This window comes from uncultured Microbulbifer sp. (genome assembly GCF_947489355.1).
Lineage (GTDB): Bacteria > Pseudomonadota > Gammaproteobacteria > Pseudomonadales > Cellvibrionaceae > Microbulbifer.
On sequence record NZ_CANLDD010000007.1, the window covers coordinates 57,672 to 114,371 of the forward strand.

The window sequence follows — 56,700 nt, forward strand, 5'->3', positions numbered from 1 at the left end:
GGTCTTGCTCGTCGGCCTTTGGAGCTTCCCCCTCCTGGCCTCCAGAGCCCTCAGGCTCGCCCGTGATAGGTTCCGCAGCTTCATCGGTGGGCGTTGCCTCCGGCTCCACTTCTGGAATCTCTTTATCACTCAGTAAATCGGCTGTGCTGTACTCGCTCATATTTTCCTCTTCTCGACCGTTTACGCGTCGTCCGCTTGCGCCCGTTCCCCGGCGTCGGGGCACAAAAAAACCCGCTCAAGGCGGGCAGATTTGCGCGGGGTTAAAAATGGTTAAATATTGAAATTCGGCCTTGTGTCCGGGTACCTAGCGGCCACCACGTTCTCTATCTCGGTCTGTTCGGCCTCCAGTAGCTTCTTGGCGGTGTCCGCTTGTGTGTTCTCTATCTTCGCCTTTAGCTCTTCAAGGCCAAGCTCGGCTGCCACTTGCTGTAGCTGCTGCTGTATCTGCTGCATCTGTGCGGCCATCTGCGCCTGCTTAGGGTCGCCCTTGATCTTTTCGAGCACCTTGTCTTTATTCCGGAGGCTGGAGAGCTGCAGAACAACTTCAAACGGTACGTGCTGGGGGCCGTACATCTTGGCCAGCTCTGTGATCACCTCGAATTGCTCTTGCTGTACGGTTACCACGTCCGGCGCCTCGTCGATCTTGATATCCACGTCAAGCTCAGCGACTTGGTTTCGCACTTCGTGGACTTCACCTAGCCGAGGGTCCTGAGCGGCCGTCATTTCCTGTAGCGCAACCTGTGCTTGCTCGCTTCCCTCCTGGGCCTTCTCCTGCAGACGCTGCCCAACGGTTACCGGCTGATTCAAGCCAACAAACTTTAGGTTGTCCTCGTCGTCAGTAACGCGCACCCACCGTTCGTTGTTCCAGAATTGCTTGATGCGGTTCCATATCTGCCGGTAACAGCGGCGCTTCCAGTGTCGGTGTGCATCCAGAAGAGGCCCTATCTCTAGCTGTGCGCTGTTCTGTATGGTCCTGAGCGCCCTGCCACTCATCTGTGCGCCTTCACTGGAAAGGCCGCTTAAGATGTTACTGGCGCCGCGTGACTCCATTTCCGACTTGGCTTCCTGCAGAAGCTGGAGCTGGCCCATGCCAACGTCGGTATTTTCCCGTATCTGAACCCGTCCGTTCTCCAGGCTGCCCGGAGGAACCTCCACGGCACCATCCGCTTTTTTAAGCTGGTCTACAGTGTTTCTCGGATTAGTTAGAGAGCCCTGTTCGTACAAGACCTGCTTTACCGAAAGACTGTGCAGGGCCTTTGAGCGCCTGTGGTTTATCTCGTCCTGCAGCCCTAGCAAAGAACTGACAAGGCCGTAGCGCTCGTTGTCTCTTGTTATGTAGGCGTGTACAAGCTCCATAGGGCATTCAGGTTCGCCGTGCTCATCGAGGAGCGGGCAGGGCCTGGGGTCCAGCAAGAACAGGTCCCCGCTAAAGTGCGCAACGTACCATTGCCCCTCACACAGGAAGTAATGCTGGCAGACCTTGATACGCTTGCGCTTGCCGTCCACCCAGCGCGGCTTATCCTCGAAGGTTTCATCGGCGCCGTAGTTCGCCTGCACCTCGGTTATCTGATCCGACTTTTCCGGGTATTTCCTTTTGGCTTCCCCGAGGTCCATCCAGACAACCATGCCCTTGTAGCTGCAGTCGGAGAAATCACGCTCGCGGCTGTGTGGGTCAAAGTAGCAACGATCGAAAGGTACAAACTTCACCTCTATCTCAACCTCTCCCCGCTTCTCCACAGGCTCGATAATGGCCCCGGCGTACCCCTCGACCAGCATGCCCTGCTCAAATACAGAGCTGGCCACCTGATCAAATCCCACGTTGTCAGCAACGTAGCGGAGTGCATCGGTGACCGCGTCTGCCGATTGCTCGTCGTTCATGGTGCGCGGGTACGTTTGTCGATCGATCGCATGGCTCCCATCCCCAACATCCCACCCAGAATGCCCAATACATCAGTGAGGCCAAGGTCGGGATATGCGGGGATAGCCGGTAAAGGCTGCTCGAGGCTAGGGTCAAATCCGGAATAGAGCACAATACAGTGGTAAATCCACACCCCAGTCAGCGCCATCGCCTTTGGGATAAAAGCAAGTCCAAGGCAGCTCGCGCAGATCCAACCAACCGCCGGGCGCCAACCGGCGACAAACACGCTCTTATGCTGGGCCTCAGCCTTGTTGACTTCCAACTGGCCCAACAACAACTGTACCTGGGCGTTTAGCGCTGCCATCTCACCCTTCTGCTTTAGCTCCTCCAGTTTGCGCACCTCTTCAACACGCTTTATTGGGTCTGGCCATATACGCTCAATTGCCATCTTGCCAGCGTCGAATAGTGCTGTTAGTGGGTCAAAGCTCATTGGTTTACTCCAGTTGCCAGGCAGAACAGCCTGTTAAGACCGTTTACTGGGGGTAGCTCCAGATTGTGGGCCCTTCACGCTTGCCCGAAATAGCTCCAAGATCATCCAGGTGCAGGAATCTGCCCTTGTGTGGACCATGCTGCTTCACTCCAATACCTGTAAACCCTTCCTCTATAGCGATCCCCAGCAGCTCATAGGCACGCCCACCAGCAACTGATACATCCACAGCCTGTCCGGTAGTGTGTGTCATGGTGGAGCCGATACTGGCGCAGTGGCCTTGGCAGCGATAGCCAGAGGTGATCACCATAGGCTTGGCAAACCGCTCCCTGACTCTGATTAACCGGCGCAGCGTGTCATCCGAAAAGTTGAGTTTCCCGCAACAGCGGCAGGACAACTCCTCTTCCGTGAAGTAGGCGTTCTTGAACATGGGGTTACCAGATACGAAAAAGCCCGCACTGGGCGGGCTTAGGATTATTTCGTCTATATTTTTGAACGTGGCCAAAACAACTTGCAAGCGGTCTCCGCTCTGGAGAAGACTATGGATGACATCACCCGGGTCAAATACCTTCCCATTGCCATGAAGGTTATAGGCGCAACTTATGTCTTTGCCATATATCCGATGATGTCATGGATATGGCCTGAAGGATGGGGATGGACTCCGTCACAACATGAGTACGAACTAATTCTCGCGGGGGTATTCATAACTTTGGGCGCATTCTTATTTATTGCCGCCCAAAATCCTGCTTCCAACGTCATCCTGATCTGGTTAACTATCACCTTGAATATAGTTGTTGGTGTCATCATGCTCTTGTTGGTATTAGCTGATGAAACCGAACAGGAAAATCTGCTTGGTAAAATTCCCGTAATGTTTTTGACTTCAGGAATTCTCTGGCGTCTGATGCCTAATCATCGTTTTAAGAAAGGATGGGAGAACACTGCTCTTTAATCAACAACAGGTGTATATACAAATGGATTCCCACCCTGAATCTGATGCATTTAATGCCAGGAAAGCTTCAATTACCAACCCACCTGTTCCAGCGCTTGGCTATTGCAAAGCATCTGAGGATTTCTTCCATAGGGGGTAGTGACTTCGGAGCAAATAGACGAATTACAAACACAAAAAAGGCCCACTGTTTTGAGCGAGCCTTGTTTTCTAAGCGGTAAAACCGCAGGATGCCTGAATTCTACCATTACACTGCGCACTGTCAATACATACACGCTGTCTTTTTATACAGACTACAGAGGGCGGCTCCCAGGTCAGTCCATCTGTCTGACAACGGCTTTAGGGCATCTTTGACAGGGTACGCAATGTGCGTACAATAAGCGCATGGATGCTACCTTTGTCGAAATGCCACCCTTTGCACGCTTCCGTAGTGACTACTTGGACGACGATAGTTTTCAAGGGCTACAGCAGAAGCTACTGGATAACCCGGAAGCGGGTAATGAAATACCCGGCACAGGAGGGCTTCGCAAGCTCCGCTTTGCCGACAAGCGCCGGGGAAAAGGTACCCGTGGTGGCATCCGAATCATCTACTACTGGTACAGAAAAAACGAACTATTTTGGCTATTCACCTTATTCGACAAGGATGAAGCCAGTGACCTAACCCCTGACCAAAAGAAGATCCTGAAAGAGATGCTGAAAACCGAAATCAAGGCGAGGAAGTAACCATGGCCAAGCGCGATATTTTCTCAGAAATGCTGGAGGGCATGGAGGCGCTACGGCACGAACGCGAGGGCAAGATGACCCTGCGCACACACAAAGTAACTAAGCAGCCACAGGTCGTTGCCAAGCCTGCGGAAATTCGCCGTGTGCGGAAGAAACTACGCATGTCTCAAACGGTGTTTGCAGCGGCGCTGAGAGCGAATAAGCGCACTTATGAGCGTTGGGAAAAAGAGGGTACAAAAGGCGCTCAAGCGACCTTACTGAAATTGATCGACAAACATCCAGAGCTGATCGAAGAATTGCAATCTATGTGAAGCAAGCAGGGCTGGTCAAGCAGCCATTGCCCGCTTGCGGTACAGGATGGTGATTTCAGCCTCGATGCGCTTGCAGTGATCTCGCACCTTGGTCATGCTCAGCCTCAATCGGCGAGCCACATCCTGCAACTCCCAGAAACTATGGTAGCGAAGCCAAAAGACATCTAGTTCCTCCCGAACTGCGGCGGAACCCCGGTGCTCCAGCATCACTTGCAGCCAATCCCTGACCACCATATCCGTGTTATCAGCCCGCTTCTTATCTGGTGCTCCTTCCTGGCGTTCATGCACCATAGTTGTAAATGGCGCCTTGCGAGGATAGTTCACTGCATCGCCCGGACGCTCACAATAGACAAGGGCCCACTCCCACAACAGCTCGCGGATTCCAATTGCATCTGTCACGCCTCAACCCTCTCCCTTTCCGCTGAAGTTGACTTGACTGTCAATAGGTCGTGAACCAATAAGGCTGCCTCTCCACTCTTCACCAGTTGCGCACCGCAGCGATAGACATCCCAGCCTAGCCGCATTGCATGGTGGTACTTCTCCAAATCTGCCTCAAAGCCAGCGCCGCGATTGTGCCTGCCATTGATCCAGGCTCCGCCCTCTATCTCTACCGCAAATTGGCGCCCTGGCCATGCGAAATCAAAACGCCAGTCTTTCAGGCTGGCGGCAGCCAGGCGGTTACGCAGTCCCTTTCCAGGGCCAACAACCTGGGCGGCGAACCGATACTCACGTTCGGGTGCAGCCAATCCCGACTTTCTACCCAGTGCCAGGAGCTGAGTTGCGAACATTTCCTCCAGGGCGCTCATCGAATCAGCCCCTTGTCTCGCATTCGGGTATGTGTTTCATACAGTGCCCGCAGCTTGCTGCGCTCTATCTCTACCTTTGGTATTTCGGTCTTACAGCGCCCGTCGATCACATCGTGGCAACAATTACAGCCATACACGCCCCACCAGTCGGGAGACTTGCGGGCCAGACCGGAGTTGCTGGGCAGGTGGCACAGCACCACGGTTTCAGGATTGCTATTGCAGTGTGGATAGAGGCGCAAAGTACAGTCCTCTCCGCGCGCTGTTTGGCGCAACTTAGTGTTGCTCATGCAACAATGCTCCAAAATCCACGCCCTTGAGGGTGTACTGGTTAAACACCGAGTCGATATAGCGCTGGCATTGCTTGACCGTCATCAACCGCGTCACCGGAAACCAGGCCATCAGATCGAGCTTGTCTTGATAAGCCACCGGGCGAATGATCTTGTCGTAGCTCTCACGGAATTTTTCGTCTTCCTCCCGCAGAATCGGTATTCCAATAGTCAACTTGCACTCGGCGCGAGCATGAGCATTGTCATTGCCGTAGAGGGCGCGGCCAATGCGCTGGTACAACTCGAAGCACATGCGGTTCTGGTCCAGGCTGCGGTCCTTGCCCAGGCGCCAGAAGAAGCGCACTACCTTGTGCTCTTCAAATAAACGCTCACAGTGGGCAAAGAAGCCCTGCAGGCTGGACTTGCTGTTGACCTGAAACTGATCCGGCATTCACGCACGCTCCGTTGGGGTTGGCTCTTCACTAAACTGGTACGGTCTGGAATACACACCAACCAGGTTTAAACCCTTTGCAATGCGCTGCCGCGCTACCACGGTATTAGCGAAAACCACATCGTACAGGCCCTCGTACTGTCGCCCTGCCGGGTTTTTCCGGAAAACTGCCAACGGGCTTGTCTCGCCCGCTGACTCCAGCCGCTTTATAATTTCCTTGCTCGTCATCCAGCTCATAGCTTTTACTACTATTCCTACACAGTTACAGCCTGATCACACTGCTTTGTACTGCGCCCTTCATACAGGGTTTGCTTTAACAAATAGCCCTCCAAAGGCCATATTTTTTGTACAGCACTCTCCAAAGAAACTTTTGGGCACCTCTAAAAATTACTTTTTTGGTGCCCATAAGCACCAAATAATGGGGGCTCCAGGGCGATAAAATTAAGAAACCTCAATTTATAGAGATGCCCTTTTTTCCCGATTTCCCAATCGAAATTCTCTGAGCTGACACAGGCACTTTCACCAGTGACTGTGAAACCGTTGACCAGAAATACAACACAAACCATTAATGTATCTGTCAGCCGGTAGAAGGATACCGAATTAATGCAGCTAATAAGTTTTTCAGGCACAACCCGTGGGGCGTTGAGCCCAGCAGATGCGACCATGGCTTCTGTAGCCTCATCATCAAAGGAAACGCTGACTGAATCACCTGAAAAGCTCTGATTTGGGAGGAGCTTGTCTAGCCACCGATTATTGCTATTCAGCACATTACCAGCCTCAAATTCTTTGGCTGGACAGAAGGATTCATAGCCGGAATCTATGTAGCGGACGTAATAACCACCTACCACTGGATCATGCTTTTCCATGTAGGCGTCGGTCACTTCTACCTGTTCGCCTTCTCCGATGATTTGGTGAGCGCCATTAGGAGCGGTCAATATTTTTTCAATTTTGAACGCCTCGCGAATGCGATTTGATACGTACTTTTTCATGCTTATTTCCCTTTAGTTTCTACGGTTAGTGATCACAATAATTGCAAGTAGCGGCCACAATAGACTGACATATTGTTGCTTCCGCTTTGGAAATCCTTCAAAACTCTGTTGCTCTTCCGAAAGTCGATAAAACAATGCAGCCCCAAGTAGCCAAAGCACAATTGCAATCCAAAGCCAAACAATTAGCGCAAACCAAAGCAAGGAATTCATGCTTTCGCCTCTGCAAACAGGGATTTCAAGTTATCCAGGGCTGAAATTGCCACGCCTCGATCACATGGACGAATGGGCTTCTCTTCCAGCATACGGTCTTGTGCCGGTGGCTTAGGAAGGCGTTTACCCTTGGTTAAATCCTGCCTAACTCGCTTCCATGCCTCCCGGAATGCCGCTTTTTGCTCTTTGGCTGGCATCTGCGAGACTACGCTCCAGTCCATGTAGCGATAAGCTGCGTAAACTGCCGGGTTTAACTTGGTGAAATCTCTCTTCACATGCCTCGGGCCAAAGAACCGTTGCAGCAGGGAAAATGCTTCCGACTCACTAGGTACATTCCAATCCTGCAGAGAGGCTTTGCGGCACATCTCGATAAAGTCTCCGGTCGATGGCAGGAATGCTCCTGGGCCTTGCCGAAGCTCAGCCAAGCCGCCCTCGATCACACGCCAGTCAGAAATACCCGCCTCCATCAACGCCAGCAGCCACTGGTTCTTGGCCGCTGCAATCGCCGACTGGTCCGGGAAGGCCGCCCTCCAGCCCGGCTTGATGCCCGCCAGTTGCTTGAATAACTCGTTCACGAGCTGTGCCGTTGAGCCAGTCGGTTTCGTCGGTGAATGGGTTTGCCGGTTGTGATGAGCCATTGCCATTGGGCGGCCCTCCGTGGTTGCGTAGGTTGTTGAGTAGCCAATCAAGCCGAAATCCCGCCCAGCCCTGCTTGCAGCAGAGCCCGAGGCAGTCATCCACCGAGTACCCGGCGTTCTGCGCTGCCCAAAGCTCCTTGGCCATCAGGTTGGCAGCGGTTTGGGTAAGCGGGGCTCGCTTGGCTTTGCGAACAGCCATCCAGTCGGACAGGATTTGGTTATCAGGGGGATTGGGCCAACTATCAAAATTGATTTTCGGCTTGCCAGGTTTTGCAGGGGCGCGCTTGCGCGCACCACCACTGGTTACTTTGTTAGATGGTTTATTTGTATATTCTTTACTTTGTAGTGTCGGCAAAACCGTATCCGGTAAATCCGTATCCGGGTTTTCAGGAAGTGGATAATCCGCGCCATCCACTTCCGGATTTTCAGGAAGTGGTGCATCGAAAATCTCATAATCTGTGCCCTGCATTTTTCCGTTGCTATCACGCACTGGCGTGCGACGGGCATAACGCAACTCGATGAGCTCATTCAGTAGTTTGTAAATCTTATCTCTGCCTTCCTGTGACTCTCTGGCCAATGCAGCAACAGATACGGTCCAGTTGTCCGGTTTTGACAGAAGGTGGATCAAGAGGCCAGCCGCTCCGAATGACAGCCGACGGTCCGTAGCAACTTCATTGGAAATCACCAGGTAATGCGATTCTGGGCGCGGCCCTCGCCTAATCATTTATGCCTCCGTCCGCTTCTGCGGCTCTTAAATAATTTTGGTACTGTTGTTTGGAAAGGTGCCGGTCTGCCTCGGCTGCCTCTGTGGGTGTTGTTTTTGATTGGTGTGCTTTCTTGGCCATAATCAGCCATTTTTCAGGGCCTATTCAGGGCCTCCTGAACGCCCGGATATTTCCTTTCGGAACTCCGGTCTTGTTTCGCTTCTTTAGCTCTCGCACCAAGAGCTCGCCGGTAAAATCTTCCGCAGCCTTGCCATTTTTTTTGGCCAGTTTTTCTAACTTTTCGATATTCTCTTGACCCAATAGTGATCTAAGTTCTTTCATAGGCCCTCTCCGGGGCCTTCAGGCCGCTTGACCTTCGTTGCTATCCTCATCCGAGAACAGTGCTAGCTGAGCTTCAACAAGCTCACGCACCAGGACTGCTTTTTGCGTTCTGTTGAACTCTGCTAGTGACTCGATAAGTTTGTAGGTCGCGTCATCAACGCGTAATTTGATCTCACGGTCCTTAATATGCTTCGGGTCTGCATACATGTTTAATATCCTTATGTTGTTTTTCGCTGGTCTAACCTTGGCCCACGCGTGTCGCTTGATTCGTTTACTTTTTCAGCAAACGGGCCAATGGTCGGCAATACTGGCGTGCTCTGGGCGGACATGGTTATGTCGCCCCCACACTCTTGCGGCGCCGGGCCGAATATGTCCGGGCGGAGGTCGTAGCGAGTTACGACTCCATTAGTAATTCGCTCAATCGGAATGCAGCGTTTTGGTGGAATGGGCCGACGTCCAGTTACCCATTGCGTGACCTGCCCCTGAGACTTTATGCCCAGCGCATCAGCCAGCTTTTGCTGCGTCCCGGCTATTCTGATTGCAAGCTGTATTGGTTCCATAGGCAAATAGTAGCGTTGACTCTATTTTTAGTCAACAGCATTGGTTATAGATAGTGAGTAGCGGTGCTACTAAAATTGAGAGCATGAAAAGACGCCAACTAACAGCTACAGAAAAAGCCTGCACGAGTCGGCTACGAACTCTGTGGGATAACAAAAAGAAGCAATTGGGCCTTACTCAAGAGAAAGCTGCCCACTTGGTGGGGTGGAGCGCACAAGGATCAGTAGGCCAGTACCTGAATGGCCGCATCCCATTGAATACAGACGCCATTATAAAATTTGCTGATCTCCTTGAGGTGAGCCCGTCTGAGATTGACCCAGATCGCAAGTGGCACGCTTCTGGCCCGCAACCCACCGTGGTGCATAGAGGCGACCCAGGTATCGGAAATGTATCCCCTGGCCCTCCAATAAGAGGGCGTGTACCTTTAATCTCCTCAGTTGCCGCCGGACAATGGTCCGAAATAGTTGATATTTACCAGTCTGGTGATGCTGATGAATGGCGGGAAACTACTGCCAATGTTGGACCTCATGCCTTCGCATTGCGTGTCGAGGGTGATTCTATGACCGCCTCCGCAGGCGTCTCGATTCCGGATGGCGCTATCGTCATAGTGGACCCGGATATAGAGGCAAGAAATGGCAGCATTGTTGTTGCGAAACTAGAAGATAACCAAGAGGCGACCCTGAAGCGTCTAGTAATTGACGGTCCATACCGTTACCTGAAGCCCCTCAACCCTATTTACCAACCCATTCATATCAATGGAAACTGCCATATTGTGGGTGTTGTGCGGAAATTTGAGTTTGACTTGCTTTAGCACATCAAGAGGAGGTTATTTCACACAAGAATAGCTTAAAGCAATTAAAATTTTACATTTAATAGTTTCAATTCAAATTTAAAGATTTCACGCCCAGCCAAATGGGCTTACCTGCCCAATCCCGCATCACATGCTCCCCATCCTATAGGAAGTAGAAAACACCAGCCTATTTCCGCCTCAAATACAACACAACAAAGCATCACAGCGCCCACCAAAATTTAAAATATATTCAATGACTTTTTATTTGACTTCTTAAAAACGTCAATGCTATTATTTTTTCATCGTAAGGGTTTCGAGAAAATAATGGTGCTGCGAATGATTAGTCAAGTGACATTTCTACTGACCTCGATAGTGGAAAGCACCAGCCCACAATACGGACCATTAGGGGGATAACGGTATGTACACCACCAACTCAACCAGACCAGTAGAGGGCGCCCTGAGGGATTTTGAGCGCCATCAGCAACCTCAGCCAAGCAATACACAGAAACGGCTGACCCTGGTGCGACGCTACCAAGTCCTGGCAGAGGTACCTGGCCAGTACATTCATGCAGAGGTGCATTCTGAAATCGAGTCTGATCAGGTTGAGTTCTGGGGTCGCCGAGAATTTATTAATACCGCTGTGGACTACCTCGATAGCTTTTTAGTGTATCCACCTGCCTGCCTGCACTCTCCTGAATACAGCGAAGAAGAAGCCATTGAGCTGGCCAATCGTCAACGCAAAAGCATGAATATCCGCTTCACCTTCGAGTGCCCCTGTGATGACAGTGATGCGGCAGGTGACTGGCTAGAGGAAGAGCTGGAAAGTGGACTTTATCCAGACTGGCACATCGATGAAATCCTCCCGTTGAATTAATGGGAGTATTTCCAAAATGAAAACCAGCATAAGCACCGCCACAGTTCGGGTAACTCGCATAGCCAGTTATCTATTTCCGACCCTGAAAATAACCATAGTTCGTGACTGCGAAACAGATTGGTGGGAAGAGGTTTGTATAGCTGTTCGGGAGCGCTGCCGCAATGGCTACGAGCGCTGGGGATACTTGGAAAACCCCTATCCGGAGGGCGATTTACGGCGCTGGGAGTGGATACAGGAATCCCGCGCAATTATTCGTGAATGTTTGCAGTCAACTCTGGAAGACATTAGTTGGGCTGAAGAAACCGTCTACGAACTAGGTGCAGCAAAACGCGGTGAAATTATCCCTTTCCCGCAGCCGAAAAAAGAGCCGCAGAGGGAAGCGGCTAAACAAAAAGTGAACTGGGAGTGTGAGGATATTTATGTCTAGTCAACTTGTGAAACAGGAATCAACACCAGTATCTCAACCTATCGTAGGTTCCGAAACTGCTCAAGTAATGGCTGTTATTGAGCGTGTAGCGAGCAACCCAGATGCCGACATCGACAAGTTAGAGCGCTTACTGGATATGCAGGAGCGGGTCATGAACCGCAATGCAGAACAGGCTTTTAATGCTGCACTGGCCCAAATGCAAAGCGAGCTGCCCACAGTTGCAGAAACTGCCAAAGGGCACAACTCAAACTATGCCCCACTCGAAAAGATCAATGAGACTGTGCGCCCTACCTTACAAAAGCACGGTTTCGCCGTGACATTCCGTACCGATCAAGGCAACAACGGGGTAAAAATTACTGCTGTCCTCTCACATAGAGATGGCCATCATCAAGAAACTTCTCTAATTCTGCCCCTGGATACCAGCGGTAGTAAGAACGCTGTACAGGCCATAGGCTCAACCGTTAGCTATGGCAGACGGTATGCCCTATGCGCTCTCCTGAATATCAGTACCGGAGATGACACAGATGGAGAGCCGCCAAAATCTGGAAATTCTATTTCTCCTGACCAGATTCAAAAAATCCGTAATGCGATCAAGATGGCTGGGGACGATGAGCAAATGTTCTGCAAGTCAGCAGGAATCTCCAGCATCCATCAACTGGAAGCGGCGAGGTTTCCTCGCGCCATGAATTATCTAAAAAGCAAAGCACAGGGAGCGGTTCAATGATCATCTGCAAAGTTGAGCAAGGCTCCGAAGAGTGGCACCGCGAGCGCGCAGGAGCCATCACCGCCAGTAATTTTTGTGAAATTAGAAAACGCCTCAAGAGCGGGAAAAACAAAGGTGATTTCACCTCCGCAGCCCATGACTACGCCTTCCGTTTAGCTGTTGAGCGCATTAGCGGAGAACCCCTGGATGGCGGTTTTCAAACCTGGGCAATGAAACGAGGCAATGAGCTTGAGCCCGAGGCTCGCGCAGCTCATGAGGATCACATCGATACATTCATCCAACAAACCGGGCTGGTTCTAACTGACGATAGAAAATTCGGAGCCTCAGCCGATGGGCTAATCGGCAAGGATGGCGGTAGCGAGTACAAGTGTCTCGTCTCTCCAGAGCGCCTCCGGCCTATTTTACTCGATGAAAGCCTAGATGAATTCAGGGATCAGATACAAGGCTGTATGTGGCTGACAGGGCGCAAATGGTGGCATTTTGTTCTGTATTGCCCCGCTCTTAAAAATATTGATAGAGCTCTTACGGTACGAAAAATGGAGCGTGATGATAACTACATTGATGAGTTGGAAACCGACTTGCTGAAGTTTGACAAGTTGGTTGATCAGTACAGAAATAATTTAACCGAACAAGCTGCTTAGCTTTCAAGAATATTCTCACAAGGAAAAATATTTCAACCGCGCCCCTGGCGCATTCAATCAGCTGTACCCCCAAGCTTAGGGCCTTTAGTACTGGGCCCCTTTTTTAAAATCTGGAGAACCTAATGAAAAGATACGCATTTTTTTGTGGCACATATAACTTAATGATGGGCGGGATAAAAGATTTTCAAGAGTCACTCGAAACCGAGGAGGAAGCAAAGGAAAAGGCAGAGAAAACAGCCAAAGACCCCTTTGTAGATTGGGTGCAAATCTTTGATAAAGAAACCGACGCCGCAACTATTTACAAAATAATCGACGGCAAGCTGGTGGAAAGTAAGGCCGGCACCGAATAAAAGCGAACTGGCAATGACTCAGAATATAAAACCCATCCGTCCCGTTCTGCGCTGGTTTGGTGGAAAGTGGTTGCTGGCACCATGGATTCTCCAGCACTTCCCAGCGCATCGCGTCTATGTAGAACCGTTCGGCGGTGCAGCTTCTGTTTTGCTGAGGAAAGAGCGATCCACCGCAGAGGTGTACAACGATCTGGACATGGAAGTGGTAAACCTTTTCCGGGTGCTGCGTGAAAGAGGCGTCGAGTTAGAACAGGTCCTGAGATTAACACCCTATGCCCGCGAGGAATTTGCTCAGAGTAAGGAACCTAGTCTCGATCCCTTGGAGCAGGCACGGCGGACAGTAGTTCGCAGCTGTATGGGATTTGGTAGCAATGCGCATAACAAGGTCACGGGTTTCCGCAGATTTTCAAAAGGGGAAAGAGCTATACCGTCGCAAGACTGGAGGAATTACCCGGAGGCCCTGGCCGGGTTGGTTGAGCGCCTGCGTGGTGTGGTCATTGAGAATCGTGATGCTCTGGCGGTTATTGAGGCGCACGACTCACCTGAAACCCTGCATTACATAGACCCACCCTATGTCACCAGCACAAGAGGGCGTGGTAACGATTATCGCCATGAACTGACCGATACGGATCACAAGGCTCTGGCGGAGTTACTACACACTGTAGAAGGCATGGTGGTGCTCTCCGGTTATCGGTCCCCGCTCTATGAACAACTTTTCGCAGACTGGTACAAGGTAGAGCGTGCAGCACTTGCTGACGGCGCCCGCGAACGTGCGGAAACCCTGTGGCTCAACCCAGCCTGCGAGGCAGGGCAGAAACAACAGGGACTCGATTTAGTCGGGGGTGGTGCTTGAGACTCTGGCAATCCCTCACCGGCATCGCCGCACTCATTTTCTGCGGCACCAGCCTCGCCTTTACTGTGCAGCTGTGGATCGCTATACCCAGCACTACCGGTAGCCAGGTAGTGGCCGGCCTTACCGCCGTTGCTCTGGAGCTGTGTAAGTTTAGTTTTGCGCCTCTGGGACTCTGGTTGCGCGCCCAGGGACAGCTCAGTGGCCATGTACTCCTCGCGCTATGGCCATTACTGGTGGTGATCAGTATTGTTGCCACTGTTGGATTTCTCGCCACACATAGTGAAGAACAGCAGCAGCGCAGTACCCAGGGCAGCCTCGAATACCAAGCGCTTGAACAGCAGCTCAACAGCATTAAAGAGCAGATCAACAGCCTCAACGGCCTGATCGCCACAGATGCCGCCAACGGCTACCGCCAGCGCGCCATTGATACCACCCCCAAATTGCATGCCCTGGAAGCCCAGCGCAGCCAATTGATCGAGAACCTTTCCACAGCCAAACCAGGCGCCAGCGCACACGGTGCATTTAACAGCCTGGCCAGCATGCTCAATACAGACCCCGTGCGATTACAGCACGCCGGATTCCTCGCCCTGGCAATCATCACAGATGTGGTAGGGCTGGTGGCGTTACTAGCGTTTAACGCTGCCTCAACGGTTTGTAAACGTTTAGCTAAACGGTCTAAACGGTCTAAACGGTCTAAACGGTTTTCAGCGCCAGATAAACAGTTTTCAACGGATTCTAAACGGTTTTCAACGGACGCTAAACAGTCGCGAACAGAGCCTAAACAGTTGCTAAATGACGCTAAACAGCTACCAACGGTAGATAAACGGTTGCCCAGGGGAGGGCAGGGCTCCTCAACGTTTCCTAAACAGTTTTCAACGGTTTCTAAACGGTCCTCAACGCCAGCTAAACGGTTTTCAACGGACCCTAAACGGTTTGTAAACGCCGACCTCAGCCAGGAACAGATTGAACTGGCCAACCAAATCTGCGCCGGAGAGTTCGGTACCCGGCCCGTGTTACGCAACATCATCAAGTGCATTCGCGGTGGATACCCAGCCGCCAAACCCGTTTTCGATGCCTTGGAACAGGCTGGAGAAATCACCCGTGACGGCCAGAGGTTTTACCTGGCTGTGCGCCAATAGGATAACCAATAGGCGCGGTCCTGATCGCGCAATCATTTACAGGATAGTGAGATGAGCGAAATACTAACCGATACACAGTTGCACAGGCTGACTGGAACCAAGTCCCCCGATACCCAGAAGCAGGTACTGAAAGAAAACCAGATTCCCTATGTGCGCCGGAAAGATGGTAAGCCTGCTGTGACCTGGGAAATGGTCAATCAGTCTCAGCTGATCTATAAGAATCGCCTTGATTCAAAGGGTGTAAGTTTCCAATTACCCACGGGCATAAACATGGATGCAGTCAATGGCTAGACCAAGAACCCCTAAAAATGCCTGGATGCCTCGCTGGGTTGAGCTTTATCCCCGCGGCTACCGCGTAAAGATTCGCAATCGAGGGGTATGGCACCTTTGCGGCCCAGATGCCACTAAAGCGGAAGTGTGGGCAGAATATGAGCGCTGGGAGCAGGATCAGCAGGGTAAATCGTTCACAATTTCCGACCTGGTAGACCTCTACTTTGCTTCACCGCAATATACTAAGGAGCTGCGACCGCGGACACAAAAAGACTATCTGAGACATTCAAAAAAATTACGCGCCGTTTTTGGGAATGCGAAACCAAACTCTATTACTTCACCAGTTATACAGCTATTCATGGACACAAGGGGCCAAGAATATCCAACAGCAGCAAATAGAGAACGCTCATTCCTTAGCATTATATTTCGATGGGGAAAGGCTCGCGGTTTGGTATCAATTGAAGACCCGACTAAAGCCGTAAAGCCGCTCAAGGAGCGCAGGGGAGGGCGGTATGTAGAAGATTCTGAATACCTGGCCTTTTATTCTTGGTTGGGCTCCCGTGGTCATGCAGCCCATCAGGCGGCCATGGAAATTGCCTACCTATGCGGCTCCCGACAGCAAGATGTACTGGCTTTGAAGAGACAGGATATTACCGAAGAGGGGTTACTGATCCATCAGCAGAAAACTGGCAAAAAACAGCTAAAGCTATGGACGGAAAGATTGCAAGATGCGGTTGATTTGGCGCTAAAAGCCAACACAGACTGCAAGGCACAAAGCATGCACTTGATTCGCAACAAGAGAGGGCAAGGCTTTACCCGTGGTGGATTCAACAACGTCTGGATTTATGAGCAACAAACCGCCACAAAGACTGGTGCTATTCCTGCCCGCTTCCGATTTCACGATCTAAAGATCAAGGGGATATCAGACTTTAAAGGCGACAAACAAGAATTCAGTGGTCATAAGACACGCAGTATGATGGAGCGCTACAACCACACTGCCGACAAGGTAGCTTCATTAAGCAAGGCAAGGATTAATCACAGAGAAGTCGGCTCAGAAACTACTGGATAAGCATCCAAAAAAGGCAATCTGAAAAGTTAATTCTGTTAAAAATTACCCCTACGAATTACCCCTCAAGTTACTGAGCTGAGAAGCCCTAAAATCAGAATTGTTGCTAACCTCTTGATCTGGATAGCTTATTTTCCTATGGTTGGCGGAGGTTAGATGCGTGAACACAGGTGAGGAATACCTGCTGGAAATCCGCATTGCGGAGCGTTGGGAGCCCATGTATCGCTTTGATTGCCGGCCCCGCAATGCAGGCGATTACAAAATGGCCAACTGGTATTGCTGCACACACCCGGAGTCCCGTTTTGTGCAGCAGCTGATTGCAACGCGGATATTGCCCCAGGGGCGTCATGTGCTGCTGGACCGCCAGTTGAGCTACCTGCCGGTCGATGGCCCCAAAATCGAAAAAATGCTCGCCGATGTGGGGGATTTACGCCGTACTTTGCGCGCGGTGTTTGGTATTGAGGTGCCCTCCGGGGCAAGTGCAGATCGTAAGTTGGCGGGTATTTTTTAGAGGGTGGTGTCTTGACCGCGGCTGATGCCACATCTCCGCCTCGAACCTTGCGTCTCAGGCTGGCCCCGTGCGCAACCCCCTTTGAACCTCCCGTTGCGGTCCGCCATAATCCGCTCCTCGCGAATCGAACAACGAGTGCTGTATGACCGACACCACTGTCTATGAGGCCACCGAGCGTCTGCCGTTGAAGGCGTACACCGAAAAAGCGTACCTGGATTACTCTATGTACGTGATCCTGGACCGCGCCCTGCCGAATATCGGTGACGGCCTGAAGCCGGTGCAGCGGCGTATTGTGTACGCCATGAGTGAGCTGGGGCTGAAGAATTCCGCCAAGTACAAGAAATCTGCGCGCACTGTCGGCGATGTGATTGGTAAGTACCATCCCCACGGCGACAGTGCCGTGTACGAGGCCATGGTGCTGATGGCGCAGCCGTTCAGCTATCGCTACCCGTTGATCGACGGCCAGGGCAACTGGGGTTCGCCGGACGATCCCAAGTCTTTTGCCGCCATGCGTTACACCGAGTCGCGTATGGGCAAATATTCCGAAGTGCTGTTGTCGGAACTGGGCCAGGGCACCGTGGACTGGCAGCCCAACTTCGATGGCACCCTGGATGAGCCCTGTGTGCTGCCGGCGCGGGTACCCAATATCCTGTTGAATGGCACCACCGGTATCGCGGTGGGGATGGCCACGGATATTCCGCCCCACAACCTGCGCGAAGTGGTCAACGCCACCGTGGCCCTGCTGGATAACCCCAAAGCCACCGTCGAGGATTTGTGCAAGCATATTCCCGGCCCGGATATGCCCACCGAGGCGGAGATCATCACGCCGCGCGAGGATATGCGCAAACTCTATGAGAGCGGTCGCGGTTCCATCAGGATGCGCGCCCTGTGGAACAGGGAGGATGGCGATATCGTCATTACCGCGCTGCCCCACCAGGTCAGTGGCGCCAAGGTACTGGAGCAGATTGCGCAGCAGATGCAGGCCAAGAAACTGCCGATGATTGCCGACCTGCGCGACGAGTCGGATCATGAAAATCCCACACGCCTGGTGATTGTGCCCCGCTCCAATCGGGTGGAAGTGGAAGCGGTGATGAACCACCTGTTTGCCACCACCGATCTGGAGCGCAATTACCGCGTCAATATGAATATGATCGGTATCGATGGGCGCCCCCAGGTAAAGGCCCTCGATAAAATACTGCGCGAGTGGCTGACCTTCCGCGCCACCACCACCCGCCGCCGTTTGCAGTTCCGCCTGGACAAGGTGGAGAGGCGCCTGCACCTGCTTGCGGGGCTGCTGATCGCCTTTCTCAATATCGATGAAGTGATCGAGATTATCCGCACCTGTGATGAGCCCAAACAGGAATTGATGGAGTGCTTCGAGTTGACCGAGGTGCAGGCGGATTACGTTCTCGACACTAAGCTGCGCCAATTGGCGCGTCTGGAAGAGATGAAAATCCGCGGCGAGCAGGCGGAGCTGGAAAAAGAGCGGGATACCCTCAGTAAAACCCTGGGCAGTGAGCGCCGGCTGAAGACCTTGATCAAGAAAGAGTTATTGACCGCCGCCAAGGCATTTGGTGATGAGCGCCGCTCGCCGATTGTTAGGCGCGAGGAATCCAGGGCCTTTAGCGAAGCGGAGCTGCTTTCCTCCGACCCGATCACCGTGGTGCTGTCCAAGAAGGGCTGGATTCGCGCGGCCAAAGGCCATGACATCGATCCCGCCTCTCTCAGCTTCAAGGCCGGCGACGGCCTGGGGTTTGCCGCGCGCGGCAAGAGCAACCAGCCGGCCCTGCTGCTGGACAGTTCGGGGCGCAGTTATGCTATCGCCGCCCACTCGTTGCCTTCGGCGCGGGGCCAGGGCGAGCCGCTCAGTGGGCGTATCAACCCGCCTTCTGGCGCCACTTTCGAGGGGCTACTGATGGGCCCGGACAGCCAGCGCATCCTGCTGGCTTCCGATGCGGGTTACGGCTTTATTGCCCGGTTGTCGGACCTGCACTCGCGCAACAAGTCGGGCAAGGCCATGTTGACCCTGCCCAAGGGTGCCCGGGTACTGCCCCCCTGTATCCTGCATCGCCCGCAGGAGGCCCTGTTGGTGGCGGTCACCTCGGAGGGGCGCATGCTGGTATTTCCGGTGACCGAGCTGCCGGAGCTGTCTAAGGGTAAGGGCAACAAGATCATCAATATCACCGCGGCGCGGGTTGCCAGCCGCGAGGAAGTGGTGGTCGGTATCGCCGTGCTTGAGGGCAAAAGCCAGCTGCTGGTACACGCGGGCAAACGCCACACTCGGATCAAAATTTCTGAGATGGATCACTACCGGGGGGAGCGCGGCCGCCGTGGCAATAAGCTGCCGAGAGGTTTCCAGAAGGTGGACAGGGTTGAGCTGCTGGAAAAGTAGGCAGAGTCCTCATCCAGCCAGTGAAAAGGTGGCCGCGAGAGCCGCCTTTTTTCTTGGCCCGCCATACCATTATTTCCCCCCATTGATGAAATATTAATCAGGTCTATAATGAGCCCCCCTTAAAAAGGGCAGGGCGCGTCAGGGAAAGTGGTTGTGGCCGGGATCAGACATGGGTTGCCCAGGGCCATTTGCCGGTCACTACACAATTGTTCCTGCCCGCCCGAGACCCGGGCTACGGAACCGGGGTTTGCGGCGCATGTCCGCAAACCCCTTTACGACAAATCAAGCCGTTACATGTTTGATTTGCGACCCGAGCATCCCTGTTCGGATTGGCAGGCTGCTGAAAAATGTTTTTTCTACAGCCTGTGAGAGAGGCAACAGTGGCAGTGGCAATGGAAGCGGCTGCGCAAAAATCTGACACCCGAAGAGAGTGAATGTGACTGACAAGTGGCACTTACAGCTGGGCCCTGTGGCCCTGTGGAAACTGGGCCTGGTACTGGCGGTTGTCATCCTGGCAGCCGGCTGGCGCGTATTTGGCGGTACCCAGTTGGTGGAGACCGAGCATGCCTTTGTGAAAGCGGATAAGGTTTCCCTGGCACCGGAAGTGAGCGGCATAATCACCCGGGTGCTGGTGAGTGCCAACCAGCCGGTGCGCCAGGGGCAATTGCTGATCCAGATAGATCGCACCACCTTTGAACTGGCCGTGGTGGAGGCGGAGGCGCGCCTGGCCCAGGTACGCAACGGGCTGCTGGCGCGCCGCGCCGGGTATGCCGAAGCCGATGCGGCCCTGCAGCAGGCGCGCAAAGATGCGGAATTCTACCGGCGCCAGTTGGCGCGTAATGAAAAACTCGGCCAGGCGGCTTTTTCCGAGGCGGAACTGGACAGCGCACGCCAGCAACTGGATAAGGCCGGGGCGCAGATTGCGATCAATGCCGAGAAGCTCTCCAGCCTGCGCGCAAAACTGGGCGGTGATCCGGGCATCCCATTGGAGGAACAGGCCGATCTGAAAGTGGCCCAGGCGCAGCTCGACAGGGCGCGCTTCCAGTTGTCGCGCACCCGTATGATCGCCCCGGTGGACGGCACTATTGCCAATACCCTCCCCCAGGTGGGGGAAATGGCCACGGCCGGCACCCGCCTGCTGGACATGATCGATTCCAGCGGCCTGTGGGTGGAGGCCGAGTTGGAGGAGACCGCGCTGGGTCGCGTGCGTGTAGGCCAGCAGGCGGAGGTCACCCTGGCAGCCTATCCGGATTTCCGCTGGCAGGCCCAGGTGGACAGTATGAGTCCCGCCAGCAACAGCGAATTCGCCCCGTCACCGGGGCAAAGTGCCGGTAGCCACTGGGAGAAAGTGGGACAGCGGGTGCCGGTGCGGCTGCGTCTCTACCCGCTCAAGGATGCACCGGCCCTGCGCGCAGGCATGAGCGCCAGGGTGCGCATCGATACCGGTGAAGATGACAAGGTCATAGCGGCGCGGGCCACCAGCGGGGCGCGTGGCAGGGTGGTCCTGTAGAGTGATCCTGACTGCAAGGGGCTTGGGTGTTTGCCGCTGCCAGGGCAAGGCACCGCCCCAGGGGGCGGGCCTGTGCCGCTGTCGGGCTACTGCACCCGTTGCCAGGTCTGGGTACGGTAGAGGAACCCCAGGTAACCGCGCAACTTGAGCGTATTGTCGCCTTCCAGCCAAAACTTGCAGTCGTACACTTTGCCCTTGGCGGGGTCCATAATCTTCCCGCCCGTGTACTTGTCCCCCTTCTTCACCATACCGGTGATGACATCCATGCCCACAAGCGGTTTGCCTTTCAGTTCACCGGGGCATTTTTCACAGACGGTGTCACGGGGCTCCGACAGAAGCTCTGCGATTTTGCCGTAGTATTTGCCATCCTTTTCGTAGATTTCCACAATGGACTTGGGCTGGCCGGTTTCATCGTCGATGGTGCGCCAATGGCCCACAACGTCTGCGGCACTGGCCTGCAGGGCGATCAAAAGGCTGAAAGTGACCAACAACAGGTTTCTTATCATCAGTTATTGTTCCTCTATTATTAGGTTGTGACCAGAATATTATAAAAATTCACATACTGCGACCGCCGGTACCTTGCCCTCGAAACCGTTATGCGCAAAAAATCGATCTCCGGCAGCCTTATCCGGGCAGCGCGTGGGTCACTGCGCCTCAGGAGGAGCAGCTGAGCGGGATGCGCTTGGCGGATTCCGGTGGGGCAATGGCCCAGACCTCGTGTTGCGGGTGCTCCTCGAAGGGGGACTGCAACAGCCGGCGCAGGGTCCGCAATGGATGATAGTCGCCATTTTCGGCTGCCTCGATGACCTTCTGTGCCAAATAATTGCGCAGAATGTATTTTGGGTTCGCCGCCAGCATGGCGAGGCTGCGCCTGCGGGCGTCGCTGTTTTCCCGCGCCAGACGGCTATCGTAGTGCGCCAGCCACTGTGCCAGTTCACCGTGCTGCGCGGGGGGGATCTGTTCGCGCAGTGCCGAGGCCGGCCTTTCGCCGCGGTAGCGGGCCAGGGCGCGAAAAAACAGGGCATAGTCCGCAGTGCTGTGTTGCAGCAACTGCAGCAGCGCCGCACACAGCTTGTGGTCGCTTTCCTCCTCGGTGGCCAGACCGAGTTTGGCGCGCATACGCGCGGCGTAGGCATCGGTGACCATGGGCTGAAACTGCTCCAGACAGTCGCGCAGGATTTCCACGTCCACAACAGCGGAGAGGGCATGGGCCAGGGCATTCAGGTTCCACAACACCACCCCGGGCTGCTGTGCGAAGGCGTAGCGACCGGTGTGGTCCGAGTGGTTGCAGATATATGCGGGATCGTAATCGTCCAGAAAGGCGTAGGGGCCGTAGTCGAAGGTATCGCCGATGATCGACATATTGTCGGTGTTGAGTACACCGTGGGCGAAGCCCTCCGCCTGCCAGTTGGCCACCAGTTCGGCGCTGCGTCTGGTCGTGAAGCGCAACAGCACCTCGGCCTGCCCGCCCGCGCTGAGCCCCTGGGAATCCGCGACAAAGCGCTTGCAGATTTCACCGATCAACTGTTGCAGGGCCTGCAGTTGCTTGGTGTAAAACAGGTATTCGAAGTGGCCGAAGCGCACGTGACTTTCGGCCACGCGTATCAACATGGCGCCATGTTCAATCTGCTCGCGCGTGACCGGCTCGTCGCTGCCGACAATACACAGGGCGCGGGTGGAGCGGATGCCCAGCCCGCTCAGGGCCTCCCCCGCCAAGTACTCCCGCAGGGTGGAGCGCAGCACCGCGCGACCGTCGCCAAAGCGGGAGTAGGGGGTCAGGCCGGCGCCTTTCAGGTGTAGTTCCCAGCGCCGCCCGGCCTGTTCGATCTCCCCGAGCAGCAGTGCACGGCCATCCCCCAAATCCGGGTTGTAGACCCCAAACTGATGACCGGCGTATTTCATCGCAAAGGGTTGGCTGCCCTTGAACAGTTTGGCGCCCGAGCCCAACTGGGCCCAGGCGGGGTTTGTGGCCTCTTCGGGATCAATGCCCAGCAGCCTGAGTACTGCCGGATTGGTGTCGATCAGCCTGGGGTGCCTAAACGGCGTGGGGGCGATGCGGGTGCCGAAGGCGTCACCCAGATCGGCGTAATGATGGCTGAGGGTAACTTCGCTGAGTTTCATAGTGACTGAGTGTAGGGTGGAAAGTGGTGCTGAGCCCGGTGCGCAGCCTGTGCGTATCGTCAACCCTGGGGGAAGTCATACGGCCAGCAGGCGCAGCGGATGGGGTTGCGATTGCCAGTGCTGCTCCTCCTGGTAGAGCAATTCCTCGATGGCCGGGCTGTCGTCCAGCCACAGGCGCTCGATCTGCAGGCGGTAGGCGTCACCCTGGTCGGCCAGGTTGATGCCGCGCAGAGAGCGCTCGCTGCGGTCGCGGTGGATAATACAGCCCAGGCGCAGGCACAGCAGCAGGTCCGGGCTGGGGTGGAAGCCGTAGTGTTCCCTGGGTTTTTTGATACGACCGCGTTGGTTGCGCACCAGGTAGGCCAGGTGTTCCTGCTCACTTTTGGAAAAACCCGCCATGTCGGCATGTTTGATCATATAGGCGCCGAGCTTGCGGAAGCTGCTGTGGGTCAGCGCCAGGCCCAACTCGTGTAATTGAATGGCCCAGCGCAACCGCTGCCTGCCCTCGGGTGGACAGGCCGGGCGCAACTGCTGCAGCAGCTTTTGTGCGGTATCGCTGACGCGGCGGACTTGGTTGGTATGCACCTGCCAGCGTTGCATCATTGCCCTTATGGTCTCGGTGCGGCGGTCCCCGCCGTGCAACCGCCCGGCCAGGTCATGCACGATGCCTTCGCGGATCGCGTAGGAGGAGACCGCCATGCGCTGTATGTCCAGTTCGCAGAAAATGGCGTGGAGTATCGCCAGGCCGGCGGCAAAAACCGGGCGCCGCTCCTCCTCCAGATGGGGCAGGTTCAACTCGGCGATATGTTCCACCCCGGCGACTGTGTTTGCCAACTGGTCGATGTCCCCACGCTTGATATCGGCCACTTCGCCGCCGTTGAGTACCCGGGATACGGCCTTGATGGTGCCGGAGCAGCCAATCACCTCGGCTTCGGCGGCCATGTGCTGTAATTCCTGCAATTTCGCGCGCGCCGCCCGCTGTGCCCGATGGAAATGGTTGACGGAGTACCTGCCGATAATGCCATCGGCAAAATAGCGCTTGCTGTAAACCACACAACCCATATACAGGCTCTGCAGTTGCTCCGGCGCTTCGCAGGCGCGCACCAGTTCGGTGGAGCCGCCGCCAACATCGATAATGCAACGCTGCCGTGGCGGCTCATCCGCGGCGGCCATCACACCGGTATAAATCAGGCGAGCCTCCTCAATGCCACTGATAATTTCCACCGGCGCGCCGAGGATGGACTCCGCCTCCTCGAGGAAGGCGTCCGCACTGGCCGCCGCGGCGCGTAAAGTATTGGTACCCACCACGCGGATATGGTCCGAGGGCAGCTTTTCCAGTACCGGCCGGAAGCGTTTGAGTGCCGCCAGGGCGCGTTTGGAAACCACCGGGTCCAGGTGGCGTTTCGCATCCAGGCCCTCGGCGAGCCGCACCATGGCGTGGTCCGTATGCAGGCGCAGCATGCGCTGGCCGCGGAATTCCGCCAGCAGCAGGTGAAAGCTGTTGGAACCCAGGTCGAGGGCGGCGTAGCGTTCTATCGGAGTCTGCATTGGCATCCCGGCTCCCACGTGAATTGAGACGGTAAACTGCTCTACTATTAACGGTATAACCCTGTGCTCAAGATAGGCGTCCCCGGCCATTGGGAAACCGGCCTTTGAGGTCGGGGGTCAGCTTTTGTGGCATTCCCCGTATCCGGGTGTGCAGCGCAGCCGGTCGGCAGTCACCGGTTCTGTAGCGCACATCGGGTTGTAACGGGTCCATAGCCGCCGGGTTTGGCCCGGTTGCCACTCCCCCGGGGCAGATGGAAATTCACAGGAAGCCGAGTGTATTTTCGCAGATCGCCCATGCCTAATGATATACCCCTCTACCCGAAAGAATTGAGTTGGTTGTCATTCAACGAGCGGGTATTGCAGGAAGTGGAGGATGAAAGCGTGCCCATTATCGAACGGGTGCGCTTTTTGGGGATTTTTTCCAATAACCTGGATGAATTTTTTCGCGTGCGCGTTGCGGATGTGCGCCGCCTCGCGGCTTTTGCCAGAGGAGAACAGCAGAAAAAGCACTTTGCCAAGTTGCTCGGGCAGATTAACGAACGGGTATTGCGCCTGCAGAGGCGCTACGCCCGCGCTTATGCCAAGGTGCTGGCAGGTTTGGGTAAAGAGGATATTCATGTGGTGAAAGAGAGCAAATTAACGCAGCGGCAGCGAAAATTTGTGGAGGACTATTTTCACCGGGAGGTACTGCCGGAACTGGAGCCGTTTTTTATCGATGACCGCGAAACCATGCCCCTGCTCAATGAGGCGCGTATCTACTTTGCGATCCAACTGCAGTTGAAAGACGGTTCGCTGCGCTGTGCAGCGATGGATATTCCCACCAATACACTGTCCCGCTTTGTCTTGATCCCCCCGCGCGAGGGCAGGCGCGAACAGGTCTATATCGTACTCGACAATATTATTCGCGCTTGCCTGATGGAGGTATTTCGCGATGTCCTGCCCATTCGCTCGGCGCGTGCGTATATGTTCAAAATCAGCCGGGATGCGGAGCTGGAACTGGGCGAGCAGATTACCCAGAATCTTGTCGACCGCATGGAGAAATCCCTCAAGCGGCGCAGGCGGGCCGATCCGGTGCGCCTGGCCTACGATGCGGAAATGCCGCAAACGCTGCTGAACCTGGTGAAGGAAAAACTGAAGATGGGGCGCTACGATACCTACACGCCGGGAGGGCGTTACCACAATTCCAAGGATCTGATGAAATTTCCCGCGGGTGCTGCCCGCCACAATTACAAACCTCTGGTACCGCTGCCGACCCTACCCTGCGGCGAGAGCGCCTTCTCCCATATACGCCGTGCCGACCGCCTCTATTACTACCCCTATCACGATTTTCGCGCAATCTCCAACTTGCTGGCTTCCGCCGCCATCGATCCCCAGGTACGTGAAATTCGCATTAATCTCTACCGGGTGGCAAAAAACTCCCAGGTGGTTGCTGCCCTGATCAATGCGGTGCGCAATAACAAAAAGGTGGTTGCGGTTGTGGAATTGCGCGCACGTTTTGATGAACTGGCCAATATCCACTGGTCAGAGGAACTGCGCGATGCCGGGGTCGAGGTGGTCTACGGGGTGCCCGGCTTAAAGGTGCACTGCAAACTGATCTCGATTATCCGGCGGGAAGAGGGGCAGACGCGATATTACAGTCATTTGGGCACGGGCAATTTCAACGAGAATACCGCGCGCATCTACTGTGACTTCAGCCTGCTCACCAGCAACCAGGCACTGGGGCGGGATGTCTACAACGTGTTTGAATTGATCCGTTCCACCCGGCGCCGTCCGGTATTTCAGCATATTGCGGTTTCACCGCTCACGAATCGCGCGGCCCTGATGCAGGCGATCGACAGGGAGATAGAGGCGGCAGCCCAGGGGCGCCGTGCCGAGCTGTTTTTCAAGTGCAACAACCTGGTGGACAGCCAGATGGTAGAGCGCCTCTACCGCGCCGGCGCTGCCGGGGTCAAGGTTCGCATTATCGTGCGCAGCATGTGCACGCTGGTCTGTGAAACCCCGGGGCTCTCGGAGAATATCCAGGTGATCAGCCTGGTGGACAAATTCCTGGAGCACGCGCGGGTGTATATTTTCCACAATGGGGGGGAGGAGTTGATATGGATGTCATCGGCGGACCTGATGACACGCAATCTGGATCACCGGGTCGAGGTGACCTTCCCCATCATCCAGAGCGTGCATCGCGGCATAGTGCGCAAAATCCTCGAGCTGCAATGGAGTGACAACCAGAAGGCGCGGATTCTGGATGCGGGGCAGAGCAACCGGCGTCTGGCCAGTAACACACCGCGGGGATGCCGCGCCCAGGATGCGATTTATCGCTATCTGAAACAGCACAGCACCGCCTGAGCCCCTCAGTCCGGGCTAAAGCCCACCAGTTGTCCGCGGCTAAAAGAGAAGCGATAGCGCTGCCCCACCTGCAGTTGTTCGCTGCAGGGAGATTGAATGGTCATGCGCGGATAGTGCGGTGTGATCGCCCAGGTCTGGAAGTCGTCGCCGGGCCCGCGGCCGATCAGCCAGTAGTAATCCCCGTTGTTGCAGAAGGCCTGCGGGGCACAGCGTTCTCCCCCCCACACGTAGGCGTTGACATCATACTGCACAGGCAGGCCGGGGTTTTCCCGAAAAGGTCTGCGCAGGTTGCTGGTAAAGAGGTAGAGATCGTCAAAGGGAATCGGGGGGAATCCCCGTGCGGGGGTTGTACAGCTGACAACCTGGGGTTTGCCGGTGATTCGCGTATGGGCTGGGGGCACCTTTTCCTTGCCCGCAATGGCCATTTCGCTGGGGAAGTAACCACAGCCGCTGGCGGATAGCAGGGCCAGGGCCACAGGGGTTGCACCCCATGCACGAATACGCACGCATCACCTGTTCAAGTAGCGGAGACCTTCTACCAATATAGCTATTTATTACCCAGCTACTGTCTGTGTGCAGACGCCGGGGAGCGGCGGCGAAAGCGCCACTTGCGCCGGTAGGGGAATGCGCTCTCCACATGGCCGGCGTGTATGCGATCCTGAAGCCGCTTCCAGTAACGGTAGTCGTAGAGATCACTGTGAAGCTTCTCGAAGGCGGCGCGCGCGGTGGGATTGCCGGAGAAAAACAGGCGGAACTCCTCGGGGAATACGTCCGCGTCATCTACCGTATACCAGGGCTTGTCCGCCAGTTCCTGCTCGGCGGTTTGCGCCTCGGGAATCTTGCGAAAGTGGCACTCGGTCAGAGGGCACAGCTCGTCGTAATCGTAGAAAACCACACGGCCGTGTCGGGTGACCCCAAAATTTTTCAGGAGCATATCGCCGGGGAAGATATTGGCGGCGGCCAGTTGCTTGATGGCGTTGCCGTACTCCTCCATGGCTTCGCGGGTTTCCTCTTTGCTGGCGCTTTGCAAATACAGATTGAGCGGCTCCATGCGCCGCTCTACATAGAGATGCCTGATAATGACCCACTTGTCGGTGATCAACAGCTTGGAGGGTGCAAGATTTTGTAGTTCCTGCAGCAACGCCTCACTGAAGCGGTTGCGGTAGAAAATAAAGTTGGTGTATTCCTGGGTGTCCGCCATGCGCCCGACCCGGTCGGAGCGGGATACGAACTTGTATTGTTCGCGGACAATTTTTTCAGTGACGGTTTTTGGTCGGTCGAAGTGGTCCTTAATCACTTTAAATACCACCGGGTAAGAGGGCAGGGTAAACACACTCATCACCATGCCCTTGATGCCCGGCGCAATCACAAATTGATCGTTGCTCACTTTCATATGGGCGAGAATATGCCGGTAGAACTCTGTCTTGCCGTGTTTGTGGAAGCCGATCGAATTATACAGTTCGGACCTTTCCTTCAGGGGCATAATTGTGGAGAGAAAGCGCACGAAACGGGAGGGAATGGGCGCGTCCACCATAAAGTAAGAGCGGGTAAAGCTGAAGATGATACTGGCGGAATCGTTACTGTGCAGCAGGGTGTCGACAAAGACGCCGCCGCGGCCATTGTTCAGACAGGGCAGAATTATGGGCACCACTTCACCGTGAAAGATCATACGCCCGACCAGGTAGGCGGCTTTGTTGCGATAGAACACCGACTCCAGCATGTCCACACGCAGTTGTTTCGCGCTCTCCAGATTGGCCAGTGGCACCGAGCGCAGAGCGGCACAGATATTCTCCACATCGCGCGGCAGATTTTCCCAGGGGACGGAGAAACCGAAGTCCGTGAGGATCTCTCCCACCATCTGTTCGAGACCATCGCGGGCGCTGTAGCTGATATAGATACTGTAATCCCTGAGGGGCTTGTCGTCGGGGGTGCGCGAGGGTTTCACAAAAATATTACTGTCGTGAATATGGGCGTGGTCGAACTGGCTGCAAAAGACCGAGTTAAAGAAGGTTTCGGCGATTTCGTAATTGCTGTGACTGGCGATCAACTGCGCGTAGGTGGCGCGGGCATCCCGCCATAGCGCCAGGTGGCTGGTGTCTTTGCTGGTGACGGAGTGCACCAGTCTTAACACCTGGTTGACCTTGGTTTTATACAGGTCGATGCGCGCTTTGCTGACCTGTCGCACCGCCTGCCAGGCAGCGGTTTCGAAGCGCGCCTTGGCGCCCAGGGTGATGTTCTGAAAATCTGCAAAGTACGCATCGAAGCCATTCAGGATGGTTTTGGCGATGCGGCGGGCGGTCGGTGAGTGGTTGGTCATACACTAGACTTTGGTTCTGGGGCACAGGGTATCAACCCGGCCATCAAACCCGTCTTCCGGGATTTGTTTGATGGCCACCTCTGAAATACTGGCGCAATTTCGTACCGTTGTTGTTTGGGATCTGATGTCGGCCTGCGATCTGCACTGGAGCGCGAAAGGATAGTAGCACGGTACGCCGGGGTAACAATTGAACGATTGGATCAACAGCTTTGTCATTTTCTTCGCAGTGATCGACCCGGTGGGTACACTGCCGGTATTTATTGCGGTTACCGCCGGACACGCCGAATGGAAAAAGCGCAGGATCGCTTGTCTGGCAGTGCTGGTTGCCACCGCTATTCTGTTGTTCTTTTTGATTGCGGGTCAGTTTTTACTGGAGGCCATGGGGGTGCCGCTGTCCGCTTTTGAGGTTGCCGGTGGCACTGTGCTGTTCCTGTTTGCCCTCACCATGATTTTTGGCGAAAGCAAGCCCGAACAGGAGATGGAATTTGTGCGGGAGGGCCATGAAACGGCCATATTTCCCCTGGCGGTGCCCTCGATTGCTTCACCCGGGGCAATGCTCGCGGCCGTTGTTCTGACAGACAATAATCGCTTCAATGTGATGCATCAATTGAAAGCCGCGTCGGCAATGCTGGCTGTATTGCTGATCGTGCTGGTGCTCATACTGATGGCCAAGTGGGTGTACCGTTTAATTGGACCTGCCGGTGCCAGTATTGTCAGCCGGGTAATGGGGCTTATTTTGGCCTCGGTGGCAACAACGAATGTATTGCTGGGGATTCAGCAGTTCTTCTCAATCTGATTTGTAGCGCTTCTATCGGGATGGGGGTATCGGTAGACACCCACCGCTGTAAAACTCAACACTTAACAGGATCTCCAGGCTCTGTGGAGGGCGGAGCAGACCCTAGCTGCCCACCTCCCTGCCATCGACCCGGTAGATGGCCAGTACCGACGGGCGTGGCGGGGACTGCGGGTCGTTATCTGGCCAGCGGTGCAGGGGGTTGTCATAGGTGGAACTGCGCCCTTGCGCGGGGTGTTGTACAGACACAAACAGGGTTTTGCCATCGGGTGTAAATTCCGGGCCACAGGCTTCGGCACCCCGCGGGCATCCAAAAAAGTGCTTTGGCGCGGCGCGCAGGGGGCCCTCGGTGGCCATGGCCCAGAGACCGTCGTGAAAACCAAAGCGCTCGCAACCATCGGTGGCTATCCACATATTGCCGCGGGGGTCGAAGGCGACATTGTCCGGATTGGCAAACCAGCCGTGGGGAGAGATGCTGTCGCTGGACTGCTGGCCATAGGCACCCCGCTCGGCGGGGTCCCCGGCATTGGGATCGCCTCCGAGTAAAAAGTGCTGCCACTGGAAATGATCGCTTGTGTGGTCGCGGTGACCTGTGGTCCCCGGCGGTGCAATTTCCAGGACGTGGCCGCGGGTATTGCGCGCGCGGGGGTTGGCGGCATCGATATCGCTTTTGCGACGCTGTTTGTTTTTGGTCAGCATCACGTAGGTGCAGTCATTATGGGGGTTGGTCTCCACGTCCTCGGGGCGATCCATGGGGGTGGCGCCCAGTAGAGCCGCGGCGCGGCGTGCATCGATCAGAACATCGGCCTGGTTGCGAAACCCGTTCCTTTCTGTGAGCGGCCCCTGCCCATAGCGCAGCGCCAGCCACTCCCCCTGGCCATTGTCTGCAAACCTTGCGGCGTAGAGTGTGCCTTCGGTCAGCAGTTCCCGGTTGCCGGCATGGTCTTCGGGCCGATAGATGCCCCGGGAGATAAAGCGGTAGACAAACTGGTGTTCGTCATCGTCGCCACCGTAGGCCACCACCGCCTGGCCAGGCTTGCACACTAGGGTAAATCCCTCGTGCTCAAAGCGCCCCAGTGCTGTGAGCTTGCGCGGTCTGGAGGCTGGATTGTAGGGGTTGTATTCCACCATCCAGCCAAAGCGGTTGGGTTCGTTGGGCTCCACCTGGATATCGAAGCGGCGATCATAGTTCCCCCAGTTGCGGTTCGAGGGGGTGATACCAAAGTTGCGATGATTGCGCGCCTCGCGGGGGTCTTCTATTTTTTCGGGGTCCCCTTGAAAGGCACTGCCAAATCCCTCTTCCGCGATCAGTACTGTCCCCCAGGGGGTTTTGCCGCCCGCGCAGTTGCCGATGGTGCCCAGCACCTGTCTGCCAGTGGGGTCTTCTGCCGTGCGCAGTCGCTTGTCCCCCGCGGCCGGGCCGCTGATGTCCATTGCCGTGGTTGCGGTAATTCGCCGGTTGTAGGGACTGCTTAATTGTATCTGCCAGCCATCCGGGCCGCGCTCGATTTCCACGACCGAGTGACCGCAGGCGGCCTGCTCCACCGCTACATGCGCGCCACTGACACCGCGAGTGGCGCTGTATGCGTCATTGTAGCCGGAAAACATCAGGTGGGGCTGGGTGTATTCGTGATTGACACACAACAGGCCGCGATCGCTGTTGCGGCTCTGGGCGTGCATATCCCCCCGGTTCGAAGGGGCATTCGGAGCCAGCGGCATAAAAGCGATGAAATCATTGTTGTAGCCAAAACGCTGTTGCTGGCTTTTGCTGTCCAGGCTTTCCGGGCGAAAAGGTGCGTCTGTCTCAAGGATGGCATCCCCCCAGCGCAGTAGTATGTCGGCGCGGTAACCCTCAGGCAGGTGGTGTTCGGAATCCAGGGTGTGTGGAATTTCCGTAAAAGAGAGGTTATCCCTGCGGCTTTTTTTATCCTTGCTGCTGCAGCCGGGCAACAGCATGAGTTTGCCGGCAGCCCCGGCAGCCGCTGCGCTACCCAGGGTTTTCAGCAGGGTGCGTCGCGGGGGTTGATTGGGTTCCTGGCTCACATTTTGCTCCGATAAAGGACGTTGATGGGTGTGATCCGTCGTCTTGATGGATCTCCGCGGTACTGAGCGGGCACCGGGCTGTACCCACTCTATAGCAAACGCTAGTCCACGCACGCTTCAGCTTTTCATAGGGAGATTAGCGATCAAATTTGAAGGATTAATGACACCTTAAAAAAAACGTCACGCAACAGTCATAGTCACCGCTTAGTCTGCGCAGCGCTTAAAGACGCCACCGGCAAAGTGGGAGTGGGGATGTGATGAAATATAAAAGCCAGTGTTTGCGGCGGCTGGACATGCCTTTGATGGCGCTCGCTGCTGCCTTTAGTGCGGCAGGTGCGATTGCGCAGCAAGACGGACCACAGGCCATGGAGACGGTAGTGGTTACTGCCCAGGCCAGCAATGCACGCAGTGATATGGAACGTCAACGGGACGCCAATAAACTGGTGGCGGTGCAGACATCCGATGCGATCGGTGAACTGCCGGATGCGAATGTGACCGAGGCACTGCAGAGAATGCCCGGTGTATTTATTGCCCGCGATCAGGGCGAAGGCCGCTTTGTGGGCGTGCGCGGAATAGATCCCAACCTGAATGCTGCGACGATCAATGGGATAAGCCTGCCTGCACCGGAAACCGATAGCCGTGCCGTGGCTCTGGATGTTATCCCCTCGGATTTGCTCGCCACCCTGGAAGTCTTTAAGACCCTGACCCCGGATATGAGTGCCGATTCGATTGGTGGGGCCATCGAAATCAAGAGCCTCAATGCCCTGGATTACGAAGACAGCCGATACAAGTTCAGTGCCGAGAACAGCTACAGCAGCCTGCAGGAAGAAAACAGCCCCAAACTTGCCGCGAGCATGACTCGGGTATTTGCTTTGCCCAGTGACAGAAGGCTGGGTGTGGCCCTGGCCGTCAGCCAGCAAAAACGCCATTTCGGCTCGGAGAATATCGAAACCGATGGCCGCTGGGAGCGCTTTAGCGCAGTGGATGGCAGCACCGGTATCGGTGCCAGTGAGATTGAGCAGCGCGACTACACAATCACGCGGGAGCGCACCGGCGTTGCGGCCAATTTTGATCTGGATCTCGGCAATGAGGCCAGCCTCTACCTGCACAGTCTGTATTCAGACTTCTCAGACGAGGAAATCCGCCAGCGCAATGCCTGGAAACTGGATGCGGAGCGGGATGCGCCGGAAAGTATCTCGGATAATTCGGTAGAGTGGGAGGAGGCAGCGCTGGAAAAATCCCTCAAGGATCGTCGGGAACAACAGGAAATTCTCTCTGTGGTTTTCGGTGGCGAGCACTATTTTGACCTTTGGAATTTCTCCTATGCCCTGGGATACTCTCACGCAGAGGAATCGGAGCCCCACCGCCGCGATACCACTTTTATTCTAAAACCACTGCGCCTGGGATACGTGGAAGCCGGTAAAACCCCGCGTATGGCCGTGGGCAGTGAAGGGCTGGAGAAAGTGCTGGACCCGGCCAGCTACCAGCTGGATGAACTGGTCATCGAGGACAATCACACCGAGGACGGGGAACTGAGCCTGCGCCTGGATTTCAGTCGTGAACTCGAATGGGCCGGCAATCCGTCCACCGTACAGTTTGGCCTGCACGAGCGTCAGCGGAAAAAGCAAGGGGACTTGAACGCGACGGTCTACGAGAGTTTCGCAGGCGATTACACTCTGGCTGACTTTGTCCGCAACGACATTGATTACCATCTGGATACTTTTGGTCCGGGCATCAATGCCGGCAGCCTCAATCGTTTTATCAACGCCAATCTCGCCGACTTTGCGCTGGATAAAGCCGAAACTGCACTGTCTTCTGCGCGCGATTACACCATGCGCGAGGATATCAGTGCGCTCTATGTTATGAATACGGTGGATTTGCAGCGATCCCAATGGGTCTTTGGGGTGCGCTATGAGTATACAGACTTCACTGCCGAGGGTGTGCGGGTGGTTGAGTCGGAGGAGCCCATTCCCCAGGCCGAGCTTATTGCCGAAGGGGTCTATGCCAGTGGAGTCGAGTACCGGCGTGACTATGGGCTGTTTTTCCCCAGTGTCAATTTCAGATACGACTACAACGACAACATCGTACTCCGTGCGGCTTATGGCGAGTCCCTGTCGCGACCCTCGTTTGGTTACCTGAACCCCTCTCCAGCCAAAATCGAGTACGATGAGGGCGAGTTGAAAGTGGAAGCGGGCAACCCCGGCCTGCAACCTTACCAATCCCGCAATCTGGATTTCTCCGCCGAGTACTACGCCGATCAGTTGGGTATGTTTTCTGTAGGCCTGTTTCACAAGCACATAGACCATTTTATTGTCCTGTCCGATGCATCCAGCACAGCGGATTTCCGTCAGTATGTGGGGACTCTGCCGGTGGAGGAAGCGGAAGTCCTGCAGCCCATGAATGGCGACAACGCCCGTATCGGTGGCGTTGAGCTGGCCTGGACCAGGGGCTTTGACAATGGCTTTTTGCTGCGCGCCAACGCCACCTTGACGGATTCTCATGCGCGCCTTGGCCTGGGGGCGGACAGGCAGCGCGGTGACAGCATCTCCCTGCCCTCGCAGGCAGATGTGGTGGGCAACTTTGTCGTGGGTTACGAGCGCGATGCATTCAGCCTGCGTTTGTCCGCCGCTTTCCGCGGTGAACGCCTGTTGGAAGTGGATCTTGAAAACGCGGCAGGTGATCGCTATGAGGATGATCACCTGCAGCTGGATTTTTCCGCCCGCTACCGTTTTGACAACGGTCTGCAGTTGACCTTCACCGGAGTGAATCTCACCGATGAACCCTATTATGTGCACAGTGCCGGTTTCAATGGGCAATATGAAGAGTATGGTCCCACCTATGCACTGGGCCTGAGCTATAGCAGCTTTTATTGATCCAACAGGTATTTTGGGGCCTGTTTGCCGCCAGTCGCCCATCAATCCCGGTGCAACTGTCCCGGGCCCTATTCAGTGGCAATCTCAGCGATTGCCACTGGTGAAAGCCGGTTGTGGCAGGGCGGGCTTTAAGCACACCCGGTGAACCAGTTGGGATTTTGTTGTTTTGTCTTTATTGATTTGATGTCTGATATGAAAAGAACGTGTTTTTGTACTGCAGGTATACTGCTGGGCGCTCTTCTGAGCGGTTGTGATGGTACATCCGATACCCCTTTACAGGGGGAGAAAAAACTGCCGAGGCAGGAAATTGCTCTGGGCGCTATTAAAGCGGAGCAGATGGTGCCGGTGCAGCTTGACGGCCGGCAACGCCTTCTCTTGGCCAGTGAGCGCCGTGGACTGCTTTTGCTGGATTGGGGTGGTGACACCCTGGCGGCACAAGCGGGCAACCTGGAGCAACTGGCCGCGCAGGAACAGGCAGATGGCAGTGTACTGGTGGCCGCTTACAGCGATGCGCAGGCACAAATAAGCCTGTACAGGATACGCCAGCCCTCTTCCGGCGAAGGTCCGGCGATCCAATACCTCGGCAGCCGCTCCGACTTGCCCCCGCAAAGTGCTCTGTGTTTTTCCCGCCAGGGGAATCACACCCAACTGTTCGCCATCGGAGAAGACGGTCTGGGGCACGAGTATCTGATCAAGCCGGGCATCCGGCAGTGGGCATTGATTGAGGTGCGCTCGCTGTACTTCGGTGAGCAGGTCAATGCCTGTGCGGTGGATGTGATCACCCAGCGCCTGCTGATATCCCAGCCCCCCCTTGGCGTGATCAGCCTGAATGCCGATGCTGAAAAGGATGAGGAACGCAAGTTATTGATATCGACCGCGCAGCTTGGTGAGGATTTTGGCGGCTTGTGGGTAGAGCCTGCCACTAACCATATGTGGCTGGCTGCAGGTGATCAGTTGCAGCGCTACGACCTGCAGGCCGCGGACGCTGGACCCCAGTGGCGTATTCATATTGCGCAGGCACACAACCCGGTTTCCCTTGCGCTGCTGGATGGATCACTGCTGGTGCTGGATAACGACAGGGATGCCCTGTTGTATTTTGATGCATCGCCGCCGCTATCGGGGCTGCGGGAAGCGCCCTCGGGAACCGGTGTAGTCGCTGCGCGTATTCCCGCTCGGGCCCAGACACAGCCCGTGGTATCCGCCGGTGATGCCGCCGATGATCCGGCAATCTGGGTCAACCCCGAAGCGCCGGAAAACAGCCTGATTTTTGGCACCGATAAAAAAAGGGGCCTGAATGTCTACGATTTATCCGGCAGACTGGTTCAGCACTTTGCGGTGGGACGTGTGAACAATGTGGATATACGCCCTATAACGCACCCCCGCTATCGCGCCCTCGCGGCCGCATCCAACCGCACAACACCGGGTGTCGATCTGTTCGCCATTGACAGGAGCGGGCGAGTGGAACATCTGGGCCTGCGTTCAGTTAGCCTGCAAGATCCCTATGGTCTGTGCCTCTACCGGAATGGCAATGACCTCCTGGCCTGGGTTTCCGATAAAGTAGGTGCCCTGCACCAGATGAAAATCCAGGTGCCCGAGGATGGTCAAAACTGGCAGCTGCACCAGAGTGCCCGACTGGATGTCGGCAGCCAGGTGGAAGGCTGCGTGGTGGACGACGAAAACGCACGGCTGTTCTTTGGCGAGGAGGATCTCGGGGTATGGCGGCTGGACCTGGACGCCTTTGATGCCGGTGGTGCGCGACCGCAGTTGGTGGCGGAAGCGGACGAAGAAAACCTGGTTGCGGATGTGGAAGGTCTGGGATTATACAGGGCGGGCGATAGCGGCTACCTGGTCGTTTCCAGCCAGGGCAATGACAGCTATGCATTGTACAGTCGCGATGGCAACGAATTTATTGGCAATTTCCGCCTGGGTCCGAATATCCACGCGGGCATAGATGCCAGCTCGGAAACCGACGGCTTGGCAGTAACCAGTGCCAATCTGGGCGCCGAATATCCGCAGGGATTGTTGGTTGTTCAGGACGGTCGTAACCGTATGCCCGATGCGGCACAGAATTTCAAACTGGTATCCTGGCAGGATATTCGTGAAGCGCTGGCGCTGCCAGATACCAATGAACCTTGAAGCCTGATACTGAGCTGTGTTGCCCTTCAGTGCCCCTCGATACGGTGTTTTGCACAAAGCGGAATTTCACGGGATAGGGCAATACAGTACAGGCCGACAGCACAGAGAATGCAAAGCTGTCTCGGATAGGTTCAGTCCGACACGCCTTTAGAGGCGCTTGGTTGGCCACTTTTGGCAGGCTGAACTATCCGGACTTACCTGTATCCGGGGGGATACCGCGGAAGTATGAACGGTGGCGCAAGGTAGTGCTCTGGAGAAAGAAAAGCCACCCATTTTTGGCATGATCCAGCGGGGTGGCCAGGTTGCGATACGCATGCTTGCAAATGTTAAACAAGCAACGATTCGACCGTTAGTTGAGGCCACTATCGCTCCGGGCACTTTGGTTTACACAGATGAATACAACATTTATGACCGATTGGAAGAGTGGGGTTACGAACACAAGTCTGTTTGCCACAGTGTTGGCTAGTATGCTCGGGACGAAGATGGTGACGGTTTTCATGAAGTTTATGTGAATACTATAGAGGGTTTCTGGTCTTTGTTGCGGTCCTGGTTACGCTTCCATCGAGGGATATCACACGAGAGACTTCCTCTGTATCTGAGTTTCTGCACAATATTAAGCGCAGAGGAAAGGCTGCTATTTCAGGTTTGCTTAACCTACTGCTGGGCTAACTCCCTGGAATCCATAAAGAGCCACAAGTTTTTAAAAAACGGCGCCTCTGGTAAGCGCTGAGCAAAAAATTTTTGAACCTGTTTTTTTTAAAGCAAAGCTACGGATTCAGGAATATTTCAAGCGCTGGTAGTAGATCCGGACATGGAATGGGCTTTCATTGATGGGAGTTACGCTAAAGCGCACCAACACAGTAGCGGTGCTGCTAGTAATCAGGATGAGGCGATAGGGAAAAGTCGGGCGGGGAACACAAGCAGGACCCATTTAGCGGTTGACGCCTACGGGCTTCCGGTTGCATTTGAAGTTACGGGTGGTCAAGTAAATGACTGCACGCAAGCTCCAAGCTTGATCGCCAAGATTGAGGGTGTCGAAACAATTGTCGCGGACAAAGGTTATGATGGCGAGGGTCTACGGAAGCAGATTGCGCAACAGGGTGCCAAGGCAGTGATTCCTAGAAGGCGCAATTCCGTGGAAGGCAACGCGGATTTGGATAGGCGGCTCTACAGAAATTGGTATATGGTAGAGAGTGCTTTTGCACGATTGAAACACCCGCGCGCGATTGCCTCACGTTTCGACAAGCTTAATAGTTGCTATCAAAGCACAGTAGCTATGGCTTGTGCCTTCCCATGGCTATCTATGTGAAAGACAGCCCCTAGCCTGCGGGTGGCGGTGGGGCCTCCGCGGTTGTGTGGGCGGATGGAGCGCCCTGGCTGTCAATCCAGTTGTCCATACGGGCTTCAAGGATATTGAGGGGCAGGGCGCCGGCGCCCAGCAGCGTATCGTGGAAGCGGCGGATATCGAAGTTGCTGCCGAAGCCTTGTTCCGCTTTCGCCCGCAGTGCCCGAATTTTTAGCTGCCCCAGCTTGTAGGCCAGGGCCTGGCCGGGCCACACCAGGTAGCGGTCGATTTCCACGGTAACATCGTGCAGGGGTTTGGCACTGTTTTCCATAAAGTAGGCAATGGCCTGTTCGCGGTGCCAGCCCAGCTGGTGCATCCCGGTATCCACCACCAGGCGCACTGCGCGCCACATATCGTAGGTCAGGGCACCGAACTCACTGTAAGGGTCCTGGTACAGCCCCAGATCGTAGCCGAGGCTCTCGGAGTAGAGGCCCCAGCCCTCCACAAAGGCCGTGTACAGGGCCAGGCGGCGCAGGGGGTGAATCTCGCTCTGTTCCTGGGCCAGGGCGATCTGCAGGTGGTGGCCGGGCATGGCCTCGTGCACGGTGAGGGCCTCCATCTCCCACTTGGGGCGGCTGGGCAGATTGTAGGTATTGGCGAAGAAGATCCCCGCGCGGCCGGCCTCGCTGGAGCCCGGCTGGTAGTAGGCCGTGGTTTGCGACTGCTCGGAATAGCCGGGGATGGGTTCAACCCCGTAGGGCAGGCGCGGCAGGGTACCGAACAGGGCTGGCAGCTTGCCGTCGATGCGCTTGGCGATGGCGCGGTAATCCCGCAGCAGCGCTTCGCGACTGCTGTGATAGAACTGCGCATCTGTGCGCAGGAATTCGGTAAACGCCTTGAAGTCGCCCTGGAAACCGGTCTTGCGGATGATCTTCTCCATCTCCCCGCGGATGCGCTTGACCTCCGCCAGGCCGATGCGGTGTATCTCCTCGGGGCTCAGATCCGTGGTGGTGTTCTGGCGGACTTTATGGGCATACCAGCGCGATCCGTCGGGACGACTGGAGAGGGCAATGTCCACCTGTGCTGCGGGGATATACTCGCGTTCCACAAACCCGGCCAGATCCCGCCAGGCCGGCACCAGCTGCTCGCTGTAGAGAGCGTAGGCACGCTGTTGTAGGCTGCGCTGCCGGGCGGCGGGCATGTCGCCGGGCATTTCCGCGAAAGCTTTGAGCAGCGGGCTTTGTTGTGGGGATGCGGGGATCAGGGCGCGGATCTGGCGGGACAGGTCGCGCAGGGTGATTTGTGGCGGCGTCACCTGCTGTTTGAGCCCCAGGCGCATCAGCGCCTGGGTTTGCGCCACCAGTGCGGGGAGCTTTTGCAGGCGCGCCAACAGGGTGTCGTAGTCCGCAGCGGTGCGGCGGGGCATGCTGTTGAGCACCGCCGGCACACTGCGCTGGATACCGCTCATGTGGGTGAGCGGCTGCAGGTGATCCGGGAACTGGAAACCCTTCACTGCGCCGAGCAGATCCTGGTACAGCAGCTGGTAGTCGAGCTGCTGTGCTGCGGGCAGGGCGCTTGTGTCGATATTGCGGGTGGCGCCCAGCAGGCGCCGGGTCTGCGCCTGGCGCCGCTCAATACCGGCGATCGAATTGTCCACCCAGCGGTCATTCTGGCCGGGGTAGCCTTCGTAGGTGGCCTGGCTGGGGAAGCTTTCCATCAGCCAGCGGTAGCGCAGGTCCTGCAGGGCAATCAGTCGCTCGGAGGCGCTCTCGGTGGGCAGGGCTTCGAAGGCGCGCCCGAAGGCTTCCCGATCCATGGCGGTGGCACTGTAACTGACGAGCAGGCCCAAGGATAAGACAAGGGCTTTCCTGAAGAATGACATTTCCCCTCCCATACAATGCGGAATCCGCTGTAGAAATACCTGCGCGCAGGCTAGTCAGTTGACCGCTGCGGTGCGACTGCTGAAATCCCGCTGACTCAGGAGCTGCAGGCGCCGGCGTATCTGTTCTTCAATACCGGCGGCATTGAGGCCGATTCCGGCGAGCAGGTTGCCGTGTTTTCCGTGTTCAATCACCCGATCGGGCAGCCCCAGTTGCAATACCGGCAGGGTCCTGGCGGTGCTGTTGAGGTACTCCAGTACGGCGCTGCCGGCGCCGCCGGCCACGGTGTTTTCTTCGATGGTGACCAGGAGCTGGTGGTTCCCGGCAAGTTCATCGATCAGTGCCTGGTCCAGGGGTTTGACCCAGCGCATATCCGCCACCGTTGCTCCCAGGCGTTCCGCCGCTGCGACGGCTGGTGCCAGCAGGGCGCCGAAATTCAAGATGGCCACGCCGCTGCCCTGATGCAGCAGATGGCCTCTGCCGAGGGGCAGCGCGCGCAATTCCCCTTCTACCTGGGCGCCCGGACCAGTGCCGCGAGGATAGCGCACCGCGGCGGGGCCCTGGTGCTGGTAGGCGGTAGTCAGCAGCTGGCGACATTCGTTTTCATCGCTGGGGGCGGCAATGGCCAGATTGGGCAGGCAGCGCATAAAGGTCAGGTCAAAGCTGCCCGCGTGGGTGGGGCCGTCCTCACCCACGAGGCCGGCGCGGTCGATGGCAAAGGTGACATCCAGGTTCTGGATAGCCACATCGTGCACCAATTGGTCGTAGCCCCGCTGCAGGAAGGTAGAGTAGATGGCCACTACCGGTTTCTGTCCTTCGCAGGCGAGGCCGGCGGCGAGGGTCACGGCGTGCTGCTCAGCGATGGCGACATCGTGGAAGCGCTCGGGGAAGCGCTGGGAAAATTCCACCATGCCGGAGCCCTCGCACATGGCGGGGGTAATGCCGATCAGGCGCTCGTCGCGGGCGGCGGTATCGCACAGCCAGCGACCGAAGATATCCTGGTACTTGGGCGATTTCTTCCGGCCGGGTACGGCCACCTGGACCTTGCGCTCCGGCTCCAGCTTGTTCAGGGCGTGATAGCCCACTGGGTCCGCTTCAGCGGGCCCAAAGCCTTTGCCTTTGGTGGTGGCGATATGCAGAAGCTGGGGACCGGGCTGGCTGCGCAGGTTGCGCAGTGTGTGCACCAGGTCGTGCAGATTGTGTCCATCCAGCGGACCCACGTAGTTGAAGCCCAGTTCTTCGAACAGAGTGCCGGGCGTGATCATACCCTTGACATGCTCTTCCGTGCGCCGCGCCAGTTGCCAGGCCTTGGGAATTGCAGACAGTATCCTGCGGCTGCCTTCACGCATACTGAGGTAGGTCTTGCTGGCGAGGATCTTGGCAAAATAGGTGGCGAGCCCCCCCACATTTTTCGAGATCGACATACGGTTGTCATTGAGTACAACCAATATATCCCGGCCGGTGTGGGCGGCATGGTTGAGTGCCTCGAAGGCCATACCCGCGGTCATGGCGCCGTCGCCGATCACCGCCACCACCTTGCGCTCGTCGGGAGAGCCCAGTGCCATACCCAGGGCGGCGCCAATGGAGGTGCTGGAATGCCCAACCCCGAAGGTGTCGTAGGGGCTTTCGCTGCGTTTGGGGAAGCCGGACAGACCGCCTCGCTGGCGCATGGTGAGCATTTGTTCGCGGCGTCCGGTGAGAATCTTGTGGGGATAGGTCTGGTGGCCCACATCCCACACCAGGCGGTCTTCCGGGGTGTTGTAGATATAGTGCAGGGCAACAGTCAGCTCCACCACGCCGAGGCCGGCGCCGAAGTGCCCGCCGGTCTGGCCGACACAGTACAGCAGGTATTCACGCAGCTGGCTGGCGAGTTCGGGCAATTGGCGTTCATCAAGGGCGCGCAGCTGGGCCGGGTTGTCGATGGCATCGAGTAGCGGCGTATGCGGGCGGGTGCGTGGAATATCTTCGAGCATTAATCGGTTCAATGGCTACAGAGGGTGATAAGGGGGATTGTATGCCCGTGACGGCTATATTGCATCCTATGGGCGCAGCGGGTGCCGACTCAATGGCCGCGCTGAACGATGTAATCCGCCAGCTGTTGCAGTAAGCGGGTATCGCCGGGCAGGGGTTTGAGGGCATCCAGGGCCTGCTGGTGCAGGCCCTGCAGTTTTGCACGGGCGCCATCCACACCCAGCAGGGATACGTAGGTGGGCTTGTTGCGCAGGGCGTCTGCCCCCCGGGGCTTGCCCAAAACCGCGGTGTCTGCGGTGGTATCGAGGATGTCGTCCTGAACCTGGAAGGCCAGGCCTATGGCCTGGGCAAACAGGGTCACAGCCTCCAGCTGTTCCTCATCGGCGCCGCCAAGCAGTGCGCCCATGCGGGCGCTGGCGCAGATCAGGGCACCGGTCTTCAGGCGGTGCATGGGCTCCAGTTGCTCCAGGCTGAGGGCCTTGTCGACCGACGCCAGATCAATGGCCTGGCCCGCAACCATGCCCCGGCCACCGGATGCGGCGGCCAGCTCCTGCAGCAATCGCATTTTCAGTGCGGGCGCCAGGGTGTCCGCCAGCAGCAGTTCAAATGCCTGGGTCTGCAGGGCGTCGCCGGCGAGGATCGCGGTGGCTTCACCAAAGGCAATATGGCAGGTGGGGCGGCCCCGGCGCAGATCGTCATCGTCCATGGCCGGAAGATCGTCGTGGATCAGGGAGTAGGCGTGGATGCATTCCAGAGCTGCGGCCGTTGCATCGCAGCGGGCGGGATTGAATGCCTCCGTGCAAAAAACCTGTGCACAGGCGTAGACCAGCGCCGGGCGCAGGCGCTTGCCGGGTCCCAGCGCTGCGTATTGCATGGCCTCAAACAGGGGTTCTGCCCCCGCCGTGGGGCGGGAGAGTGCGTCTCGAATGCGGGTTTCAACCCGGGGGGCGGAACGCTGCAGCAATGCCTTCAGCGTTGCCGGCGGGGCAGCGGTGGTGCTAGGCATCTTTCGCGGCGTCGTCGGTGTCGAAAGGCAGCTCTTTAATGCCGCCACTCTCCTCCATCAGCAGTTTGACTTTCTGCTCCGCGCTCGCCAGTTTGCGCTGGCACTCGCGGGTGAGTTTCACACCCCGTTCGAAGTCGGACAGGGCTTCCTCCAGGGGAAGGTCCCCAGCCTCCAGGCGCTCCACCAGTTGTTCCAGTGCCTCCAGGCTCTCTTCAAAAGTTGCCGATTGTTTCTTTGCCGCCATAGCATCGCCTCGTCATTGCGGGGCAACCTTAGCCGTTGGCGCAGCAGGGGTCAATGCGGGGCGAGGCCGGGTGTCGGCACTTATTGGGTGGGCGCCTGCGGGGAGACCTCCCGAGACATCAGGTAATGTGCCAGGGCCCGTTTCTGGGCGCTGTCAAAATTGTAATTGGGCATCGGCGGGGTGGGTGCGTCGAAGTAATCCGCCAGGGTCTGCAAAGTATATTTACTGCGCAGGTTTTTTAAGGGTAACTGCTGCTGATGGCAGAGGCCGCAGCCATTGCTTTGGTACAGCTCGGCCCCGCTGCGGGCCGCAACGGCATCAACAGCGGGTGGAGTGTCCTGCGCCTTGAGCGGTGCCTCCTCCGGGGAGGCGGTGCGAAAACCGGGCGCACCACTGCTGGATAGACGATAGACAGCGCCTGCGTAATCGTCGGAGATATAAATGTTGCCATTGGTGTCCTCGGCGATCGCTACCGGCCGGCCGAACACCGCCTTGCGATCCTCGCTGAGAAAACCCCAGAGAAAATCCCGGTGCTCGATTTTACCACTTTGATTCCAGTGCAGAGAGACCACTTTGTAGCCGTCTTTGACACTGCGATTCCAGGAGCCGTGCAGGGCCACCAGAGCGGCATTGCGATAATCCGCGGGCTGTTTGGGGCTGCGCAGGAACTGCATCCCCAGTGGGGCGTTATGGGCCGCAAACGTGTGTACCGGAGGCACCGAGGTGGCAATCTTTTCCTCTATGGCGGGGGCCGCGTCAACGCCGAAATCCGGATCTGGCACCCGATCGCCATAGGCGTAGGGCCAGCCGTAAAACCCCCCCTGCCGGATTCGGTTGAGTTCATCGGGCGGCAGGTTGTCACCGAGCCAGTCGCGACCATTGTCTGTGGCGTAGAGACCGCCATCTCTCGGGGACCAGTCGAAGCCGACACTGTTGCGCAGGCCGGTGGCGAAGATTTCCAGGTCGCTGCCATCGGGGCGCAAGCGCATAATGGTGGCGCGACGGGGGTCTTTTTCAATACACACATTACAACTGGAGCCACTGCTTAAATACAGCCAGCCATCGGGACCCATATCGATGGTTTTGGTCCAGTGGCCGTCATCTTCCAGTCCTTCGACAATTCTCTGGTAACTGCCGGCGAGACGGGCATCCGAGTGATCAAAGGGGACGCGCCCCACCGCATCACTCTCGGCAATATACAGCCAGCCCTCATGGAGGAGCAGGCCGTGGGGGCGGTGCAGGTCATCAATAAGGACACGCTGGCCGTCTGCACGGCCATCGCCGTTGCGGTCGGCAAACAGGAGCGAAACCTGGCCGCTCCTGGGTTGAGAAACGAGCACGTCTCCGGAGCGGGTGATCGCCAGCCAGCGGGCATTGGGTACCTTGCCGGCAAACAGCTGGAGGGTATATCCCTGTGCCGGGGACAGGTTGTCGGTGACCTTCTGCTGTGTTGTCTTTGCGCCGCCAATGATCTGACGCCAGGGCACACTGATACCCGAAGCAACGGCAGCCAGGGTGGTTGAAACTATCGCGCTGAGGATAAGCAAAAATATTAGCGTATATTTCAACATTTTATTCCCGAATTGGATTGAACTTGAAATAGAGACAGTTATAGTGGCCGCGTTCTTTTCTTGAGCCCCGTTTTACCACAGTGCGCACTTCAAATCTCTCTTAATGTGAAGGGTATCTCTCACAATGTGAGATATTTCTTACATAAAATTCAGCAGATTACCCCTACTTTTTTCTCACTTGATGTCCATAATTAACGGGCAGGGATGCATAAGGGACTGCACTTTTGCGGCAAGGGATAAATGGAATGCGCCGCTGGCCCTAAGGATATGGGCTCCATCCTGTGAGACGCACCGCCCAGGCCGGATTGCCTGGGCGGTGTTTTAATCCCTTTAACAAAATTGCCTCTATTCTTTTTTTGTATTGAACAGTCATTATGCCAATGGATTTGGCAGCGATGTATTTGCAATGGTCCCTCTAAAGTGGTTGCCTCTTTCTGCAGGTGACGAAGCGTCTATCTGGAATTTGTAATCTTAATCCGCTTTAATGGGGAGAGGCTGGCCAATTTTGCTCCGGCCCGGCGGAGGGTGGCGCATTCAGTAATCCATTGGCAGAGGTATCGGTTTCCCCCCAGGCTGCATTGCGATGCCGGATAGCTGCCGTTTTGCCGGTCGTAACTCCAACGGGCCAATCCAGTGTCTCCACAGGATTTTTCTTTTTGTGGGCGCAAACAGTATTTGCTTGTGCCAAATCCCGCTGCCCCCTTTTCCTTCCGATTTCTCCAAATTGCCATTGCAGGGTCTGGTGCTGTTTAAAAATAGTCACTTTGGTGTCTGGGATGAGTGGATTGCCCGACCGATTTTTTCTTTTGGATTGTGGGGAGGCAGCGCTGTGCAAGCGAGAATTTTACGCCTGAATCTGGCCGGGCAACCGCTCGAGTGGCTCTCTTGGCAGGAGGCGGCCTGCCTGTATGTGCGGGAACTGGTGACCTGGTCCTTAGGCGGTGTGGTGCTGCGGGTTCGGGGCGGGTTTAACCGCAGCGGCGAGCGCTCCGGCCTGGACCTGGCGGCAATTATTGCCTGCGGGGGGACGCGTATGGCACGCCCGCGCAGCCGCCCACCCCTGACAAACCGGGCGCTGTTTTTTCGCGATGTACATACCTGCCTATATTGTGGTATTTCGTTCAAATCCGATGAGCTGACCCGTGATCACGTGATTCCAATTTCAAAAGGGGGCATCGATTCCTGGGAGAATGTGGTGACTGCCTGTAGGCGTTGCAACCAACATAAAGGCCATCACCTGCTTGAAGATATTACTATGGAGCTACTGGCGCTGCCGTTTTGTCCTAATGCGGCGGAATATCTGGCGTTGATTAACAGTGAGCGGATCCGCGGTGATCAGATGGAATTCCTGCGCGGCCAATTTTCCCGGCGTAGGCAGCAGGATTGGCTACTGCATTGAAGCCCGAAAGGAAAAAGGGCGCTGAGTGACAGGCGTTAGCGCATCTGGGAAACGGCAGCGTGAATCAGGCTGGTGAGATACCGGGTAAAATTGTGGCCGTGATTTTCCAGCATTTTTGGGAACATGGAATTTGGAGTCATGCCGGGAAAGGTATTGACCTCATTGAGGTAAAGTTCGCCGGCTTCTGTCAGGAAAAAATCAATTCTGGATAAATCCTTGAGCTTCAGTGCCTTAAAGGTGCGTATGGAGACGTCCTGGATCCAGTTCAGTTGCGTATCGGTCAGCCCCTGCGCCTCGACAAAGGTGGTGGCGCGGCTGCTTTCGGTATACTTCTCCCGGTAGGTATAAAAGGTATCTGCCGGTGCGCGCACTTCACCGGGGCGGGTGGCAATCAGTTCGTGATTATAAGTATAAACCGCCACCTCAAGCTCGCGCGCTTTCAGTGCCCGTTCCACCAGTACGTAGGGGGACAGACTGAATGCTTCCTCTACAGCCACTTTCAATGCCTCTGGGGAAGTGACCTTGTAACAGCCGACGGAAGACCCCTGATTGGAAGCTTTGACAAAAACTGCTCCCCAGGTCTCCAGCGCGGCGTTGGCTCTATCCAGCTCGGAAGGTTCAAAACTGTACAGGAACAGGTAGGGCGTGTTGCGTATTCCCAGGGCGCTCAGCCATAGTTTCGTATTGATTTTATTGAAGCAGATTTTGCTCGCTTCCGGGGCTGAACCGAAATAGGGGATGTCGAACATATCCAGCTGTGACTGCAGGTCGCCGGTCTCTCCGGGGTAACCGTGAATGGCCGGAATCACATAGTCCACATTCCAGGCGTTGCCTGCCTCGTCGCGAACTTTGCGGTCGTAAAAGATATGGTAAACCCGGCCCTCTCTATCCGTGAGGCAACCGTTGGTATCCATCTCCACTTGCATCAGGGCGATATCCCCGGCACTGGCCAGTTGCTCTTCGATAAAGGCTGCAGTGCGCAGGGAGACGGGATGTTCGCTGCCGCCACCGCCGCAAATGAGTAAGGTGTTGATCATACCGTTAGTCCGTTGTGGCATTCGTTGAGGGTGCGAGCAAAACCTGTCGGCACTGTTGTGGCATTGTTTTTGGTTGGGGCTTGGTCGGTTTGGCCTTTGTGCCATTCAGTATTGCGTAGAACTCGTCGCTGAACCACCAATCCAGGTCATTGCCGCAAGGCTCGGTGCGCACTGGTGCCTGGGGTTTACAGGTGCTGTCGTTGCGGGGACAGGTGAGACGAACATGAAAGTGGTAGTTGTGTCCCCACCAGGGGCGCACCTTGCGCAGCCACTCGCGGTTTGAACCGGTAATTTCACACAGGTGACGCTTGATGGTGGGGTGCACAAATATACGCTCGACGCGCTTGTCTTGTGCCGCCAGACGCAGGATTTGGGGGACCCGTTCATCCCAATTCTCCTCGATCAGGCGATGCCTGCGCGCATCCGCGAGAGGGATGGCAGAGATATTGTCGCGCTCCCATCTGGTCAGCGGGCGCTTTGCTGCGCGTAGATCCTGGGAGTACCAGATATCCACGTCCAGCCCCGTTTGGTGGCTGCTGTGTCCGCCACTGCCAAAGGGGCCACCTCGGGCCATGGACATATCGCCAATCTGTATGCGGCCAAGCTGGTTCTGCGCGACACTTTGGGAGAGATCTTGCAGAAAGGCGATGGTGTCCGGGTGTGCAAAGCGGCGCCCGCGGCCGGTGCGCACCAACTGGTAGCCCTCGCCACGCAGGGGGAGGGATTTACCACCGGCGAGACAGCCATTGGTGTAGGTGCCGATACTGGCGGCGTCCTGGGCGCTGGGTCTCTTTGCCGCTTCCCAGGCATTGGCCAGGACCCGATCCGGGCTGAGGGCGCTCACCGTGAGGGCGGTAAAAACCAGATAATAAAATAGCCGTTTAAGAGGCCCGGTTTTGGGGTGGCGGATGTGGATGTTGTCTGGTCTGGGGGGCTCGAAAAAAAGCTGCATGGGTCCCGGATTACCAATAAGTCACAAAGTCGGGCCGCAGCGGACACGGCCCCAAAGAGTATAGATAGACAGCGCACTAGCTCTGTGATGCAAGGATCTCTTTGCAGTTCCCTATCAGTTGATCCATCTCCTCATTGGTGCCGATGGAGATACGCAGGTATTCCCTGATACGGGGCTGATCGAAATAGCGCACGAGGATATCCCGCTTGCGCAGGGCCAGGTACAGTGCCTCGGCACCAGGCGCGGGGGGCTTGGCCAGGATAAAGTTTGCGCAGGAGGGGATAAGCGCAAAACCCAGTGCTTGCAGGGCCTGCTCGCTGCGCTGGCGGGTGGCGATAACCTTGCCACAGTTGTCATCGTGCCAGGCCCTGTCGCGAATAGCGGCGGTCGCCACCTGCTGGGCAATGGCATCAATGGGGTAGGGGTTAAAGGAATTCTTGGCCCGCAGCAGCCCCTGGATCAATGGCTCCTGCCCCATAGCGAATCCCAGCCGCAACCCCGCCAGGGCATAGGACTTCGATAGTGTGTGGATCACCAGCAGGTTCGGGTAGCGGTTGATCAGTGATATCGCGCTCTCTCCGCCAAAATCAATATAGGCTTCGTCGATGATGACGACGTGATGGGGTTGTAGCTGCAGCAGCGCTGCAATTTTTTCCAGCGAAAGGTAACACCCGGTGGGGGCATTGGGGTTGGGAATAATCACGCCCCCGGCCCTACTGGCAAAGTCCCGGACCTCTATCGTAAAGTCTTCCCTGAGGGGGACAGCGCGGTGGATTATACCGTAGAGCTGGCAGTAAACCGGGTAAAAATTGTAGGTGATATCGGGAAAAAGCAGGGGTTCCGGGCGGCGGAAGAAGCTGTAAAAACTCAGTGCCAGTACCTCGTCGGAACCATTGCCGACAAACACCTGTGCAGGTTTTAGCCCATAGCGATCGGCGATGGCACTGCGCAACTGGCGGGACTCCGGATCGGGATAGCGGCGCAGGGCATTGGCAAAGTCCCCCTTGGCAAGTAACGCCAGCGCCCGGGGCGATGGCGGATAGGGGTTTTCGTTGGTATTGAGCTTGATACAGGTTTCGCTGTCGGGTTGCTCGCCGGGCGTGTAGGGTTCCAGTTGTCCCAAATCAGGGCTCCAAAACACCCCACTCATGGCTCTACCTCTGTATTGATGCCTTTGTCGCCGCTGGAGGCGCTGGCTTTTGTGTCTGACTCGTCTTTTTCTATGGGAATATCGAACAGTGCCGGTGAGCCGGCAATAAACGCCTGCATGGGCACGGGTGTGCGCAGCAGCATATTATCGTATTTCAGTTCGGTGGAAATCTCTGGTGCCTCACTGAAGTCATTGAGGTTGCTGATACTCTCCACCAGGTTGAGCCCCAGAAAACCGATTGGCAGTACCAGTGCGACGGACCAGCGCCAGCCGCGGCCGAGGTTGGTCGCCAGGTAACAAGCGCACCAGAGCATCGACGGCAGTATGATGGCCAATACCGCGAAGTCGAGGGTCTCCATCCAACGGCCAATGGCGAAATTGTAATTCAGCACGCCGCTGAACCACTCCCAAACCGTATAGCTCAGAGCGCCGATCGCGGCGATGGACAGGTGTGCAAAGAAGTGGGTTTCGTGGCGCACCACCTTTCCCACAAAGGCCCAGGCGCCAGCGTACAGCACCAGCCCGATAACGACGCTCGCGAGGACATTAATGGCGATCGTCCACTCGTAGGTGCGCGCATAGCCCAGATAGCTGAGCAGCAGTGTGGAAAGGGCGACCCCAAAGGCTAGCAAGGCGGCTGTAGTGGGGCGGGACAGGCTTGAAAAGAGGCTTTCCAGCGAATGCAGGGGGGTCGCTTCCGCTACGACGTCGTTACAATAAAACAGTCGCAGGCGGGATTTGCCGCACTGCACCAGATCCCCGGAGGCGATCTGATGTGTCGAGATTGTGCAGGGCTTGATGGACCTGTTGTTGAGGTTACCCAGAAGCTGGCTGCCGTTGGTACTGTTCAGGTCCTGTAGGTAGTAGTGATCGTCGTCCCCCAGGCGGATTTCCGCGTGGCGGGCATCGGTATGAATATCCTCCAGGATGACATCGTTGCTGTAAGCGCGCCCCAGGGTAAACCGATCTCCGTCCATACGGTAGCGCGCCTGTACCCGATGGGCGCGGTTCAGTTCTTCAATAATCAGAGCCATTGGATCTCGCTTGTAAACTTTTCAAAAAAGGCGTCGGCGGATTCCCGGGTGAAACCGGACAGGGTGAAGTGGCTGACCAATGCGCGATTTTTCTGATCCACGCTGAGACTCAGGAAGAAAATATCGTACAGGTCGGGGAAATCCTTATAGCGTCTTACGCAGTAGCTGGTGCGTGTGGTCAGCGGTTTACGACCGCGCTCCGGCTTTGACACACGGTCATTGCCATTGCGCGGCTGGGAGGTGAATGCCTGGCGGCAGCGGAAGTTGGTCACATCCTCTTCCCCGGCGCTGTTGCCGGGGTAAAAGGTGCTCATCTGCTGCTCATATTCCGCGTAGAAGCGTGCCGGCAGCAGGTTTTCCGCCTCCAGCCAGAAAAATTCATATTCGACCCTGCCGGTATTAAAGTCGTCGGAGAGAAAGATCACGTCGTGCCCAGTACAGCCTTTGTCGATGCGCTTGATGGGACTGTCATCGCTCTCCTGGCTGTTGCCCCAGCATTTGATTGCCGGCACGATTTCCCCAACCACCTTGGCCTCTCCCAGGGCGCGGCGCTTCCAATCCGCCTGCAATATGGAATGGATGATGCGTTTCTGGTTCTCCTGCAATTGCTGGTAGGTCACCGCTTTGAGGTCCAGTTGGCCCTCTCGCTGATGGAAGTGCTTCAGCAGCGTGGAGAGCTTGTCGACCGGCACCAGAAAACTGACCTGGTTGCCGGCCGTTGCCACATTGATACCCACCACCTGGCCTGCGGTATTCATGGCAGGTCCGCCACTCATACCGGGATTGATGGAGCCGGCAAAGTGGATGCGGTCGTAAAAACTGCCGCCGGCGATACCGTTATAGGTACCGGGAATGAGCGTCATGCCCAGGTCCAGCGGATTGCCGAGAGACACGATGGTTTCGCCTTTTTTTGGTGCTTTCTCGGCCAGTTGCAGGTATTCCTTGCCGGGCTTGTCCTGACGCAGCAGGGCGAGGTCGTTCACCACATCAATATCCAGCAACGTCAGCACACCCTTGGTGCCATCGGTGGAGAGGTATTCCAGGGTGTATTTGTCGGGATCACTGACAGCCTGTGCGACCACGTGATAGTTGGTGGCAACCAGGCCATCGGCAGAGATCTGGAATCCGGAGCCAAGGCCGGCTTTGGAGTTGGAGGATTTTTCGATCAGGCGAATCTGGTAGAGGCTGCCGCGATAATCGCTGTAGAGCTGTTCATAGCCTTGCGCGACTGCCAGTGCAGACAGACTGCACAGTATCAAGGCCAAAAGGGATACGGAAGAATTCGGCATTTTGTTTGATTAAATTATGGACAGAAACAAGGATGGTACGGGATATAAGGTAGTGCAACAAGCGCGCGCCGCCGTTTGCAAGGCGGCGGTGTGCGCTGAAACTCCCACTATAGGTAGTCGGCAATTTTCGGTTGTGCCTGCACCACTCTCCGGTGTGACTCCAGATAGAAGCGGGTGAAGAGTGCGTCGGCTTCCTCCGGCGCGATAAAGCCCGCGCTGAACCCTGGAGATACCGGGTCCAGATGCAGCCGCGCGCAACTGATCACATGGGCTGCAAGCTGGGCCATATTTTCATCTCCCACGGAAATCCGGATGGTGGTGGGGAATATACCCGCCGCCTCCATGGCTTCGGGGGAAAGTTCCGAGTGAGAGGTCAGGGCGGGGCAGAGCACCATGGTATTGGTCTGGCCCAGGCTCACCATCTGCCCGAAAGCGGGCTCCAGGGCATCGAAGAAACTTTTGAATGCCGCTGTGGGTAGCTCCGCTGCTTCCATATCGATACTGAACAGCGGTGTCGGCAGTTGGTAGCGCATCAGTTGCTCACGCATTTTGGCGTTGGGATGGCTTTCAACCGCGTGGCTGTTTACACGAATTTTTGCGTGGCTGGCAAAGAAGTGGCTGAGGCTTTGGGTGTTGATGCATTTGGTGAGCATGCGCATTTCCAGGGTGCGCATACCACAGTGTACCTCCCAGGCTTTGTCCGCATCCAGGAAGGCGCCTTTGATGTAATACACGTCCCAGAACATGCACTGGTCCCAGTTGAGCCCTTTGGCACTGTCCCCCTTGGGGATAAACATACGGTGGTTTTCACCGATCACAACGCCCGCAGTGGCGGCACCGGTCCCGCCGATATCCTTGGTGTAGGAGTGCACGACAAAATCCGGGCGCTCCGCGCGGTTTTCACGGCGCAGTGGCTGATACAGAAAGGGTGTGGCCAGGGTGGCATCCAGGCTCACCAGGATATCCTCCTGATGCGCCGCCTGACAGATGCCCGGAACATCCAGCATGATACCGTGGGGATTACAGGGGGATTCGATATAGACATGAATCCTGGCCCCCTTGTTTAATTTTTCAGCGTAGTTGCGCTGGGTTTCTTGTAGCAGCGCGCCGAAGTCCTTGCCACTGGTGCCATCAAACCAGACCAATTGAACCGCAAACTTGTCTTCGCGCGCATAAAAATCCTGCAGCAACTGGTGCACACCGCCGTAGACGTTTCTGGAGACGATGAGGATATCTCCGCGTCGCAACTGGTTCGAAAGCAGTGCATCGATCGCCGCCATACCGGAATTGAAATTCCAGGCCATATATGCGTTCGCCTCCGGGCCGCACTCCAAGTCCACAATGGCATTGGCCAGGGAGATTGACGTGGGGTTGAGGAGACGGGAGTAGATATCGTGGCTGGGCTCGCGGCCGCGGAAAGCGTCATCCACCCACTCGGTGCAGGCATAAATATAGGTGGCGGTGCGGGCAATCACCGGCGTTGCAGAAAAGATCGCCGGGATATTATCGAAAAGAGGATAGCCGCCGCGGGTGGTGATATTGAAGTCGTCCCCCTGCAGGCTCTGGAAACTCGCGCGCAGCGGGTTTTGCAGGGTATCCAGCAGCTTTGCCAATTGAAAGCTCATAAAGCGCTTGGCATTGAAATAGGCGATCCTGTCGGACCGATCCAGGCGCTTCAGGGTATCCGTGATCTGGCTCCATAACTGGCCCAGATTACCCTGCGTCCGGTACAGTAGCGCTGCGGTTTGCTCCAGTATCCGGCCATGTTCCGACTCTACATCAATACAGAAGTGCTGCAATTGCTCCCTCGCCAGTGCCTCGATACTGCTGGCCTCCGTACTATTGCGCAGAGGAGAGAGAATTTTTACATCTTCAAGCTTAGCTTCCATCGTATCCTCATTGGTTGAAGCTTATTGTTATACCTCGACTCTAACAGTCTATAGCGGCGGTTAGAACACCTGGTATGTAATTTTGTGTCATTGGGTGTGATAGACCTGTAATGGGGCCATTTGCATAGTGAACGCCGATTGAGGGCCTAGGCTAGCCCGGCCGTATCGTCAGAGTGTGGACAGTCTCAGTGTTAGGAAAAGGTTTGATTGCTGTTGCCGTGCGCTCGCGAGCCGTGCGGACAGTGGATTCAGCGCAAGCTGAACGATCAGGCTGGACCCGCCAGATACAGAATCTTGATCGGGGTAATGGATGGGCTTGATTCGGGCAAGATGCCACATTTTGCTCTTGATAGTGTTGTTGTAACCGTCGATGGCTGGGGTCATCCTTCCGGGCCGGCAGTATCACTACTGCCGGCTTTTTTTAATTCGAATAGATTAAAATAGCCACGTCACAGACGTATTTTACCGGATAGTACGTGTCCAGGTAGCGACACCAGATAACAAATTTTAACAAAAGGGGTACACAAAGGGCGCTTGTGCCGACTTACCCGTACTGGAGTGCGAAGTACCAAAAGAGGATCTGAAGCTGGATTTGGTCTTGAGGCCCAGAGAGCCTGTAGACGGAGAACTTCAATACTGGCCGCTGTTTAATGCCGCCAACCCGGAGGAGCACTTTGGCAATATGCGCTTTAAAATCTGCAAAGGCGGTGTGGTTACCCTGAAAATTACCCTGGATTTGTCTGAAGTGCCGTGCCGCGAACTGGAGTTTGCTCGCTGCTCTCACCATAAACTGGATGGGATTATCGCCTTGAGCCCGGACTTTCGCCATCAGTTCCGTGCCCGTGCCAAGGCAGTGGATGGGGAGTACACGAAATTGGTGATTAAAATCAGGGATAAAAAGCATATCCCCAATAACTTCTCCTTCCTGTGGATGTATGTGGATCCGGAAACGGGAATGCATTTTGTTTTCGGGGATCCTCACGTTGTCGTTGATCCACATCCAATTGAACTGTAAGTTCAAAGAGAATACTTGGTGCTCCAGCCAACAGCCAACAGCCAACAGCCAACAGCCAACAGCCAACAGCCAACGCTATGTGAATACGTATGCATCTGGTTGTTATCGTCGATAGCCCATTCTGCTGTCGATCCCTCGGGTCGCCGGTCATGGCAAACGCACCCACAGGCCGCCTGCTTTCTAACGTTGAAATATTCTCAGGACAACTAATCCAATAAGATGCTCGTTGACCCTTTAGAAACGAGTACCTTATGTCCCTTGAAGAAACCTTTTTTGTCCACTTTGAAAATCTGGAAGACCCAAGGCAGCAGAATCATCACCTCAAACACAGCCTAATCGACATTGTTGCTCTATCTATTTTAGGGACCATATGCGGCGCCAACACTGTGGTTGAAGTTTGTGAGTTTGCCGAAGCCAATCTGGAATGGTTACAAAGCTTTTTGGATCTAAAAAATGGTATGCCATCCCATGACATCTTCGAAAGAGTATTTGCAAAAATAAATCTTACTTTCTTTGAGGAATGCTTTAGAAGCTGGATTAATTCTTTAGGCTTATCTCAAGATGGACCTTTAAAAAAGGTCATTGCGATTGATGGTAAAACGAGCCGTGGTTCAGGTTGCCAAACAAAGAAAATCAAGCCGATTCATACCGTTGCTGCGTGGGCCTCTTCCCATAAGATCATGCTAGGTCAAGTCAAAACAGAAGAAAAATCCAATGAAATTACAGCTGTTCCTAAATTATTAGAAAAAATTGATATTGAGGGCAGTATCGTCACATTGGATGCCATGGGCTGTCAGACCAAGTTCCAACAACAAATTATCAATCAGCAATCTGACTGTACAGTCAATTTCAAAGGCAGCCAAGGTGGCTTGGAAAAATAAATCAAGGCGCTCTTTGCTCACGGGGACAGTATCCAATATAAAAAGATCTACAACCGGCATAAGATAGAAAAAGTACGCGGTCGCAGTCGAATGGAGACACGAAAATATAGTTTGATTAGGCTTAGGGACTGCCCTGAATTTGAGCATCGGTGGCCAGGCTTGAGAAGCATTGGGCGGCTCATTGTCAAACGCACGGAGAATCATAAAACAACGGAGTCGGTCAGATATTTCATCACAAGTTTAGCCTATGACGATATCGATAATTTCATGTACTCGGCTCGCAAGCATTTGGATATTGAAATTAATTTACACTGGTCCCTGGATGTGGCTTTTAGGGAGGATGCGAGCAGAATGAGAGTGGGTTTTCGGCAGAGAATATCGGGCTCATTCGACGTATTGCGTTAAATTTATTGAAATAGGAGGCTACCCATAAACGAGGTATTGAGAGCCGAAGAAAACGCGCAGGGTGGGATCGTGATTATTTATGGAAAGTGCTGACTGCCGATCAAGCGATTAAACGATTAAGCGATCATAAAATAGGCTAATTGAATGCGTTTTCCATGGGTCGCCGGTCTCCGGCGCCCATTCCACTGGACTGAAATCACACGTCTGCAAACATTGTTATTTTTAGCGTCAAAGCATACTTTGTGGGGAGATATTTTTCTGGCTTACTATGGACGAAGTCACCATACTCACTCTGCTATAGGTGGGCTTACTTGCCGCGGTAGTGTTCATAATGCGGTGTCATTTCTTGACCATTAAAAAGGTATGACTTATGATCAAGCTTGCCTTCGTCATGGATACTGTCATCAAGGTGTTGCGTGAAGCCAATGACCTCAGCAGCAAATGTTAAGGTGGCATCCTCACCCCACGGATCAGGCAATCCTTCTAAACAGTTATAGAAATCTGTACTGGAGAGGTGCCTTGCCTGAGAGGATAAATCCAATCGCAAGCATGAGTTGCGTCCAAAGCATTTTGCAAATGCCGCTGACAGCTACGAACTGCAGATACGAGGGTGTTCAAAACTCTGTGTCAGCCAAGTAGCCTCATAGGCTGATATATTTCTCCAGGCGATCCGGGAAGTGGA

The 56,700-nt window shown here is 55.7% G+C and carries 56 protein-coding genes and 2 pseudogenes (1 of these 58 cut by a window edge); 25 read left to right on the forward strand and 33 right to left on the reverse strand.

Features of this window, described 5'->3' with window-relative positions; translation table 11 throughout:
• The 4 genes from Q1A48_RS05200 to Q1A48_RS05215 all read right to left on the reverse strand — a co-directional run.
• Positions 1-160 carry the 5' portion of a hypothetical protein gene (locus Q1A48_RS05200; protein ID WP_299942127.1) on the reverse strand. Its footprint begins 653 nt before the window's first position, so only the first 160 of its 813 coding nucleotides appear in the window; its start codon is at positions 158-160; its stop codon lies off the left edge, out of view.
• A 110-nt stretch (positions 161-270) separates the two neighbouring features.
• Positions 271-1,878, reverse strand: coding sequence for a hypothetical protein (locus Q1A48_RS05205; RefSeq protein ID WP_299942129.1), 1,608 nt, complete (start codon positions 1,876-1,878; stop codon positions 271-273).
• Positions 1,875-2,348 carry a 3TM-type holin gene (locus Q1A48_RS05210; protein WP_299942131.1) on the reverse strand — a complete coding sequence of 158 codons (474 nt, stop codon included), beginning with the start codon at positions 2,346-2,348 and terminating at the stop codon, positions 1,875-1,877. Before Q1A48_RS05210 ends, Q1A48_RS05205 begins: the two co-directional genes overlap by 4 nt.
• Positions 2,349-2,391: 43 nt before the next feature.
• Positions 2,392-2,775, reverse strand: coding sequence for a D-Ala-D-Ala carboxypeptidase family metallohydrolase (locus tag Q1A48_RS05215; RefSeq protein WP_299942132.1), 384 nt, complete (start codon positions 2,773-2,775; stop codon positions 2,392-2,394).
• Positions 2,776-2,886: 111 nt separating this feature from the next.
• Here Q1A48_RS05215 and Q1A48_RS05220 point away from each other — a divergent pair, with 111 nt between their 5' ends.
• The 3 genes from Q1A48_RS05220 to Q1A48_RS05230 all read left to right on the forward strand — a co-directional run bounded on the left by Q1A48_RS05220 (position 2,887) and on the right by Q1A48_RS05230 (position 4,325).
• The gene (locus Q1A48_RS05220) at positions 2,887-3,294 is read left to right on the forward strand and encodes a DUF6632 domain-containing protein (RefSeq protein WP_299942134.1); all 408 of its coding nucleotides are present in this window, start codon (positions 2,887-2,889) and stop codon (positions 3,292-3,294) included.
• 381 nt (positions 3,295-3,675) lie between these two features.
• The gene (locus Q1A48_RS05225) at positions 3,676-4,014 is read left to right on the forward strand and encodes a hypothetical protein (protein ID WP_299942136.1); all 339 of its coding nucleotides are present in this window, start codon (positions 3,676-3,678) and stop codon (positions 4,012-4,014) included.
• Positions 4,015-4,016: 2 nt separating this feature from the next.
• Complete coding sequence (locus Q1A48_RS05230) at positions 4,017-4,325, forward strand: type II toxin-antitoxin system MqsA family antitoxin (protein WP_299942138.1); 309 nt, start codon at positions 4,017-4,019, stop codon at positions 4,323-4,325.
• Positions 4,326-4,340: 15 nt separating this feature from the next.
• Here the strand turns inward: Q1A48_RS05230 and Q1A48_RS05235 are convergent, their stop codons facing one another.
• The 11 genes from Q1A48_RS05235 to Q1A48_RS05285 all read right to left on the reverse strand — a co-directional run bounded on the left by Q1A48_RS05235 (position 4,341) and on the right by Q1A48_RS05285 (position 9,291).
• Positions 4,341-4,724 carry a hypothetical protein gene (locus Q1A48_RS05235; RefSeq protein ID WP_299942140.1) on the reverse strand — a complete coding sequence of 128 codons (384 nt, stop codon included), beginning with the start codon at positions 4,722-4,724 and terminating at the stop codon, positions 4,341-4,343.
• Positions 4,721-5,131 (reverse strand): hypothetical protein, encoded by a 411-nt coding sequence (locus Q1A48_RS05240; RefSeq protein WP_299942142.1) that lies wholly within the window; start codon positions 5,129-5,131, stop codon positions 4,721-4,723. The genes Q1A48_RS05235 and Q1A48_RS05240 overlap by 4 nt, the downstream gene beginning before the upstream one ends.
• On the reverse strand, positions 5,128-5,418 hold the full coding sequence (locus Q1A48_RS05245; RefSeq protein ID WP_299942145.1) for a nuclease domain-containing protein: 291 nt from the start codon (positions 5,416-5,418) through the stop codon (positions 5,128-5,130). Before Q1A48_RS05245 ends, Q1A48_RS05240 begins: the two co-directional genes overlap by 4 nt.
• On the reverse strand, positions 5,405-5,848 hold the full coding sequence (locus Q1A48_RS05250) for a hypothetical protein (protein ID WP_299942147.1): 444 nt from the start codon (positions 5,846-5,848) through the stop codon (positions 5,405-5,407). The genes Q1A48_RS05245 and Q1A48_RS05250 overlap by 14 nt, the downstream gene beginning before the upstream one ends.
• The gene (locus tag Q1A48_RS05255; protein WP_299942149.1) at positions 5,849-6,085 is read right to left on the reverse strand and encodes a hypothetical protein; all 237 of its coding nucleotides are present in this window, start codon (positions 6,083-6,085) and stop codon (positions 5,849-5,851) included. It lies immediately after the preceding gene.
• Positions 6,086-6,228: 143 nt separating this feature from the next.
• Entirely contained in the window at positions 6,229-6,837 is a 609-nt protein-coding gene (locus tag Q1A48_RS05260) for a Gp49 family protein (RefSeq protein ID WP_299942151.1), read from the reverse strand.
• Between the two features lie 206 nt (positions 6,838-7,043).
• A complete protein-coding gene (locus tag Q1A48_RS05265) occupies positions 7,044-7,601 on the reverse strand; it encodes a replication protein P (protein WP_299942242.1) in 558 nt (185 codons plus the stop codon).
• Positions 7,495-8,409 (reverse strand): helix-turn-helix domain-containing protein, encoded by a 915-nt coding sequence (locus tag Q1A48_RS05270; protein ID WP_366523379.1) that lies wholly within the window; start codon positions 8,407-8,409, stop codon positions 7,495-7,497. The genes Q1A48_RS05265 and Q1A48_RS05270 overlap by 107 nt, the downstream gene beginning before the upstream one ends.
• A 145-nt stretch (positions 8,410-8,554) precedes the next feature.
• Positions 8,555-8,731 (reverse strand): hypothetical protein, encoded by a 177-nt coding sequence (locus Q1A48_RS05275; protein WP_299942155.1) that lies wholly within the window; start codon positions 8,729-8,731, stop codon positions 8,555-8,557.
• Positions 8,732-8,749: 18 nt separating this feature from the next.
• On the reverse strand, positions 8,750-8,938 hold the full coding sequence (locus tag Q1A48_RS05280; RefSeq protein WP_299942157.1) for a hypothetical protein: 189 nt from the start codon (positions 8,936-8,938) through the stop codon (positions 8,750-8,752).
• Between the two features lie 11 nt (positions 8,939-8,949).
• Positions 8,950-9,291 (reverse strand): helix-turn-helix domain-containing protein, encoded by a 342-nt coding sequence (locus Q1A48_RS05285; RefSeq protein ID WP_299942160.1) that lies wholly within the window; start codon positions 9,289-9,291, stop codon positions 8,950-8,952.
• A gap of 53 nt (positions 9,292-9,344) precedes the next feature.
• Here Q1A48_RS05285 and Q1A48_RS05290 point away from each other — a divergent pair, with 53 nt between their 5' ends.
• The 13 genes from Q1A48_RS05290 to Q1A48_RS05350 all read left to right on the forward strand — a co-directional run bounded on the left by Q1A48_RS05290 (position 9,345) and on the right by Q1A48_RS05350 (position 20,836).
• Entirely contained in the window at positions 9,345-10,100 is a 756-nt protein-coding gene (locus Q1A48_RS05290) for a LexA family transcriptional regulator (RefSeq protein WP_299942161.1), read from the forward strand.
• A 397-nt stretch (positions 10,101-10,497) separates the two neighbouring features.
• Positions 10,498-10,953, forward strand: coding sequence for a hypothetical protein (locus Q1A48_RS05295; protein ID WP_299942163.1), 456 nt, complete (start codon positions 10,498-10,500; stop codon positions 10,951-10,953).
• Positions 10,954-10,969: 16 nt separating this feature from the next.
• A complete protein-coding gene (locus Q1A48_RS05300; RefSeq protein WP_299942165.1) occupies positions 10,970-11,380 on the forward strand; it encodes a hypothetical protein in 411 nt (136 codons plus the stop codon).
• Positions 11,373-12,104 (forward strand): ERF family protein, encoded by a 732-nt coding sequence (locus Q1A48_RS05305; protein ID WP_299942167.1) that lies wholly within the window; start codon positions 11,373-11,375, stop codon positions 12,102-12,104. The genes Q1A48_RS05300 and Q1A48_RS05305 overlap by 8 nt, the downstream gene beginning before the upstream one ends.
• Positions 12,101-12,745, forward strand: a complete 645-nt coding sequence (locus Q1A48_RS05310) for a lambda exonuclease family protein (RefSeq protein ID WP_299942169.1) — start codon at positions 12,101-12,103, stop codon at positions 12,743-12,745. The genes Q1A48_RS05305 and Q1A48_RS05310 overlap by 4 nt, the downstream gene beginning before the upstream one ends.
• A gap of 122 nt (positions 12,746-12,867) precedes the next feature.
• Complete coding sequence (locus Q1A48_RS05315) at positions 12,868-13,095, forward strand: hypothetical protein (protein WP_299942171.1); 228 nt, start codon at positions 12,868-12,870, stop codon at positions 13,093-13,095.
• Between the two features lie 13 nt (positions 13,096-13,108).
• The gene (locus Q1A48_RS05320; RefSeq protein ID WP_299942173.1) at positions 13,109-13,948 is read left to right on the forward strand and encodes a DNA adenine methylase; all 840 of its coding nucleotides are present in this window, start codon (positions 13,109-13,111) and stop codon (positions 13,946-13,948) included.
• Positions 13,945-15,087, forward strand: a complete 1,143-nt coding sequence (locus tag Q1A48_RS05325) for a hypothetical protein (RefSeq protein ID WP_299942175.1) — start codon at positions 13,945-13,947, stop codon at positions 15,085-15,087. The genes Q1A48_RS05320 and Q1A48_RS05325 overlap by 4 nt, the downstream gene beginning before the upstream one ends.
• Before the next feature lie 51 nt (positions 15,088-15,138).
• On the forward strand, positions 15,139-15,378 hold the full coding sequence (locus tag Q1A48_RS05330; protein WP_299942177.1) for a DUF4224 domain-containing protein: 240 nt from the start codon (positions 15,139-15,141) through the stop codon (positions 15,376-15,378).
• Complete coding sequence (locus Q1A48_RS05335; protein ID WP_299942179.1) at positions 15,371-16,426, forward strand: tyrosine-type recombinase/integrase; 1,056 nt, start codon at positions 15,371-15,373, stop codon at positions 16,424-16,426. Before Q1A48_RS05330 ends, Q1A48_RS05335 begins: the two co-directional genes overlap by 8 nt.
• Before the next feature lie 157 nt (positions 16,427-16,583).
• Positions 16,584-16,934, forward strand: coding sequence for an arylamine N-acetyltransferase (locus tag Q1A48_RS05340; protein WP_299942181.1), 351 nt, complete (start codon positions 16,584-16,586; stop codon positions 16,932-16,934).
• Positions 16,935-17,076: 142 nt separating this feature from the next.
• A complete protein-coding gene (gene parC / locus Q1A48_RS05345; RefSeq protein WP_299942183.1) occupies positions 17,077-19,326 on the forward strand; it encodes a DNA topoisomerase IV subunit A in 2,250 nt (749 codons plus the stop codon).
• Positions 19,327-19,762: 436 nt separating this feature from the next.
• Positions 19,763-20,836: an HlyD family secretion protein gene (locus tag Q1A48_RS05350; protein ID WP_299942185.1), complete on the forward strand. Its 1,074-nt coding sequence runs from the start codon at positions 19,763-19,765 to the stop codon at positions 20,834-20,836.
• 86 nt (positions 20,837-20,922) lie between these two features.
• Here the strand turns inward: Q1A48_RS05350 and Q1A48_RS05355 are convergent, their stop codons facing one another.
• From Q1A48_RS05355 to Q1A48_RS05365, 3 genes are all read right to left on the reverse strand, one after another.
• Positions 20,923-21,342 (reverse strand): DUF2147 domain-containing protein, encoded by a 420-nt coding sequence (locus Q1A48_RS05355; protein WP_299942187.1) that lies wholly within the window; start codon positions 21,340-21,342, stop codon positions 20,923-20,925.
• A gap of 148 nt (positions 21,343-21,490) precedes the next feature.
• Entirely contained in the window at positions 21,491-22,957 is a 1,467-nt protein-coding gene (locus Q1A48_RS05360) for a protein adenylyltransferase SelO (RefSeq protein WP_299942189.1), read from the reverse strand.
• 75 nt (positions 22,958-23,032) lie between these two features.
• Entirely contained in the window at positions 23,033-24,511 is a 1,479-nt protein-coding gene (locus tag Q1A48_RS05365) for a Ppx/GppA phosphatase family protein (RefSeq protein ID WP_299942191.1), read from the reverse strand.
• A gap of 288 nt (positions 24,512-24,799) precedes the next feature.
• On the opposite strand from Q1A48_RS05365, the gene ppk1 reads away from it, so the two are divergent.
• Positions 24,800-26,848 (forward strand): polyphosphate kinase 1, encoded by a 2,049-nt coding sequence (ppk1, locus tag Q1A48_RS05370; protein ID WP_299942193.1) that lies wholly within the window; start codon positions 24,800-24,802, stop codon positions 26,846-26,848.
• Positions 26,849-26,853: 5 nt separating this feature from the next.
• Here the strand turns inward: ppk1 and Q1A48_RS05375 are convergent, their stop codons facing one another.
• The gene (locus tag Q1A48_RS05375) at positions 26,854-27,354 is read right to left on the reverse strand and encodes a hypothetical protein (protein ID WP_299942195.1); all 501 of its coding nucleotides are present in this window, start codon (positions 27,352-27,354) and stop codon (positions 26,854-26,856) included.
• A 56-nt stretch (positions 27,355-27,410) separates the two neighbouring features.
• A complete protein-coding gene (gene aceK, locus Q1A48_RS05380; RefSeq protein WP_299942197.1) occupies positions 27,411-29,165 on the reverse strand; it encodes a bifunctional isocitrate dehydrogenase kinase/phosphatase in 1,755 nt (584 codons plus the stop codon).
• Positions 29,166-29,352: 187 nt separating this feature from the next.
• Here aceK and Q1A48_RS05385 point away from each other — a divergent pair, with 187 nt between their 5' ends.
• Positions 29,353-29,961 (forward strand): MarC family protein, encoded by a 609-nt coding sequence (locus Q1A48_RS05385; RefSeq protein ID WP_299942199.1) that lies wholly within the window; start codon positions 29,353-29,355, stop codon positions 29,959-29,961.
• A 102-nt stretch (positions 29,962-30,063) separates the two neighbouring features.
• On the opposite strand, the gene Q1A48_RS05390 is transcribed toward Q1A48_RS05385, so the two are convergent.
• Complete coding sequence (locus Q1A48_RS05390) at positions 30,064-32,001, reverse strand: PhoX family phosphatase (RefSeq protein WP_299942201.1); 1,938 nt, start codon at positions 31,999-32,001, stop codon at positions 30,064-30,066.
• Between the two features lie 257 nt (positions 32,002-32,258).
• Here Q1A48_RS05390 and Q1A48_RS05395 point away from each other — a divergent pair, with 257 nt between their 5' ends.
• From Q1A48_RS05395 to Q1A48_RS05410, 4 genes and pseudogenes are all read left to right on the forward strand, one after another.
• Positions 32,259-34,874 carry a TonB-dependent receptor gene (locus Q1A48_RS05395; RefSeq protein ID WP_299942204.1) on the forward strand — a complete coding sequence of 872 codons (2,616 nt, stop codon included), beginning with the start codon at positions 32,259-32,261 and terminating at the stop codon, positions 34,872-34,874.
• A gap of 192 nt (positions 34,875-35,066) precedes the next feature.
• Positions 35,067-37,010 carry a phytase gene (locus Q1A48_RS05400; protein WP_299942206.1) on the forward strand — a complete coding sequence of 648 codons (1,944 nt, stop codon included), beginning with the start codon at positions 35,067-35,069 and terminating at the stop codon, positions 37,008-37,010.
• A gap of 232 nt (positions 37,011-37,242) precedes the next feature.
• Entirely contained in the window at positions 37,243-37,476 is a 234-nt protein-coding gene (locus tag Q1A48_RS05405) for a transposase (protein WP_299942208.1), read from the forward strand.
• Positions 37,477-37,791: 315 nt separating this feature from the next.
• A pseudogene (locus tag Q1A48_RS05410) lies at positions 37,792-38,319 on the forward strand (IS5 family transposase); the annotation flags it as partial.
• 10 nt (positions 38,320-38,329) lie between these two features.
• Here Q1A48_RS05410 and Q1A48_RS05415 read toward each other — a convergent pair.
• From Q1A48_RS05415 to Q1A48_RS05435, 5 genes are all read right to left on the reverse strand, one after another.
• Positions 38,330-40,177 carry a DUF885 family protein gene (locus tag Q1A48_RS05415; protein WP_299942210.1) on the reverse strand — a complete coding sequence of 616 codons (1,848 nt, stop codon included), beginning with the start codon at positions 40,175-40,177 and terminating at the stop codon, positions 38,330-38,332.
• 54 nt (positions 40,178-40,231) lie between these two features.
• Entirely contained in the window at positions 40,232-42,148 is a 1,917-nt protein-coding gene (dxs, locus tag Q1A48_RS05420; RefSeq protein WP_299942212.1) for a 1-deoxy-D-xylulose-5-phosphate synthase, read from the reverse strand.
• 89 nt (positions 42,149-42,237) lie between these two features.
• A complete protein-coding gene (locus tag Q1A48_RS05425) occupies positions 42,238-43,152 on the reverse strand; it encodes a farnesyl diphosphate synthase (RefSeq protein ID WP_299942214.1) in 915 nt (304 codons plus the stop codon).
• Positions 43,145-43,396 carry an exodeoxyribonuclease VII small subunit gene (locus tag Q1A48_RS05430; protein WP_299942216.1) on the reverse strand — a complete coding sequence of 84 codons (252 nt, stop codon included), beginning with the start codon at positions 43,394-43,396 and terminating at the stop codon, positions 43,145-43,147. Before Q1A48_RS05430 ends, Q1A48_RS05425 begins: the two co-directional genes overlap by 8 nt.
• A gap of 80 nt (positions 43,397-43,476) precedes the next feature.
• A complete protein-coding gene (locus tag Q1A48_RS05435; protein WP_299942218.1) occupies positions 43,477-44,967 on the reverse strand; it encodes a PQQ-dependent sugar dehydrogenase in 1,491 nt (496 codons plus the stop codon).
• An 829-nt stretch (positions 44,968-45,796) separates the two neighbouring features.
• Here Q1A48_RS05435 and Q1A48_RS05440 point away from each other — a divergent pair.
• On the forward strand, positions 45,797-46,366 hold the full coding sequence (locus Q1A48_RS05440; protein ID WP_299942220.1) for an HNH endonuclease: 570 nt from the start codon (positions 45,797-45,799) through the stop codon (positions 46,364-46,366).
• Between the two features lie 35 nt (positions 46,367-46,401).
• On the opposite strand, the gene Q1A48_RS05445 is transcribed toward Q1A48_RS05440, so the two are convergent.
• The 6 genes from Q1A48_RS05445 to Q1A48_RS05470 form a co-directional block, all read right to left on the reverse strand.
• A complete protein-coding gene (locus Q1A48_RS05445; RefSeq protein WP_299942222.1) occupies positions 46,402-47,403 on the reverse strand; it encodes a D-alanine--D-alanine ligase in 1,002 nt (333 codons plus the stop codon).
• 4 nt (positions 47,404-47,407) lie between these two features.
• A complete protein-coding gene (gene mepA / locus Q1A48_RS05450; RefSeq protein ID WP_299942224.1) occupies positions 47,408-48,355 on the reverse strand; it encodes a penicillin-insensitive murein endopeptidase in 948 nt (315 codons plus the stop codon).
• 76 nt (positions 48,356-48,431) lie between these two features.
• Positions 48,432-49,505, reverse strand: a complete 1,074-nt coding sequence (hisC, locus tag Q1A48_RS05455; protein WP_299942226.1) for a histidinol-phosphate transaminase — start codon at positions 49,503-49,505, stop codon at positions 48,432-48,434.
• The gene (locus Q1A48_RS05460; RefSeq protein ID WP_299942228.1) at positions 49,502-50,539 is read right to left on the reverse strand and encodes an FHA domain-containing protein; all 1,038 of its coding nucleotides are present in this window, start codon (positions 50,537-50,539) and stop codon (positions 49,502-49,504) included. Before Q1A48_RS05460 ends, hisC begins: the two co-directional genes overlap by 4 nt.
• Complete coding sequence (locus Q1A48_RS05465) at positions 50,530-51,828, reverse strand: serine protease (RefSeq protein WP_299942230.1); 1,299 nt, start codon at positions 51,826-51,828, stop codon at positions 50,530-50,532. Before Q1A48_RS05465 ends, Q1A48_RS05460 begins: the two co-directional genes overlap by 10 nt.
• 107 nt (positions 51,829-51,935) lie before the next feature.
• On the reverse strand, positions 51,936-53,717 hold the full coding sequence (locus Q1A48_RS05470) for an aminotransferase class I/II-fold pyridoxal phosphate-dependent enzyme (protein WP_299942232.1): 1,782 nt from the start codon (positions 53,715-53,717) through the stop codon (positions 51,936-51,938).
• 598 nt (positions 53,718-54,315) lie between these two features.
• Between Q1A48_RS05470 and Q1A48_RS05475 the strand changes: the two genes are divergently transcribed.
• Both Q1A48_RS05475 and Q1A48_RS05480 read left to right on the forward strand, forming a co-directional pair.
• A complete protein-coding gene (locus Q1A48_RS05475) occupies positions 54,316-54,732 on the forward strand; it encodes a hypothetical protein (protein ID WP_299942234.1) in 417 nt (138 codons plus the stop codon).
• Between the two features lie 251 nt (positions 54,733-54,983).
• A pseudogene (locus Q1A48_RS05480) lies at positions 54,984-56,018 on the forward strand (ISAs1 family transposase).
• 307 nt (positions 56,019-56,325) lie between these two features.
• On the opposite strand, the gene Q1A48_RS05485 reads toward Q1A48_RS05480, so the two are convergent.
• Positions 56,326-56,565, reverse strand: coding sequence for a hypothetical protein (locus Q1A48_RS05485; RefSeq protein WP_299942236.1), 240 nt, complete (start codon positions 56,563-56,565; stop codon positions 56,326-56,328).
• Between the last annotated feature and the right edge of the window lie 135 nt (positions 56,566-56,700).

Bases quoted from the DNA above. Each gene is read 5' to 3' on its own strand.
- Q1A48_RS05215 (WP_299942132.1), bottom strand. From the start codon at position 2,775: ATGTTCAAGAACGCCTACTTCACGGAAGAGGAGTTGTCCTGCCGCTGT.
- Q1A48_RS05365 (WP_299942191.1), bottom strand. From the start codon at position 24,511: ATGCCAATGCAGACTCCGATAGAACGCTACGCCGCCCTCGACCTGGGT.
- Q1A48_RS05260 (WP_299942151.1), bottom strand. From the start codon at position 6,837: ATGAAAAAGTACGTATCAAATCGCATTCGCGAGGCGTTCAAAATTGAA.
- Q1A48_RS05330 (WP_299942177.1), top strand. From the start codon at position 15,139: ATGAGCGAAATACTAACCGATACACAGTTGCACAGGCTGACTGGAACC.
- hisC (WP_299942226.1), bottom strand. From the start codon at position 49,505: ATGAGTGGGGTGTTTTGGAGCCCTGATTTGGGACAACTGGAACCCTAC.
- Q1A48_RS05335 (WP_299942179.1), top strand. From the start codon at position 15,371: ATGGCTAGACCAAGAACCCCTAAAAATGCCTGGATGCCTCGCTGGGTT.
- Q1A48_RS05230 (WP_299942138.1), top strand. From the start codon at position 4,017: ATGGCCAAGCGCGATATTTTCTCAGAAATGCTGGAGGGCATGGAGGCG.
- mepA (WP_299942224.1), bottom strand. From the start codon at position 48,355: ATGCAGCTTTTTTTCGAGCCCCCCAGACCAGACAACATCCACATCCGC.
- Q1A48_RS05205 (WP_299942129.1), bottom strand. From the start codon at position 1,878: ATGAACGACGAGCAATCGGCAGACGCGGTCACCGATGCACTCCGCTAC.
- Q1A48_RS05320 (WP_299942173.1), top strand. From the start codon at position 13,109: ATGACTCAGAATATAAAACCCATCCGTCCCGTTCTGCGCTGGTTTGGT.
- Q1A48_RS05400 (WP_299942206.1), top strand. From the start codon at position 35,067: ATGAAAAGAACGTGTTTTTGTACTGCAGGTATACTGCTGGGCGCTCTT.
- Q1A48_RS05360 (WP_299942189.1), bottom strand. From the start codon at position 22,957: ATGAAACTCAGCGAAGTTACCCTCAGCCATCATTACGCCGATCTGGGT.
- Q1A48_RS05220 (WP_299942134.1), top strand. From the start codon at position 2,887: ATGGATGACATCACCCGGGTCAAATACCTTCCCATTGCCATGAAGGTT.
- Q1A48_RS05315 (WP_299942171.1), top strand. From the start codon at position 12,868: ATGAAAAGATACGCATTTTTTTGTGGCACATATAACTTAATGATGGGC.
- Q1A48_RS05415 (WP_299942210.1), bottom strand. From the start codon at position 40,177: ATGTCATTCTTCAGGAAAGCCCTTGTCTTATCCTTGGGCCTGCTCGTC.
- aceK (WP_299942197.1), bottom strand. From the start codon at position 29,165: ATGACCAACCACTCACCGACCGCCCGCCGCATCGCCAAAACCATCCTG.
- parC (WP_299942183.1), top strand. From the start codon at position 17,077: ATGACCGACACCACTGTCTATGAGGCCACCGAGCGTCTGCCGTTGAAG.
- Q1A48_RS05435 (WP_299942218.1), bottom strand. From the start codon at position 44,967: ATGTTGAAATATACGCTAATATTTTTGCTTATCCTCAGCGCGATAGTT.
- Q1A48_RS05460 (WP_299942228.1), bottom strand. From the start codon at position 50,539: ATGGCTCTGATTATTGAAGAACTGAACCGCGCCCATCGGGTACAGGCG.
- Q1A48_RS05465 (WP_299942230.1), bottom strand. From the start codon at position 51,828: ATGCCGAATTCTTCCGTATCCCTTTTGGCCTTGATACTGTGCAGTCTG.
- Q1A48_RS05470 (WP_299942232.1), bottom strand. From the start codon at position 53,717: ATGGAAGCTAAGCTTGAAGATGTAAAAATTCTCTCTCCTCTGCGCAAT.
- Q1A48_RS05250 (WP_299942147.1), bottom strand. From the start codon at position 5,848: ATGCCGGATCAGTTTCAGGTCAACAGCAAGTCCAGCCTGCAGGGCTTC.
- Q1A48_RS05310 (WP_299942169.1), top strand. From the start codon at position 12,101: ATGATCATCTGCAAAGTTGAGCAAGGCTCCGAAGAGTGGCACCGCGAG.
- Q1A48_RS05240 (WP_299942142.1), bottom strand. From the start codon at position 5,131: ATGAGCGCCCTGGAGGAAATGTTCGCAACTCAGCTCCTGGCACTGGGT.
- Q1A48_RS05275 (WP_299942155.1), bottom strand. From the start codon at position 8,731: ATGAAAGAACTTAGATCACTATTGGGTCAAGAGAATATCGAAAAGTTA.
- Q1A48_RS05270 (WP_366523379.1), bottom strand. From the start codon at position 8,409: ATGATTAGGCGAGGGCCGCGCCCAGAATCGCATTACCTGGTGATTTCC.
- Q1A48_RS05305 (WP_299942167.1), top strand. From the start codon at position 11,373: ATGTCTAGTCAACTTGTGAAACAGGAATCAACACCAGTATCTCAACCT.
- Q1A48_RS05280 (WP_299942157.1), bottom strand. From the start codon at position 8,938: ATGTATGCAGACCCGAAGCATATTAAGGACCGTGAGATCAAATTACGC.
- Q1A48_RS05285 (WP_299942160.1), bottom strand. From the start codon at position 9,291: ATGGAACCAATACAGCTTGCAATCAGAATAGCCGGGACGCAGCAAAAG.
- Q1A48_RS05295 (WP_299942163.1), top strand. From the start codon at position 10,498: ATGTACACCACCAACTCAACCAGACCAGTAGAGGGCGCCCTGAGGGAT.
- Q1A48_RS05445 (WP_299942222.1), bottom strand. From the start codon at position 47,403: ATGATCAACACCTTACTCATTTGCGGCGGTGGCGGCAGCGAACATCCC.
- Q1A48_RS05425 (WP_299942214.1), bottom strand. From the start codon at position 43,152: ATGCCTAGCACCACCGCTGCCCCGCCGGCAACGCTGAAGGCATTGCTG.
- Q1A48_RS05245 (WP_299942145.1), bottom strand. From the start codon at position 5,418: ATGAGCAACACTAAGTTGCGCCAAACAGCGCGCGGAGAGGACTGTACT.
- Q1A48_RS05255 (WP_299942149.1), bottom strand. From the start codon at position 6,085: ATGAGCTGGATGACGAGCAAGGAAATTATAAAGCGGCTGGAGTCAGCG.
- Q1A48_RS05210 (WP_299942131.1), bottom strand. From the start codon at position 2,348: ATGAGCTTTGACCCACTAACAGCACTATTCGACGCTGGCAAGATGGCA.
- ppk1 (WP_299942193.1), top strand. From the start codon at position 24,800: ATGCCTAATGATATACCCCTCTACCCGAAAGAATTGAGTTGGTTGTCA.
- Q1A48_RS05430 (WP_299942216.1), bottom strand. From the start codon at position 43,396: ATGGCGGCAAAGAAACAATCGGCAACTTTTGAAGAGAGCCTGGAGGCA.
- Q1A48_RS05300 (WP_299942165.1), top strand. From the start codon at position 10,970: ATGAAAACCAGCATAAGCACCGCCACAGTTCGGGTAACTCGCATAGCC.
- Q1A48_RS05225 (WP_299942136.1), top strand. From the start codon at position 3,676: ATGGATGCTACCTTTGTCGAAATGCCACCCTTTGCACGCTTCCGTAGT.
- Q1A48_RS05355 (WP_299942187.1), bottom strand. From the start codon at position 21,342: ATGATAAGAAACCTGTTGTTGGTCACTTTCAGCCTTTTGATCGCCCTG.
- Q1A48_RS05395 (WP_299942204.1), top strand. From the start codon at position 32,259: ATGAAATATAAAAGCCAGTGTTTGCGGCGGCTGGACATGCCTTTGATG.
- dxs (WP_299942212.1), bottom strand. From the start codon at position 42,148: ATGCTCGAAGATATTCCACGCACCCGCCCGCATACGCCGCTACTCGAT.